Here is a 57,671-nt window from a genome sequence, read left to right on the forward strand (position 1 = left end):
TTTATAGATGCTGGAGCAGATATAATAACTATACACTATGAATCAGAAAGACATTTAGATAGGGCTATACAATATATTAAATCAAAAGGTGTTAAGGCTGCTGTTGCATTAAATCCAGCTACACCAACAATGGTTTTAAAAGATATAATAGCTAATTTAGATATGGTTTTAATAATGTCTGTTAATCCAGGCTTTGGAGGGCAAAAGTTCATTCCTTATTCTTTAGATAAGATTAAAGAAGTTAAGGAAATGGCTATAAAAGCTAATAATCCTGATATTTTAATTCAAGTTGATGGTGGAGTAGATAGAAGTAATGTTAAAGGTGTTATTGAAGCTGGTGCTAATGTTATAGTAGCAGGATCTGCTGTTTTTGGAGACGGAAATATAGAAGAAAATATTAAAGCTTTAAGAGGATAATTATGAATTGTTTAATAGTAGCTGGAGGGGTTAAACCTAAGGATGAAGTTATTAAGTATTATTCAAAAAAATGCGAGTTAATAATAGGTGTGGATAAGGGGTGTAATTATCTTTTTGAAGCTAAAGTAAAACCGCAATATATAGTAGGGGATTTTGATTCTTCTAATTTAGATATTATAGATGAGATAGTTAAGCAAGGTGTAGTTAAATATAAATATCAATGTGAGAAGAATTTTACTGATTCTGAAGAAGCTTTTGAATTAGCAATATCAAAGGGAGCAAAAAGAATTGAGTTTTTAGGAGCTACAGGTGATCGTTTTGATCATACATTAGGTAATTTAGGTTTGTTATTAAAAGCTTTAAAATCAGGTGTATACGCTGAAATAGTTGATGATAGAAATAGAATGTTCTTAATTAATAGAAATACTGTAATAAAAAGAGATGATAAATATAAATATGTGTCATTTTTAGCATATAACAATAGAATTGAAGAGTTTTCTATAAGAAATGCTAAATATCTTTTAGATAAGTATTCTTTAGAAATAGGAGACTCTAGAACTGTATCTAATGAGTTTATAGATGATGAAATAGCTTTAGAGCTTTCTAATGGAAGTATCTTAGTAGTTTATTCTAAAGATTAAAATAAAAAAATAAAAAAATTTAAAAAAATAAGCACCACTTTACAGTTACTTGCATAATATGTGTAGTAAGGAGTGGTGTTTTTATTTTTAAAAAGTACTATTCTTTGACAGCTTAGAAAACACAAAATGAATGGAGGGAGAGTTTTGAAGATTATCGCTATTAAATTGCCTAAATTTTTATCATCTATAATTAAATTTTTTACTAGAAAAAAATAAGTACATAGGAGAAAGATAGCAGAAGGCTATTAAGGATAGTATACCTTTTATTTATACATTATTAAATTTAAATAATAAAAAATGCAATTGAATAATCAATTGCATTTTTTATTTGAACTTATATTGCTCTTTCAACCTTACCAGATCTAAGGCATCTTGTACAAACGTGAACAGTTTTTGGTGTTCCGTTAACTAAAGCCTTTACTCTCTTTATGTTAGGAGCCCAAGTTCTCTTAGATTGACGATGTGAGTGTGAGTATTGAGTTCCAGATACTACACCTTTATTACAAACTTCGCATCTTCTTGCCACTTGAAAACACCTCCTTATGTTTGAAGATAATTTCTCTTCAATAGGACAAAATAGATTTTAACATAGGTCGTATAAAAAAAGCAACCCTATTTGAAAAAAATATTAAAAAAAATTATGTTATGTTGTTAATTGGCGAATGAATAGGATAAATTTACTTGAATTAATATAGTAACTAATATACAATAATCTATATGGAAAGATAAAAAAGGAGGATTTTCTATGGTAGGATATTCAAATGACCTTGGAAGTATACATTACTCTGAAGAAGTATTAGGAAAGATAGTAGGCTTATCAACAATGGAGTGCTATGGAGTTGTTGGTATGGTTTCAAAGAATGCTACTGAAGGCTTATGGGAGTTAATGAGAATTGAGAATTTAAGTAAGGGTGTTAAATTAAGATTTAATGATGAAGATAAATTAATAATAGAATTATCAATAATGGTTGAATACGGAACTAAGATTTCTGTAATAGCTAATAATATAATTCAAAAGGTGCGTTATAGTGTTGAAAATTATACTGGACTAAAGGTTGCTTCAGTTACAGTTAATGTTCAAGCGGTAAGAGTCTAGGAGGTAACAGAATGAAGTATGATAGAATAAACGGCCATGATTTTTATAATATGGTTGTTAATGCTAGTAATAGATTATTGGAGGAAAGTGATTTCGTTAATGCGTTAAATGTTTTTCCTGTGCCAGATGGTGACACAGGAACTAATATGTCAATGACTTTTAAAGCAGCAGTAAAAGAAATAGAAAACTTGAATTCAGAATCAATTGGAGAAATTTCAAAGAAGCTAGCTAAAGGTGCTTTAATGGGTGCAAGAGGTAACTCAGGTGTTATCTTATCTCAAATACTTAGAGGGATTTCTAAGGGATTAGAAGGGAAAACAAGTGTTAATAGTGTAGAGCTTGCTAATGCTTTTGTAGAAGGTAGTAAGGCTGCATATAAGGCTGTAATGAAGCCTACTGAAGGTACTATTCTTTCAGTTGTTAGAGCAGCTTCGGAAGGAGCAGTAAAAAGTAATGCAACTGATATAGTAGAACTTTTAGGTGAGACTGTAGTTGAAGCTAAGGTAATGCTTGATAAAACACCAGATCTTTTACCAGCTCTTAAAAAAGCAAAAGTAGTAGATTCAGGTGGTATGGGATTATATATCATATTACAAGGAATGTATGATGCTTTAAAAGATGGAATAAAAGCTGAGATAAAGGATATAGTTTCTACTGGATCAGTGGGAGCAAGTGCTCAAGAAATAGAAGATATAGATATTAAATTTGGATACTGTACAGAATTTATAATATTAGGAGATGCTTCTAAAGCAAAAGCATTCCAAGATGAAATAGAACCACTTGGTGATTCTATGATAGTTGTTGGGTATGATGATGTAATTAAAGTACATATTCATACTAATGATCCAGGTTTAGTATTATCTAAAGCTGTTACCGTAGGTGAATTATCTAAAATTAAAATTGATAATATGAGAGAAGAGCATAGAGAAGTTTTAATGTCTAAAGAAGAGTATGCTGTAGGCAAGAATGAAGAGGTTGAAGCAGAAGTAGCTCTAGAAAAGAAGAAATATGCCTTTATTTCAGTTGCTATGGGAGAAGGAATAACTCATGTTCTTAAAGATTTAGGTGTTGATTATGTAATTGAAGGTGGGCAAACAATGAATCCATCTACTCAAGATATGATGGAATGTATATCTAAATTAAATGCTGACCATATATTCATATTACCTAATAATAAGAATATAATAATGGCTGCAACTCAAGCAGCAGAAATATCAGATAAAGATGTTAGAGTTATACCAACTAAGAGTATTCCACAGGGAATTACTTGCATAACTATGTTTAATGCAGAACATGAAGTTGATGAAAATGAGGCTGCTTTAATGGAAGCATTAGAACTTGTTAAGACAGGCTCTGTAACTTATGCAGTTAGAGATACTGAAATGGATGGAATAGAAATTAAAGAAGGTAATATGCTTGGACTTATTGAAGGAAAAATCAATAAGGTTGGAGAAGATTACTTTAAAGTAGCTGAAGAAGTTTTAGAGTCTATGATGGATGAAGATAGTGAACTTATAACTATATTCTATGGTAAAGACGTAGATGAAAGTAAAATAGAAGGATTTACAGAAAAATTAGAAGAAAAGTATGAAGATTGTGACGTACAATTCTACAAAGGAGATCAACCTTTATACTACTTTATAATGGCTGTAGAGTAAACTTAAAAGCACAAGAGGTTTAAAATTTCTTGTGCTTTATTTTTTTATAATATAAAATAGATTTAAATATAAAGTCAAGGGCCTTCGGCCAATTAAGGGGTTAAATTTAGCTTTCGCTAATTTTAAAAGGAAACACCTTCTCCTAAACGTCGAATGTGTAACTTCAACTTGCCAAATTCAAATTTGGAGTTTCAGTTAAGGGTTTGCTAAAGCAAACGTTAAAAAGTTAAGGAGGAAATTACTCCATAATTTATTTAACTAGCTGAAAGACTATTAACCTTATCGTAGACAACTCTTACCCTTTGGAGTAACGAAGCGTTGTTCAAAAACTTAACTGGACTTTAGGCCCTTAACTTTTATTTGTTTTGTAATTTAATTAAATGTTTGTGAAAGGATAAGTTGAATGGATATATCGCAAGATGTAAAGTATCTAAAGGGTGTTGGACCTAAATTGTTAGAGAAATTAAATAGATGTGGGATATTTACTGTTTTAGATTTACTTTTATATTTTCCTAGAGATTATGAGTTTTTGAGAAGTAATATTCCTTTTAGTGAGATAGATGAAGAAGATAAACAAGTATTATCTTGTGTTTGTGTAGGAATAGATAGAGATGTTAGAACTAAAACTGGAAAAACATTAACTACTATAAGATTTAATTATTTAGGAAATTTAGTTTTAGGTAAATGGTTTAATCAAGGCTTTGTAAAAAATACATTTAAAATTGGGCAAAGTTATGATTTGATGGGAAAGTTTAAAAAAGTTACTAATAGATTAGAAGTTATTAATCCTATAGTAGGAGTTAAATTAGCTAAAGAAAATGAAATAGTACCTAAATATAGTTTGAAAGGTGATTTAACAGATAAAATATTAATAAAGCTTATAGGTAATTGTTTAGAGCAAATAACAATAAAGGATAATTTGCCAAAATATTTATTAGAAAAATATAAAATGACAAATTTAGATTTTGCTATAAAAAATATTCACTTCCCTACAGGTAAAAGAGAGCTTGAATTAGCTATAAATAGATTGAAGTTTCAAGAATTATTTACTTATTCAATGAAGCTTTTAATGCTTAAAAAGAATCTACGAACTAAAAATGGCATTGAATTTAAGCTAGTAGATGAATTAAAGGATTTAAAAGCAGCTCTTCCTTATAGTTTAACAGATGCTCAAACTAGAGTAGTAAGAGAGATATTAAGGGATCAAAAAAGTCCATGGCCTATGAATAGATTAGTTCAAGGAGATGTAGGAAGTGGAAAAACTGTAGTAGCTTTAATTGCTATGTTTAATGTTATTAAAAATGGGTATCAAGCTACCTTAATGGTACCTACAGAAATATTAGCTAATCAACATTACTTAGAAGCTAAAAAGTTATTAGAACCTTTTGGTATACATATTGAATTATTAACGGGAAGTACACCTTTAAAAGAAAAAAGACGTATAAAAGAGCTTATAACTACAGAAGAACCAGTAATAGTAATAGGAACTCATGCATTAATTCAAGAGGATGTAGATTTTAAAAATTTAGGATTAGTTATAACAGATGAACAACATAGATTTGGTGTAGAGCAAAGAAGTAGACTTATAAATAAGGGAAGACGTCCTGATGTTATGGTAATGACAGCAACACCAATACCAAGAACCTTAGCTTTATATGTTTATTCAGATTTAGATATATCAGCTATTGATCAATTACCGCCAGGTAGAAAGCCGGTAGATACAAGATTTTTTAATGAAGGTGAAAGATTTTCTGCTTATGATTTAGCTTTAGATGAAATTGATAAGGGACGCCAAGTTTACATAGTATGTCCACTTATTGAAGAAGATGAAGATATGAAGTTGAATTCAGTTGAAAAGTTATATAATGAATTAAGTAATGGTGTTTTTAGAGGTATACCTATAGAAATTTTACATGGGAAAATGAAGCCTAAGGAAAAAGATGAAATTATAAATAGATTTAAAAATAATGAAACAAAAGCAATAATTTCAACAACAGTAATAGAGGTTGGTGTTAATGTTCCTAATGCATCTGTTATGATTATTGAAAATGCTGAAAGATTTGGTTTAGCACAATTACATCAGTTAAGAGGTAGAGTTGGAAGAGGTAGTTATGAATCCTATTGTATATTAATTGCAAAAGCAAAAACTGAAAATACAAAAAAGAGAATGGAAATTATGACAAGTTCAACTGATGGATTTTATATATCTGAAGAGGATTTAAAATTAAGAGGATCAGGAGAAATGTTTGGAAGAAGACAAAGTGGAGATGAAGAATTTATTTTAGCTAATATATATGATGATATGAATATATTAAGATGTGCTAAAAGTGAAGCTAAGATATTGCTAGATTCTGATGAGGAAGAAAAGGTTAAGTTTTGTAATGAGGTAAAAAACTCCTTAGAAAGATGGAGTAAATATATTTGTTTCAACTAAACAAATTTATATAGGTGATTACTTTAATATAAAATATAATGAAAGTAGTTTAAATAATAAAAAAATTGTTAATAAATTAATTATATGTTAGAATTATAATGTTAATGACAAAGGAGGAAATTAAATGAGAATTATAGCAGGAAGAGCAAGAGGACGTAAGTTAATACCTCCAGCAACTATGGAAACTAGACCTACTTTAGATAGAGTTAAAGAAGCTATGTTTAGTACAATACAAAATTATTTACTAGATGCAGTAGTAATTGATGTATTTGCTGGAACAGGTAGTTTAGGATTAGAAGCGGCAAGTAGAGGGGCTAAAGAAGTGTATTTAGTTGATAAGAGTGCTGTAACCTTTCCTTTATTAAAAGAAAATGTTAAAAATTTGAAATTTGAAGATTTTTGTTTTCCTTTAAACATGGATTCATATGAAGTTCTTAGAAATTTAGCTAAGAAGGGTAAGGTAATGGATGTTGTTTTTATAGATCCACCTTATTGTAGAGAAATGATTCCAGAAGCAATTAAAATTATTAAGGAAAATAATATGTTAAGTGAAGATGGTATAATAGTAACTAAAATAGATTCAATAGAAGAAATTTATGATGGGTATGAAGATATAAGATTATTTAAGAGTAAGAAGTATGGTAACACAACTGTATGTTACTATAAATATATTAGAGAATAACTTAGGGAGAAAATTATGAGAGTTGCAATTTATCCAGGTAGCTTTGATCCTATTACTAATGGTCATTTAGATATTATTACAAGAGGATCAAGGGTTTTTGATAAGCTAATAGTTGGTGTTTTAGTCAATGTTGATAAAGTAGGATTATTTCCTATTGAAGAAAGGGTAGAGCTTATAAAAAGAGTAACAGCACATTTAGATAATGTTGAAGTTGTTAGTTTTAATGGACTTTTAGTTGATTTAGCTAAAAAGAATGATGCAAGAGTTATATTAAAAGGGTTAAGAGCTGTGTCAGACTTTGAATATGAATTTCAAATGGCATTAATGAATTCACAATTAGACTCAGAAGTAGAGACATTATTTATGACAACATCTGCAGCTAATTCATTCTTAAGTTCTTCATCAGTTAAGCAGGTTGCTAAATTTGGAGGGAAAATTAATGGGTTAGTTCCAGATGAAATAGTTGATGATGTTATTAGAAAAATTAAGGGATAAAAACTTAGGGGGGATATTTTGGAAAAGGTAGAATTGAGTGTTATTGAGCTATTAGAATATCTACAGGATATGGTAGAAAATTCACCTAAAATGCCTATAACAGGAAAGACAATTATTGATAAGAAAGAATTTGATGAAGTGATTGATCAAATAATTAATTATTTACCAGATCAGTTCAAAAAAGCTCAATGGGTTGTTAATGAAAAGGACAGAATTCTTAAAGAAGCACAAAGAGAATTTGACAATGTCAAAAAAGAAACATTTGAGATAATGAAGCAAAATGTTGAAAGTCATGATATTGTTAGAGAAGCTAAAATGAGAGCAAATGAAATAATAGCTCTAGCACAAAGGGATGCTAAAGCTATTAGAATAGGGTCTAGAGAATACTCAAATGAAATTTTAATGCAATTAGATGTTGAGATAGAAAAACAAAAGACTCAGTTAATTAAATCTATGCAAGAATCTTTTGAGAAAGTAGCAAAAGATATAGATGATAATTTAACTAAAACAGGAACAATAATTAAGGAAAATATAGCAGAATTAAGAACGATGTAGTTTTCTAAAAAATGCAATTATTAAAGTTCCTATTAATAAAAATGCTATAAATAACGTAATTAATATTGATATATTATAATTATCAACTGTAGCAGATGATGTATAAGCTGTATATTGTAGTGAAAATACACTACTTATAATGAAGGTTATTCCAAAACTTATTATGCCTTGAATAAACTTCATAAAGCTGTATTTAGCTATAGATATATCATACTTATAAATGAAAGAGCTTATTTGAGCTATTACTGATAATCCAGAAAAAGAACAAATAAAGCTTATTATAGCTAATTTAAAGGGTAGTGTTAATGGTAATGTTGTTATAAGTTTACAACCGTTAGTAAATTCAACACTACCTAAAAATAATCCGTAAATTGAATATTTAGGGAGATTTAAAAAAGCTTCGATATTATTAAAAGCAATGCTTATATAAGCATTGTTTTTTATTATGCTTACAATTATAGAGAATAAAACTACAAAGGCTCCTACTTGTAGTGTAGTGTTTATTCCGTTATCTAAAGCTGATTTTAAGGCTGAACCAAAGTTTGTATTAGTGTCGTTTTTAGGCAATTCTTTAGAATTAGATGAAATTTTACTACGATTTATTGTTAAAATACCTACAATGATTGGAGACAAATAATTGGAAATGAGTAAAATAAAACCTAATTTTATATCACCTAACATGGTTGCTCCTATGGAACCTATTATAAACATTGGGCTAGCATTACTAGCTATATTTAAAAGTCGTTCAAATTCTTTCTTATCTATGTATCCTAAAGAGTAAAGATCACAACAATATTTACAGCCAAGAGGATATCCGCTTAAAAAGCTAGCAGCTATAGGGAAAGAAGAGGATTTTGAAAGTTTAAGAGGTTTACATAAAATAGGTCCTAATATTTTTGAGTATAATCCAACGCCATCATATGAAATCAAAAGATTGCATATTACTGAAAATGGAAAAATTGTTGGAATTATTGTTTTTACAACTAAGTTTACTCCAACTAATGCGGCATCTATACAACTTTGTAGATTATATACAAAAAGAAATATAAATCCTGTAATTAAAAGGCACATAAAATAATTTCTATTTTTGTTAAAGAGTTTGAATAGTAGTAATAATAGAAAAAATATGATTATTAATAAAAAAATAATACTATACATGGTATCCCCTCCCATCTATAGTATTTATATGCAGTATACATAAGGTATTATTAATATTTTATTATTGGACTTATAAGATAATCGCTATTAGAATTTATTTTATTATTTAAGTTTGAGTAAGCTACTGTAGCCTGTATATCTAACTTCAATAAGGGGTTATCAACGAAACGAGGTACTTTTGTAATAAGAGGTATAGTAGAATTAGCTTTTATCAATGAAAGAAGTTCTCTACCTGTCTTATTAAAGCCTAATACTCTAGCGTATAGATTATTTGGATCTTCTATATTTAAGAAGGTATCAGAATCAAGACCAAGATAAATATGAGTTAAAAGTCTTGAAATTTTACTATAGGTATATCTTTTACTTTTTACTTTTAAAATGAAATCTTCATATGAAATTGATGAAGATATTTCTTTTATTAATTTATTTTCTAGACCTTCAGTTATTTCGTAAAGATTGTTAAAATTTATACATTTTGTTTGGATTTTATATTTAATAAATTTAAACATATTTTCATCGAAAACGAAAGGATAAGAATTTTTCTGTAAATTTTCAAATACTTCAAATGATTCATTAGGAATTAAATTTTTTAATGATTCTATTGAAGCTTCGTTTTTTAACAACTCTCTAATTGATGTAGCTGATGAAAAAGAGTTTGATAAATTTTTGTCGTTGTAATTTGAACCTTCTCGTTTAAGTGTTGATGGTATAATAGTGCTATTTAATCTCATAATAGATTTTATGTATTCTATTCCTAAAATGTTATTTGATGAAGTTACTATGTTGTTTATAGCATCATCTTTTAGATATTCTATTAAGCTTTTTTCACGAGCTTTAGCAAAAGTATCGCCTTTTGATAAGTGTTCTTTGATGAGTGTTTTAAATTTATCATCTTCGTTGACTAAAGTTTTAGATATTTCACTTAATTTTTCTACATCGCCACATTCTGAGCCAAAAAATAAATTATTAACAATACCAAGGTTATGAAGTATTGATACAGAACCTTTTGCAAAAAATTCAGCAGATGAAACTGCGTAGTAGGTAGGAAGTTCGATTATTAAATCAACTCCATTATTTAAAGCCATTTCAGTTCTTTTCCATTTATCAATTATTGCAGGACCACCTCTTTGAACAAAGTTTCCACTCATAACACAAACAATAGCATCAGCGTTAGTAGCCTTCTTTGCCTCTGTTAAATGGTAAAGATGTCCATTGTGAAATGGATTATATTCAGTAATTATTCCTGTTACATTCATATTTAAACTCCTTTTTGGGAAATATAAAAATATTATAGCATAGAGAAGGAAATGTTAAAGATGTTATATAATATTAATATTAATATTATATAAAAAACAATATATAGTAAATTCAGAAAATTTATAATATAAAGAATTAATTTTTTGAGCAATTTAGGTATTGAAAAATATGTACGCATAGGAGTATAGTAATAGTGAAGATGAGACCGTACAAATTCGAAAGGGGAAATTAGACATGGAACTTATGGATAAATTATGGAATGCGGCTAAGGAAAATAAGCAAAGAATAGTTTTACCTGAAGGTGATGAAGAAAGAACTATTGTTGCTACTGAAAAAATTCAAAAGCTAGGATTAGCTTTCCCGATTTTAGTAGGTGATGAAGAAAGAATATTAGAAAAAGCTAAAGAGCTTGGAGTTGATTTAACTGGTGTTGAAATAATCGATCCAAATAAATCAGAAAGACTTCAAGATTATATAAATGCATTTTATGAGTCAAGAAAAAATAAAGGTATGACTTTAGAGAAGGCAGATAAAATCGTTAGAGATCCATTATATTTTGGAACAATGATGGTTAAACTAGATGATGCTGATGGAATGGTATCAGGTGCTGTTCATACAACTGGAGATTTATTAAGACCAGGTTTACAGATTATTAAAACTGCACCAGGAGTATCAGTTGTATCAAGTTTCTTTATTATGATGGTACCAGGATCTAAGTATGGAGAAGATGGAATGCTATTATTCTCTGACTGTGCTGTTAATCCAAATCCAAATTATGAACAATTAGCAGCAATTGCAATTGCAACAGCTGATACAGCACGTAACCTTTGCAAAGTAGAGCCAAGAGTTGCGATGTTATCATTTTCAACAATGGGAAGTGCTGATCATGAAATGGTTGACAAGGTTAGAAAAGCAACAGAACTTGCAAAAGAATTAAGACCAGATTTACTAATTGATGGTGAATTACAATTAGATGCAGCTATAGTAGATAGCGTTGCAGCTCAAAAGGCACCAAATAGTAAAGTTGCTGGTAAGGCAAATGTATTAATATTCCCAGATTTACAATCAGGAAATATAGGATATAAGCTAGTTCAAAGATTTGCAGGAGCAGAAGCAATAGGACCAATGTGTCAAGGATTTGCTAAACCAATTAATGACTTATCAAGAGGATGTAACGTAGACGATATAGTTAACGTTGTAGTGTTAACAGCAGTTCAAGCACAAGCTCAAAATGCAAAATAAAAAATTTAATAATTTTAAGAGGTGTTCAAAGATGAAAGTATTAGTTATAAACTGTGGAAGTTCTTCACTTAAATATCAATTAATCGATATGACAACAGAAGAATCACTAGCACAAGGATTAGTTGAAAGAATAGGTATTGAAGGTTCTGTTTTAACTCAAAAGGTTGAAGGTAGAGATAAGTATATAGTAAAACAACCTATGGCAGATCACAAAGATGCAATAAAGTTAGTTTTAGAAGCTTTAGTTGACGAACAAAACGGAGTTATTTCTTCAATGGATGAAATTTCAGCAGTAGGACATAGAGTTGTACATGGTGGAGAAAAGTACAATGAGTCTGTTATAATTGATGCAGAGGTTAAATCATATATAGAAGAATGCTTTAAATTAGCTCCACTTCACAACCCAGCAAACATGATAGGAATTAATGCTTGTGAAGAGTTAATGCCAAATACACCAATGGTAGCTGTATTTGATACTGCATTCCACGGAACTATGCCAGAAGAAGCATTTATTTATGCACTTCCATATGAATTATACAAGAAGCACGGAATAAGAAAATACGGATTCCACGGAACTTCACACAAATATGTTTCTCAAAAAGTTGCAGAAGTTATGGGAAGAGACGTAAAAGATTTAAAAATAATCACTTGTCATTTAGGTAATGGTGCAAGTTTATGTGCTGTTAAAAATGGAGTATCAGTTGATACATCAATGGGATTCACACCACTTGAAGGTGTAGCTATGGGTACTAGATGTGGTAACATAGATCCTGCAATAGTTACTTTCTTAATGAAAGAAGAAGGTTTAACTGCTGATGAAGTTAATGATTTAATGAATAAGAAGTCAGGAGTTCTTGGAATATCAGGATTAAGCTCAGACTTTAGAGATATAGAAGATGGAGCTTTCAAAGAAAAGAATCCAAGAGCTATATTAGCATTAAAAGTATTTGAATACAAAGTAAGAGCTACAATAGGATCATATGCAGCTATAATGGGTGGAGTAGATGCTATAGTATTTACTGCTGGTGTAGGTGAAAATGGACCAGAAACTAGAGAAGAATGCTTAAAGGGATTAGAATTCTTAGGTGTTGAAGTTGATAGAGAAGCAAACAATGTTAGAGGTAAGGTAAGAGAAATATCTAAGCCAGGATGCAAAGTTAAAGCATTTGTTATACCAACTAACGAAGAATTAATGATTGCTAGAGATACTTTAGAATTAATCCAAAAGTAATTATATAAATAGGCTTGACTTTTTATGTCGAGCTTTATATAATAAATTGTGTTTGAATTCAGTAAATTTTAGCGAGGAGTGAAATTTTGCTTTAGCTCAAGCTATACATAATGTATAATATACCTTAGAGGTATGAGGATTATATCCAGAGCTTTAAGATATGGTGATTAATTTTTCAGATTTATTATCTAAGAAGAACAGAAAAAAACAGATATCTTTATCATTCGAGTTAGAACCTTTTGAATTCGAAGGAGAAGAAATTAGAGCAATTGAAAAAGTTGATGTAGAAGGGGTTGCAATATCAGAAAATGATGTTATAGTAATAGAGGCTTCTATAAAAACTAAGCTAAAGCTAAATTGTTCTAGATGCTTAGATACCTTTATCTATCCAATAGATATTGATATAGAAGAAAGGTTTACAAATAATAAGGAACTTCAAGATGAAGAAATTATGTTTGTAGATGGTGATACGCTAAATATCACTGAAATTATTGAAAATAGTATTATTTCAACCTTACCTATCAAAAGACTTTGCAAAGAGGACTGCAAGGGACTATGTTCTCAATGTGGTGCAAATAAAAATGTTGAAAATTGTAGCTGTTTAGATTATGATGTTGACGTTAGGCTTGCAAAGCTTAGAGAGTTGTTTGGGGAATAAGGAGGTGTAATAATGGGAAATCCAGCTAGAAAGACATATAGAGCAAAAAGAGATTCTAGAAGAGCTCAAACTTTTAAGTTAAGCTTACCAGGAATAGTTGAATGTCCACAATGCCACGAAATGAAGATGGCTCACAGAGTTTGTAAGAACTGTGGATTCTACAAAGGTAAAGAAGTAGTTGCTTCAACTGAAGAATAAAAGAAAGTCTTATGACTTTCTTTTCTTTATATATAAAGAAATATAAGGGGTGAAAGAAATGAGGATTGCTATAGATGGTATGGGTGGAGATAATGCACCGCAAGCTGTTGTTAATGGTGTAGTGCAGGCTCTTAATGAATTTAATGACTTAGAGTTTTATATAACTGGACCTGAGGATGTAATAAAAGAACAGTTAAAAAAAGAAAATTACACGGGAAATAAAATAACTATAGTTGATGCTAAAGAAGTTATATCAACTAATGAGCATCCGGTTATGGCTATAAGAAAGAAAAAGGATTCAAGCCTGTGTAAAGCTTTAAACCTAGTTAAAGAGAAAAAGTGTGATGCTGTTTTATCAGCTGGAAGTACAGGAGCATTTTTAGCAGGTTGTAATTTTATTGTAGGAAGAATAAAAGGTGTTAAGAGACCAGCATTAACTCCTATTATGCCAGGTAAAAATGCACCATTTATGATAGTTGATGCAGGAGCTAATGTTGATTGTAAGCCAGAATATTTGGTACAGTTTGCTCATATGGGCAGAGAATACTATAAAGGTGTATTAAAAGTAGAAAACCCTAGCATTGGATTAGTTAACATAGGTGCGGAAGAAGAAAAAGGTAATGAGTTAACTAAAGCTACATACCAATTGCTAAAAAATGAAGAAGGTCTTAATTTTGTAGGTAATGTGGAGCCAAGAGATGTAACATTAGGAGATACTAATGTTCTTGTTTGTGATGGTTTTGCAGGAAATACAATATTAAAGATGTATGAAGGAACAGCATCTACTGTTTTAAAGATAATAAAGGATGAAATGCTTTCTTCAGGTGTTAAGGCAAAGGTTGGGGCTCTTTTATTGAAACCTGTATTTAAAAGTATAAAGAAAAAGTTCGATTATAAGGAATATGGTGGAGCACCATTCTTAGGTGTTGATGGTATTTGTATAAAAGCTCATGGTAGCTCTGACGGAAAAGCATTTAAAAATGCTATAAGACAAAGTAAGCAATTCTATGACAGTAAGGTTTTAGAGAAAATTAAGGAAGAGTTAGAGCTAAAAGCATAGAAAATAAATGCTTTTAAAGTTTTAATATATTTTATCAAATATTCACTAGAAGTAAAATTCTTATTATATATATTTGTTTTCGTAATAAATATATTGAATCTATATTGACGACAATAAAAATATATAATATTATCTAAATGGGTGTGTTTAGGAGGTGAAAGAATGTTTGAGAAGATTAAAGAAATCATTGCTGATAAACTAAGCATTAGTGAAGACGAAATAACTATGGATTCAGCATTTTTAGAAGATTTAAATGCAGATTCTTTAGATATAGTTGAACTTATAATGGCTTTAGAAGATGAGTTAGATATGGAAATTCCAGACGAAGATGCAGAAAACTTTGTTACTGTTGGTGATGTAGTTAAATTTGTAAAGTCACATGTTGAGGAATAAATAAAATCCCGCAGTATTTGCGGGATTTTATGTTATAAATTACTTTTATTAAAAATCAAAATAGTTTATTCTTGAATTTGTTTTTATAAGCAAGTTGAAGAATAAACTTGAAGGAGTGTAAAAAATGAATAATTTCTATCAGAAAGAAGCTGAAGATATAATAGGTATTAAATTTAATGAACCTAAATTGTTAGCTACAGCTTTAACTCATTCATCGTATGCAAATCAGCATAGAGATGAAGAGTATAATGAAAGATTTGAGTTTTTAGGAGATTCAATTCTTCAAGTATGTATCACTGAATATTTATTCTTAAATTATAAAGAAAAAAGTGAAGGTGAATTAACAAAAATACGTAGTTTAATTGTTTGTGAAAATTCTTTATATGAAATAGGTAAATCTTTAAATTTAGGCTATTTATTAAGAATGAGTAAAGGTGAAGAATTAACTGGAGGAAGAGAAAGAGTATCACTAATAGCAGATGCTGTTGAAGCTTTAATTGCGGCTATATATTTAGATAAAGGCTTAGAGTTTGCTAAAGATTATATTATAGGTAGATTTGAAGATATAATAAAACGTGCTATAAATAATGATATAATTTTGGATTATAAAACTAAGTTACAGGAATATCTTCAAAAGAACGGTGAAATATCAATAGTATATGAGCTTATTAAGTTTGAAGGTCCTCCACATAGAAGAAAATTCTATACAAAGCTTATAATAGACAATAATGACTTAACATGTGGAGAGGGATATAGTAAGAAAGAGTCAGAACAAAATGCAGCAAAAGCAGCTTTAAAGGTTTTGGAGGAAAAGAATGAGTAAAAATTATTATATAATTCCTATTTTTATTTCTCATCAAGGTTGTCCTCATCAATGTGTATTTTGTAATCAAGATAGAATAGCAGGAAAATATGAAGAAGTTTTTGCTAAGGATGTAAGAAAAACTATAGATGAGTATTTAGAAACTATAAATAGCAAAGGTGCTACTATAGAAGTATCATTTTTTGGTGGAACATTTACAGCAATTGATGTAAATAAGCAAAAGGAATTATTAGAAGTTGCTAGGGAATATAAACAAAAAGGGCTAATACATAAAATAAGATTATCAACTAGACCTGATGCAATATTACCTTATATTTTAGGATATTTAAAAGAATATCAGGTTGATATAATAGAACTAGGAGTTCAATCACTAGATGATCAGGTCTTAAGAAAGGCTGGAAGAGGGCATAGCGTTAATGATGTAGTAATTGCTTCTAAGCTTATTAAAGAAGCAGGATTTACTTTAGGGCATCAAATAATGCCAGGATTGCCTGGTGATAGTTTTGAAATTGATATAGAAACTACTAAAAAATCAATAGAAATGAGGCCGGATATATGTAGAATATATCCATCTTTAGTTATTAAGGATACACCTATGGAGGATATGTATAATAGAGGAGATTATGTACCATACTCTTTAGATGAGGCTGTATATATTTCAGGTGAAATGCTTAAATTATATAATGAAGCAAAGGTTAAAGTAATTAGAATTGGATTACAACCAACAGATACTATAACAACAGGAAAAGATATAGTAGATGGACCTTTCCATCCAGCTTTTAGGGAGTTAGTTGAAGGATATTTAATTTGTGAAACTTTAGACAAAAAATCTCCAAAAGAAAAGGATATTATAGTTGAAGTTAATGAAAAAGATATTAGTAAATTATATACTAATAAAAAGCAATACTTTAAAAGGTTCTTAGCCAATAGAGAAGGTAAGGTATATGTTAATACTAATAATAAGGTTAAGAAAGGAAAAATTAAGTTAACAGTTATTGAGAGTAGAGAAGAATTTAAAATATAATTGTTGTAATTTAGACTTTAGTAGATAAAATAATAAAGGATATAAATTTAGGTGGCAAGGGGCAAAGGGTATATAACAAGAGAATAATATTCTTGTTTAGGATCCTTTGAATCTTGTCATTGTTTTATTGATATTTCTTTAGCTTTGCTATAAACTAGAGAAAGAATGGAGTGAGAGTTGTTATGAAAGCAAAGACAAGAGAAAAAATGATATATATTATTACTGTTTTTATGCTTATAGTATTTATACTAAGTTTAATACCAGCTTTTATATAAAAAGATAAGGAGTGTATTTATGTTTTTAAGGTCACTTGAGATACGTGGATTTAAATCTTTTGCAGATAAAACTGAATTGAGATTTAAAAAGGGAGTAACTGCAGTTGTTGGACCTAATGGTAGTGGGAAAAGTAACGTTTCTGATTCTGTAAGATGGGTGCTTGGAGAACAAAGTGTCAAAAGTCTTAGAGGTGGAAAGATGGAGGATGTTATTTTTGCAGGAACACAGTTTAGAAAACCTTTAGGACTTGCGCAAGTATCTCTTACTTTGGATAACTCAGATGGAACATTATCAACAGATTATAATGAAGTAACTGTAACTAGAAGAATATTTAGATCGGGCGAGACAGAGTATTTAATTAATAATCAAAAGTGTAGATTAAAGGATATTACTGAGTTATTTATGGATACAGGTATAGGTAAGGAAGGATATTCGATAATTGGACAAGGTAAAATAGATGCAATATTAAGCGGTAAACCAGAGGAAAGAAGAGCTCTATTAGAAGAGGCTGCTGGAATTGTTAAATATAAATCAAGAAAAGAAGAGGCTGAAAAAAGACTTGATAATACTGATAGTAATTTAGTTAGAATTAGGGATATAATAGCAACTTATGAAGAAAGATTAGAACCATTAAGAATAGAAAAGGAAAAAGCAGAGAAATATAAAGCTCTAGCAGAAGAGTTAAATGTTAAAGAAGTTTCTGTTCTTGTAAATCATATTGATAGAGTTTCGAATGATATGGAAGTTTTATCAAAAGATATTGAAAAAAGACAAGAGTCAATAGATGAAAAAAGGGAAAAACTTAAAATTCATAAGAATGAGCTTGATGAATTACAAGGAAAAATAGAAAATATAGAAAAGAAAAACAAATTAGAAAAAGAAGAGTATTATAGAAAAAAAGAAGAAGCTACAAATCATATAAGGGACATTGAACTTTTCAAAGAAAGAATTAATAATTTCAAGTCTTTAATAGACAAAGAAGAAAATGAAATAAAAGTTTTAAAAGATACCTTAGAAAAGATTACCTTAGAAAAGAAGGAATTAGAAGAAGCTTTAAATGAAAAAAGTAAAGAGAATAATGAAAAAGTATCAGAGATTAGAAATGTAGAGATATTAATTGATGAAATAAGTGTAAAAATTAATAAAATAGAAAAGGAACTTAATGTTTTAAAAAACAATGAGTTTGAAATTATATCTAGAAACTCTGATATTAACAATCGTATTCAATCTTTAGAGAAAGAAATAAAAGATAAAAGTGATATACAAGAAACTTTGGATAAATCAATAGTTACTTTAGAGGGAAATCTGGCTATTAACATAGGAACTATAGATGAAGTTAAGTTAAAACTTATACATACAAAGGATAATATTTCTAAGTTAGAAGAAGAAGTTGTTACAATAAGAAAAGAATTATCTAAGACACATTCTCTTTTAAATAATCAAGACAATAAGCTTAAGATGTTATCAAAAAAGATAAATGAATCTGAAGCTACACATAATACTTTAGAAAATTTAGAAAAGCATTATGAAGGATATAATAGAACTGTTAAGAATTTAATGGATCATGTTGAAAAGGGAAGAGTACAAGGAATAAAGGATATAAAAGTACTTGGTGAAATTTTTGAAGTTGAAAAGAAATATGAAGTTGCTATTGAAATAGCTTTAGGAGGATCAATATCTAATGTCATAACAATAAATGATAATGATGCTAAAAATTTAATTTCATATCTAAAAAACAGAGGGTTAGGTAGAGCTACATTTTTACCTTTAAATATTATTAGAGGTAAAAAGTTAGATGTTCCTAATGATATTAAAAATGCAAAAGGATATGTTGGAATTGCATCTGAAATTTTAAAGTATGACGTAAGATATAAAGGTGTAATAGAATATAATTTAGGTAGAACAATAATTGCTGAAGATATGGATTGTGCACTTAATATCTCTAAGCTTGGTAGACATAATTATAAAATAGTAACTTTAACTGGTGAAGTAATTAACCCAGGTGGAGCTTTAACTGGAGGAAGTATCCAAGGTAAAAATGCTAATCTTTTAGGAAGAAAAAGAGAAATTGAAGAATTAGCTCAAAATATATTAAAACTAAAAGAAGAGTATAATAATGAAGTTTCAAGATTTAATGAAATAAAGTTAAAGATTAAACAGTTAGATGAAGAAGTATTAAATAAAAGAGAAGAAATTCATGGTAAAAATATAGAGTTAACAGTATTAGAAGGTGAGATAAAAAATCTTATAAATGATGGGGATAAACTAAGTAAAAGTATTGAAAACTCTAAGAGACAAAAAGAAGAAAATAATAATATAATTAAAATATTATTAGCTAAGTTAGAAAGCAAAAAAGAAGAACTTAACAAATTAGATGCTAGAAGTATAGAAAGAAAAGAAAAAGTTAAGTTAATTGAAGAAGAACTTGTAAATAATAATAAAGAAAGAGATTCTTTAAAAGAAAAGTTAGTAAACTTAAAGGTTAATAGTGCTACATTAGAAGAAAATCTTCAAGGTCAAAAAATGCAGTTATCTTCTAAGAATTTAGAGATAAGGGAGAAAGAAAATAAAATAAGGCATTTACAAAATGAAATTTCAAGTAAAAATAATAATATAAACTCTTTATCAGAAAATGTTAAAAGTAAAGATAACATATTAAAGGAAATAGAAGAGAGAGTATTAGAACTTGAAAATTCTTTTAGAGAAGATGAAGTTATTAAAGTTGAGCTTAAAGAAAGTCATAAGGTTAAAGAAAGTGTAACTAATGAAATAATTGAAGTAATAAGAGTTGAAGAAAATGAACTAAATAAAAGGGCAATACAAAATGCAAAAATAGAAAGTGAACAAGAAAGCCTTTATAATAGATTAAATAGAGAATTGAATTTAACTCTTGCAGAAGCAAAGGAAATAGCTATTGTAGTTGAAAACATAAATGAATTAAAAGATGAAATCTCTGTATTAAAATCAAAGATATCAGCTTTAGGAACAGTTAACTTATCAGCTATAGTAGAATATGACGAAGTATGTGAAAAGTATGAATTTATGTCATCACAAGAGCTAGACTTGCAAAAGGCAAAAGAAGAGCTTATAGAAGTTATAAATGAAATGACTATTCAAATGCAGGAATTATTTAAAGAAAACTTTAAGGTGTTAAATGAAAATTTCGGAGAAACTTTTAGAGAGTTATTTAAAGGTGGTAGTGCAGAACTTATTTTAGGTGGCGAAGATGTCTTAAATTCTAATATAATAATAAATGTTGAACCACCAGGTAAAAAGCTTCAAAATATAAACTTAATGTCAGGGGGAGAGAAAGTTTTATCTGCAATTGCTTTATTATTTGCAATATTAAAAATGAAGCCAACTCCATTCTGTATACTTGATGAAATAGAAGCAGCTTTAGATGATGCTAATGTTTATAGATATGCCGAATTCTTAAAGGCTTTCTCTGAAAATATTCAATTTATAGTTATAACACATAGAAAAGGAACAATGGAAGCAAGCGATGTGATGTATGGTATAACCATGGAAGAAAAGGGAATATCTAAAGTAGTATCGGTAGACTTGTCGGAGAATTAGGAGGTAGTAATAATGTTTGGTAAATTATTTAATAATCTTAAAAATGGATTAACAAAAACAAGAAATGCATTAACTGATAAAATAAATGAGGCTTTAAATTTAGCCGTGACAATTGATGATGATTTATATGAAGAGTTAGAAGAAATACTTATTATGGCAGATATAGGTATGGATACTACTATGGAAATTATCGAAAGATTAAAAGATAAAATTAGAAAAGAAAAAATCAATGATGTTGAATTAGTAAGACCAGCTTTAAAAAGCGTAATTGCTGAAATGATGAATGATGATAATGAAGAAGCTTACGAAGAAAAAAGCGGTAAAGAAGTAATTTTAGTAATAGGTGTAAATGGAGTTGGTAAGACTACTAGTATAGGTAAATTAGCAGCAATGAATAAAGAAAAGGGTAAAAAAGTTTTATTAGCTGCAGCTGATACATTTAGAGCAGGAGCAATAGATCAATTAGTTGTTTGGAGTGAAAGAGCAAAGGTTGATATTGTTAAGCATGAAGAGGGATCAGATCCAGCGGCAGTTGTATTTGATGCAATTAATGCTTCTAAATCAAGAGGTGTAGATTTACTTATTTGTGATACAGCAGGAAGATTACACAATAAGAAGAACCTAATGGATGAGTTAGGTAAAATTAATAGAGTAATAGATAGAGAACTTGCAGGGGCTAATAAACAAACTTTATTAGTATTAGATGGAACTACTGGACAAAATGCAGTAATTCAAGCTAAGCAATTTATGGAAGTATGCCCTATTGATGGTATAGTTTTAACTAAACTTGATGGAACTGCTAAGGGTGGAGTTGTTATCTCTATTAAGAATACTTTAAAAATACCTGTTAAATATATAGGTGTAGGTGAAGGTATTGATGATTTACAAGAATTCGATGCAGAAAGTTTTGTAGAAGCATTATTTTAGATAATAAGTAAAGGATAATAGTTAAAGAATAAACTTCTATAATTAATTTTTATAAAGTGGTTTTGTTTAAATATTAATTTAATAACTATTATCCCTTCTTTTTTAATTTTTAAGTGAAAAAATTTGTTGCTAAAATTTAAATTAGTAATTAAAATAACTATAGGTACCTAAGGGGTATATTAAAGTTTCATAGGAATAGTAGTGGTTTTGTGCCTACTTTTAAGGGTTAAAAAATAATTTTAAAGTGTTAAGTAAAAATACTTGACACCTAATAATTATTCTGTTAGAATCTCATATGTGGGTAAGGTGATATGCATGGAAGATAGAGTTGAGATTTCCTTACTAATGGATTGTTATGGTCCATTACTTACGGAAAAACAAAAAAGTATCATGGAGCTATATTACAATGAGGATTTATCCTTAGCTGAGATTGCTGAATTAAACAATACGAGTCGCCAAGCGATTCATGACCTTATAAAAAGATGCTATAAACAATTTCTAGCCTATGAAAGTAAATTAAATTTACTTGAAAAGTCTTTAGAAAAAGAAAAAAAGATTATTAATATTTTGGATAATATTAATAGCAAATATTCTTTAAGTAATGAGGACTACATAAATTATAAAGAAAATCTAGAAAATTTATAGGCATAGGAGGGTTAACATGGCTTTTGAAGGTTTAGCTGATAAGTTACAAGAAACGTTTAAGAAACTTAGAGGCAAAGGTAAATTAGGCGAAAAAGATATTAAAGAAGCCATGAGAGAAGTAAAACTTGCGTTATTAGAAGCTGACGTTAACTTCAAGGTTGTAAAAACTTTTGTTAAAAATGTTAGTGAAAAATGTGTTGGTAGTGAAGTTTTAGAAAGCTTAACACCTGCTCAGCAAGTCATCAAGATTGTTAATGATGAGCTTACAGATCTTATGGGAGGTAGTGAAAGTAAAATCAACTTCTCTAGTGTTGGACCAACTGTTATTATGTTAGTTGGACTTCAAGGAGCTGGTAAAACCACAATGGCTGGTAAACTTGCACTACAATTAAGAAAAGATAAAAATAAAAAACCTTTATTAGTTGCTTGTGATATATATAGACCAGCAGCAATTAAACAATTAGAGGTTGTAGGAAAGCAAATTGACATTCCAGTTTTCCAAATGGGTGATAAAATTAGCCCTGTACAAATTGCCAAAGAAGGTATAAAATACGGTAGGGAAAACGGAAATAATGTTGTAATTATAGATACAGCTGGTAGACTTCATATAGATGAAGAGCTAATGACTGAACTTAAAGATGTAAAGGCTGAAGTTAATCCTTCAGAAATCTTACTTGTTGTTGACTCAATGACAGGACAAGATGCTGTAAATGTTGCAGAAACCTTTAATGAAGCACTTGATATCTCAGGAGTTATATTAACAAAACTTGATGGAGATACAAGAGGTGGAGCTGCTTTATCAATTAGACATATGACTCAAAAGCCAATTAAATTTATTGGTGTTGGGGAAAAGATGAATGATTTTGAAGTATTCCATCCGGATAGAATGTCTAGTAGAATTCTTGGAATGGGAGATGTACTTTCATTAATCGAAAAAGCTCAAGAAGCAATTGATGAAAAAGAAGCTAAAGAGTTAGGTCAAAAGATGATGGAAAATGACTTTACTTATGATGATTACTTAACAGCTATGGAGCAAATGAAAAAGTTAGGATCATTAAGTAAAATCATGGAGATGATACCAGGAATACCTAAGGAGATGAAGGATATTGACTTTGATGCTGGTGAAAAACAGTTAGCTAGAGTAAAAGCGATAATTCATTCAATGACTCCTAAGGAAAGAAAAAATCCAAAACTAATAGTTGGTTCTTCTTCAAGAAAGAAGAGAATAGCTATGGGTTCTGGAACATCACTACAAGAAGTTAACAAACTCATAAAAGGACATGATATGATGAGAAAGCAAATGAAGCAAATGAAATCATTGACTAAAAAGTCCAAGAAAGGTCTATTTGGTAAATTACCTTTTTAAGAGTTTATATATAACATAACCCTTTAAAGGAGGTGAAATTAATGGCAGTAAAAATCAGATTAAGAAGAATGGGTGCTAAGAAAGCTCCTTTCTACAGAGTTGTTGTTGCTGATTCTAGAAGCCCAAGAGATGGAAGATTCATCGAAGAAATCGGGTACTACAATCCAATAACTGAACCAGCTGAAATCAAAATCGATGAAGAAAAAGCTACAAAGTGGATTAACAATGGTGCACAACCTACAGACGTAGTTAAGAGACTATTCAACACAGTAGGACTTAACAAGTAATTTTTGGGAGGTGAACTCTGCAAAATACATTACAGTTTAGTACATAGTATTTGCAGACTCTTATGAAAGATTTAGTTGAAATAATTGCTAAATCCCTAGTGGATAATCCAAATGAAGTTCATGTAAATGAAGTTCAAGGAGAGCAAGACTTAATTCTTAAGTTAAGGGTTGCTCCTGAAGATATGGGTAAGGTAATCGGTAAGCAAGGTAGAGTAGCGAAAGCTATTAGAACCGTAGTAAAAGCCGCAGCACTAAACGAAAATCAAAAAGTAGTAGTTGAAATTATCGATGTAAAGAGTTAGGAGTTTCCTAACTCTTTTTTTATTAGATAAATATAATAGGCCCCTGGGGTGACTCAGAAGTAAAATAAATAATTTTGCTAAAATATAAAAAGTTTGATATAAATAATATAGGAAAAAAATTAAACTAACATAAGAGGTGAAGTTTGTGAGTAAGAATTTAAAAGTAGGTAAAATAGTAAATACTCATGGTTTAAAAGGTGAAGTTAAGGTTATTGCATTAACTGATGATGTAAGAAGATTTGATGATTTAGAGTATGTTTTAATTGATGGTAAAGAAGTTAACATAGAAAAGTGTAAATATCAAAAAGATAGAGTTATAGTTAAACTTGAAGGCATAGATAAAATAGAAGATGCAGAAAGGCTTAAAGAAAAATTTATGGAAGTAGAAAGACAAAATGCAGTTGAACTTGAAGAAGATTGCTATTTCTTAGCTGATCTAAGAGAATGTACTGTATTTGATACTGAAGGAAAAGAAATCGGTAAAATTTATGATGTTATTCAAACTAAAAATAACGATGTATATTGGATAAGAAAACCTAAGGAAATATTAATACCTGTATTAAAAAGAATAGTAGTGGATATTAATATAGATGAGAGAAAAATTACAATAAGACCAGTAGGAGAATGGATGGATGAAGATTAGTATTCTAACTCTATTCCCAGAGATGTTTAATATTTTTAATCATAGTATAATAGGAAAAGCTCAAGAAAAAGGATTAATTTCAATTGATACTTTAAATATAAGAGATTATACATTGAATAAGCATAAGAAAGTTGATGATTATCCTTATGGAGGTGGAGCTGGAATGGTAATGGCGGCTCAACCTGTAGTAGACTCTATAAGAGCTTGTAGAGAAAATAATAAAGGTAAGGTAATTTTCTTAGGACCAAAGGGAAAAACCTTTAATCAAGAATTGGCAACAGAGTTATCTAAAGAAGAAAATCTTATTTTTCTTTGTGGACATTATGAAGGCATAGATGAAAGAGCTTTTAAGGAGGTTGATATGGAAATTTCCTTAGGTGATTTTGTATTAACTGGTGGAGAAATGGCAGCAATACCTGTTATTGATTCTATTTTAAGGTTAGTACCAGGGGTATTAAATAAGTCTGAAAGTCATGAAGATGAGTCTTTTTCTGATGGTTTATTAGAATATCCACAATATACTAGGCCTGAAATTTTTGAGGGAGAAAGCGTGCCTGCAGTATTATTATCAGGACATCATGAGAATATAAGAAAATGGAGAAGGTTACAATCACTTGAAGTTACAAGGGAAAGAAGACCAGATTTATATAAGGATATAATACTGACAAAAGAGGATAAAAAATTATTAAATAGCAAAAAATAATAACTTGAAATATAAAAAAACTTATGTTACAATAAATTTTGTGCTAGTACGGGCGTTCCGCTGTCAAAGTATTTGTTAAGAGCGTCAATTATCAATTTAGGAGGGAATGCACGATGAACGAAATATTAAGAGCTATAGAAGCAGAACAAATGAGAAATGACTTACCAAACTTCAATGTTGGGGATAACGTTAAATTACACGTTAAAGTTAAAGAAGGTAACAGAGAAAGAATCCAAATGTTCGAAGGTACTATTATTAAGAGACAAAACGGTGGTTTAAGAGAAACTTTCACAGTAAGAAGACTTGCTTACGGTGTTGGAGTTGAAAGAACTTTCCCAGTTAACTCACCAATCATCGAAAAGATGGAAGTTACAAGAAGAGGTAAAGTAAGAAGAGCTAAGTTATTCTACTTAAGAGATAGAGTAGGTAAGGCTGCTAAAGTTAAGGAATTATTAACTAGATAATTAAAAGTTAATAAAGATATGAAGGGACTTAGTATTAAGTCCCTTTTTGTTTGCAATAATATAAATATGATAATAATTAAAATATATTGCTAATCAATTTTATTTAAGGTAAGAGTTGATAACGAAAAGTGAAAAGTCAAGGTTGAAACTGCTATCACAGTTTCTTTAACTTTTCACTCTTACTTATTCACTCTTCACTTAATAGATTGCTTCGTAATTTAAATAAAGGAGGATGTATTATGGCTACAATAAACTGGTTCCCTGGGCATATGAAAAAGACAAAGAGGGAAATAGAAGATAATTTAAAGCTAGTTGATGCTGTAATAGAAATTAGAGATGCTAGAATTCCAAGAAGTTCTGCAAATCCAGATATTGATAAGCTTTGTTCAGGTAAGCCAAGAATAATCTTATTAAATAAAAGTGATTTAACAGAAGCTAAAGTTACTAAAAGCTGGATAGATGAATTATCTAATGAGAATGTTAAGGTTTTAGAAGTTAACTGTTTAAAAGGTCAAGGATTACAACAAATAAAACCAGCACTTTTAGAATTATTAAAAGAAAAGCATGATAGAGCTAAAGCTAAGGGATTAGTTAAATTTATGATGAGAGTAATGGTAGTTGGAGTTCCTAACTGCGGTAAATCAACATTCATAAATAAAATGGCAAGAAATAATATTGCTAAAACTGGAGATAGAGCAGGTGTTACTAAGAGTAAGCAATGGATAAAGACAGCTTTTGATATGGAAATGTTAGATACTCCAGGGGTATTATGGCCTAAATTTGAAGATGAAAGAACAGCTTTAAACTTAGCATTTACAGGGGCTATTAAAGATGAAATTATGGATATAGAAGAATTAGCACTTAAGCTAGTTGAAAGACTTCAAGAATACTATCCAGATAGACTAATAGAAAGATTTGGAATAGAAGAAATACTTGAAAATCCATTAGATAACCTTGATGCTATTGCTAGAAAAAGAGGTTGTATAATGGCTCGTAATGAAATTAATTATAATAGAATTGCTGTTATGCTTATAGATGAGTTCAGAGGTGGAAAGCTAGGAAAAATTTCTTTAGAGCGTCCTGATGATGTTTTTGAGGAAGTTGAAGTTGTTGAGAAAGAAGAAACAGAAAAAGAAAGAAAAAGAAGAATAAGAAAAGAAAAGAGAAACGAAAAGAAGAAGGAAAAAAGATAATGGATATATTAACTACTGATATTAGCAAGTTAAGTTTCAAAGCTGTTAAAGAAAAGGTAGATGAAATAAATGTAAAAGAATTACTTAATTCATCAACGCTAATTGAGATTATTAATATATTAAAAAGTGATAAAAGAAAAAATATTAATAGTTTAGGTGATAAGATTCAAAAAGCTAAAGATAAGATTGAAGACGAAATCAAAAGAGTAAGAGGAATGTATAATTTTGATAAGTCTTTTGGGGAATATAATATTATTGCAGGTGTAGATGAAGTAGGGAGGGGACCTTTAGCAGGTCCTATAGTATCATGTGCTGTAGTTTTAGATTTAAATGTAATTGATGATGAATTAATTTTATGGATAAATGACTCTAAAAAATTAAGTGAAAAGAAAAGAGAAGAATTAGCAGATATAATTAAAGAAAAAGCATTAGCATATTATATATCTTCTCGTGATGCAAATGAAATTGATTCAAGAGGAATTGGAGTTTGTAACAATGAGGTTTTTTTAGAGGCTTGTAATAGTTTAGATGTAAAACCGGAATTAGTTTTATCAGATGGATATACTGTTAAGGGTATAAAGATACCTAATAAGTCTGTAATTAAAGGTGATACAAAATCAGCCTGTATTGCAGCAGCATCAATAGTAGCTAAGGTATATAGAGATAATTTAATGAAGGAATATGCTGAAAAATATCCTTACTATGGCTTTGAGGAAAATGCAGGTTATGGAACTTCAAAGCATATTGAAGGAATAAAATCATATGGTCCTACAGAAATACACAGAATGTCATTTTTAACTAATATTTTATCTAATAACTAGTAGGTATATGTTTTAATAAAAGTTATATAATTAATACGATCTAAATGCATCTTTTAAATGATTTAATTTAAAAGATGCATTTTTATTATTAAAAATAATTTCAATAACATCATATCTAACATTATAGTTTTGATATTTTTTATATAATAAATAGATTTCGGACAATTTTATAATTTGTCTTTGTTTATAATATGTAATAGATTCTATTGGACTTCCAAAGGTATCTGTATATCTACTTTTTATTTCACAAAAAATTATTATATTATTATTTTTACAGATTATATCTATTTCACCACATCTATTTCTATAATTCATGTCTAATATTTTATATCCATTAGTAGTTAGAAAATCACGAGCAATAGTTTCGCCATAGGCTCCAATTGCTTTATTATATTTTTTCATATTTTCACCTCTATCTATAAATGATAGACTTTAAATTTTTTTTTATTCAAATAAGGTTAAATAATTATAACCATGTCAATAATGAAAAAAGTGAATATAGAAAAGGAAGGATTGATATAAAGCATGGCTTTAGAAATAATTAGTGCTACCCATAGAGGATTAGATGGAGTGTTAATAAATGTTGAAGTTGATATAACTAGAGGTATTCCTAGTTTTAATATCGTAGGATTACCAGATACATCAATTAAAGAATCTAAAGAAAGAGTTAGATTAGCTATTGTAAATAGTGGATATGAATTTCCACTAGGAAGAATTACAATAAATCTAGCTCCAGCAGATGTGAAGAAAATTGGTAGTCTTTTAGATTTACCAATAGCCTTAGGGATATTAATGGTATCAGGACAAATTCAAGAAAAATCATTAGAAGATTATATTGTTTTTGGAGAGCTTTCTTTAAATGGTGAGTTAAAAGGGGTTAAAGGTGCAGTACCGATTATTTTTGAAGGTGATAGTAATAAAAAAAGAAATTTTATTTTTCCACTTGAGAACTTGAAGGAAATGAGAAGTTTTGTATTAGGAAACTTTTTCCCCTTTAAGACTTTAAATCAAGTAATATCATATATACAAAATCAAGATTTGCTTCCTTATAAAGGGGAGAAAAAGAAAAAGGTTAAAGAGGTTTTTATAAATAGATTTGAAGATATAATGGGGCAATATACATCTAAAAAAGCAATGGAGATTGTAGCCGCAGGTAATCATAATATAATGCTATTTGGATCACCAGGTTCAGGAAAAACAATGTTAGCAAAGGCATTACCATCAATTATGCCTCCTATGACTATAGAAGAGCAGCAAGAAGTAGCAAAAATATATAGCATATCAGGAATGTGGAATGAGGGATATGATATATCAAGACCATTTAGAGCTCCACATAATACTATAACTAAAACAGCACTAATTGGAGGCGGCAAGGATGTAAAGGCTGGAGAGATAACATTAGCACATAATGGAGTTTTATTTTTAGATGAAATATTAGAATTTAAAAAGGAAATATTAGAGCTTTTAAGACAGCCATTAGAAGAAAAAGTTATAAATATTTCAAGAGTTAAGGAAAATTATACATTACCTAGTAATTTTATACTTGTAGGTACATTTAACCCATGCCCTTGCGGAAAGCTGCTTGATCATGATTCAGGTATGACTTGTACCTGCAGTGAGCTAGAAAAAAAGAGATATATAAATAAAATGTCAAGAGCACTTTTGGATAGAGTTGATATATTGAATTTTGTTCCGAGAATAAAGTTAAATGAAATCGATGCAAAAAAAGATAAAATTAATTCTGACAATATGCGACATAATGTAATTTTGGCCAGAGAAATTCAAAAAGAACGATTTAAAGGAACGAAATATAGGTATAATTCAGAGATTATAGGTAAAGATGTTTTGAATTTATGTAATATTAATAGAAATGCAAAAAAAGTTTTAGAAGAGTATTATCGCAAGTATGACATAACACTTAGAGGTTATACCAAAATAATAAAGGTAGCTAGGACTATAGCTGATTTGGATTGTAGTGTTGAAATAATGGATTACCATATTATTGAGGCTATAGGCTTTAGAAAAAATATTTTTGGAGAAATAATATAGAGAGGAATTTTAAGAATGGATAAGTATAAAACCTGGCTTATAACATTAGGATTATCTGATTATGCTAAGATAAAATTAATAGAAAAGTATAATAATGAAGAAAATATTTATAATAATATTGATAATATAATTAAAGAAAAATTATTGCATAAAAATTTTTTAACAAAAATAAAAAATAATAATAAGGAAAAAGAAGAAAAATTAGAGGAATATTTATTTAAAAATAACATAAAGTATGTAACATATTCATCTAGTTTATATCCTGATCGATTAAAAAATATTGACAATCCTCCATATGTTATATTTTATAAGGGAGATATAACACTATTAAATTATAATATGGTTGCAATTGTTGGTTCTCGAAAAAATACTAATTATGGGGAACAGGTTACTAAATTTATAGTTTCAGAATTATATAATATTTCATATGGAGTTGTAAGTGGTGTAGCAGCAGGAATAGACTCAATTGCCCATAGAGAAATTTTGTTTAGAGGTGGAAAGACTATAGGAGTTTTAGGATGTGGTATAGATGTTGTATATCCAAGATTTAATAAAAATTTATATGATAGAATTTCTGAACATGGGTTATTAATATCAGAATTTTTACCAGGAACTAAGCCACTATCTTATAATTTTCCACAAAGAAATAGAATAATAAGTGCATTAAGTAATGGTGTAATTGTTATAGAAGCATCTAACAAAAGCGGATCCTTAATAACAGTTGATTATGCATTAAGTCAATCTAAAGATGTTATGGTTGTTCCTGGACCAATTTTTAATGAAACCAGTAAGGGGTGTAATTTATTAATTTATCAAGGAGCACGTCCGTTTTTAGGGAAAAAAGATTTATATGAATTTCTTAATGTAATTAAAAAAGATGATAAAAATAATGCTAAAAATAGTATTAAAAAATGTTTATTGGATGTAATAGGAAAAGAACCTATACATATAGATAAAATAATTGGAAGTCTAAATATTGACAGGATAGCTTTGTTTGAGTTATTATTTGAAATGCAAAATGAAAATGAAATTATTTGCCTGCCAGGCAATTATTACGTAAAGATTAGTTAGAGTTTTAGGGGGGTAAAAGCTCCTAAGAGATAAATAGGAGTTGATGGTATGGGTCAGAATCTTGTAATTGTAGAGTCACCTGCAAAAGCAAAGACAATTAGTAAATATTTAGGTAAGAATTATACAGTTGAAGCTTCAATGGGGCATGTTAGAGATTTGCCTAAAAGTAAATTAGGCGTTGATATAGAAGATAATTTTAATCCCAAATATATAACTATTAGAGGAAAAGGTGAATTAATAACTAAATTAAAAAAAGCAGCTAAAAAAGCAGATAAAATTTATCTTGCAACCGACCCCGATAGAGAGGGTGAAGCAATATCTTGGCATTTAGCCAATATATTAAAGATTTCAGAAGATGATACATGCAGAATTGTATTTAATGAAATAACAAAAGGTGCTGTAAAGGAATCTATAAAAGAAGCAAGAAAGATAAATTTAAATTTAGTTGATGCGCAACAAGCAAGAAGAGTATTAGATAGACTTGTTGGTTATGAAATAAGTCCTATACTATGGAAAAATGTTAAATGGGGATTAAGTGCTGGTAGAGTTCAATCAGCTGCACTAAAGCTTATTTGTGATAAAGAAGAGGAAATAAAGGCTTTTGAACCAAAAGAATATTGGACAGTAGATTGTGTTTTAAAAAAGGAAAGAAAAAAATTCCCAATAAAGCTAACAAAGTTTGAAAATAAAAAGATAGAAATAAATAACGAAGAAGAAGCAAATAAAATAATAAAAGATTTAGAAGAAAATGATTACAGAATAGATAAGGTGAAAAAAGGAAATAGATTAAAAAATCCATTACCACCATTTACAACAAGTACATTACAACAAGAAGCTTCTAAGAAGCTTAACTTTATGACTAAAAGAACTATGTCTATAGCACAGGCTCTTTATGAAGGTATTGATGTAAAAGGATATGGAACAGTAGGTTTAATAACTTATATGAGAACTGACTCTGTAAGAATTTCAGAAGAAGCTCAAAGTAAAGCAGTTGACTTTATAAAAGAAAACTATGGAAATGAATATCTTCCTGAAAAAGCTAGAGTTTACAAAAGTAAAAAAAATATTCAAGATGCTCATGAAGCTATAAGACCTTCTCATGTAGAAATAACACCAGAAATAGCAAAGGCAAGTTTATCACCTGAACAATATAAATTATATAGTTTAATATGGAAGAGATTTATTGCAAGCCAAATGGCATCATGTTCATTAAATACTAATAGTATTAATATAGTAAATGGCGCATATTCATTTAAAGCATCAGGATCAACTATTAAATTTGATGGATTTATGAAGATATATGACTATACAACAGAAGATGATGATAATGATGTAACATTGCCTGTGTTAGAAGAGGGTGAAGTATTATCACCAACATCAGTAGAAGGCAAACAACACTTTACACAACCTCCAGCAAGATATACAGAAGCATCTTTTGTAAAATTACTTGAGGAAAAGGGAATAGGTAGACCAAGTACTTATGTTCCTACTATTTCTACAATATTAAGTAGAGAATATGTAGTAAGAGAAAAGAAAAATTTAGTTCCAACAGAGTTAGGATTTATAGTAAATAATATAATGTCAGATTATTTTAAACAAATAGTTGATGTAGATTTTACAGCTGATATGGAAAGAAAGCTTGATTATATCGAAGAAGGTAGTGAAGAGTGGAAGGCTGTAGTAGGAGAATTCTTTGCGCCTCTTAAAATAGCTATTGATAAAGCAGAAAAAGAAATATCAAAAGTAGTAATTGAAGATAAAGTTAGTGATGTTCCATGCGATAAATGTGGAAGAATGATGGTTATAAAGCGTGGAAGATATGGTACATTCTTAGCATGTCCTGGATATCCAGAATGTCATAATGCTAAGCCAATTGTTGAAGAACTAGATGTTCCTTGTCCAAAATGTGGTGGAAAGATATTAGCTAAGAGAAGTAAAAAAGGAAAGAAATTCTTTGGATGCTCTAATTATCCAAATTGTGACTTTGTAAGTTGGAATGAACCAATAAAGGAACCATGTTCAAAATGTGGTAGTTATATGACTATTAAATATTCAAAGACTAAAGGTAAATATGCTATATGTTCAAATACTGAATGTGGAAATACAATGCCTTTAGAGGATGATACTGAAAAAAAAGACGATAAATAGAATATCTTCGAATCACACCTTGTCGAAAGAATGTAAAAATTGTTGTAAAAAAAAATCTTATATGATAGTATAAGAATTAGAAGTGATATCTTAAAATTTTGAGAATTTTGAAAATTAACAATTTAGTGATAAGGCTTATGATGGGGGGAGTATTTAATTGTCATCATTATTAAATAAAACTAGAAGATTAAATAAGATTTTACAAAAGGGTGGTGCAGACCCGGTAGTATTCGACGATATATGCAAACTTTTAAGTGAAGTATTAGAATGTAACGTATATATAATTAGTAGAAAAGGAAAAGTTTTAGGACATACTTTTTCAACAGATTTTGAATGTGGAATAATGAAAAAGTATGTTTTAGAAGAAGGTAGATTTCCAATAGGATATAATGAAAGCCTATTAAAAATTTCAGAAACTTTAGCAAATTCTAAAAGTAATGGCAACTGTGTATTTAAGGGTGAAGGAGCTTGTGAAGTTTCTAATAAGATATCTACAATAGTACCTATAGTAGGTAATCGTGAAAGAATGGGAACATTGCTTTTAGCAAGATTCGGTGAAGAATTTACAGATGAAGATTTAGTTTTAGCAGAACATAGTACAACTATAGTTGGAATGGAAATGTTAAGAGCTAAGCAATTTGAACTAGAAGAAGAAGCAAGAAAGAAAGCTGTTGTTCAATTAGCCATTGGAACTTTATCTTATTCTGAATTAGAAGCTGTAGAGCATATATTCAACGAATTAGAAGGTAATGAAGGATTATTAGTTGCATCTAAAATTGCAGATAAAGTAGGAATAACAAGAAGTGTTATTGTAAATGCATTAAGAAAGTTTGAAAGTGCTGGTGTAATTGAGTCAAGATCTTTAGGGATGAAGGGAACTCATATTAAAATTTTAAATGAAAAATTAGTAGAAGAATTAAAGAAGATAAGATAGAAAATAAGCTATACAGAAGTATAGCTTATTTTTATACAATAGAATCTTTATTATAGAAAGAAAAAAGTTTTATATTTTATAATTAGGATATAATATATAGTGAATATTTAAACTTATATAAGAATATTAGTATTTAAGCAGTTTTATTATATGAATAAAACTATAAAATTATAGTTTTATGACGGTAAAAATAAAATATGCAAAAAATATGTTGCTAGTATATAAAGCTTATGATATACTAACGTAGGTAAATAAATACGCACATAACCCAATTTATAAAGTTGGTGCCTAATTTTGGGAAGCTTTATAAGAATGAAGGTTGTGGAGGAAAAACCAGGAGGTAACAAAATGTCAGTTATATCAATGAAACAATTATTAGAAGCAGGCGTTCACTTTGGACACCAAACAAGAAGATGGAACCCTAAGATGGCTCCATATATATTCACAGAAAGAAACGGAATATATATAATAGATCTTCAAAAGACAGTTAAGAAGGTAGAAGAAGCTTACAACTTCATCAGAGAAGTATCAACTGAAGGAAAAGACATTCTTTTCGTTGGAACTAAGAAACAAGCTCAAGAAGCTATTCAAGAAGAAGCTATAAGATCAAACATGCACTTCGTTAACAACAGATGGTTAGGTGGTATGTTAACTAACTTCAAAACTATCAAAACTAGAATTAAGAGATTAGAAGAATTACAACAAATGGAACAAGATGGAACATTTGATGTTTTACCTAAGAAAGAAGTAATCAAGTTAAAAGGCGAAATGGAAAAATTACAAACTAACCTTGGTGGTATCACTAACTTAGATGTTAACAACATCGGAGCTATGTTTGTAGTTGACCCAAGAAAAGAAAAGAACGCTATATCAGAAGCTAAAATCTTAGGAATCCCAGTAGTAGCTATCGTAGATACTAACTGTGATCCAGAAGAAGTTGATTACGTAATCCCAGGAAACGACGATGCTATCAGAGCTGTTAAATTAATAACTGCTAAATTAGCTGATGGAATCATCGAAGGAAGACAAGGCGAACAATTAGCTGAGTAATAATTTTAAGAGGTAGGTGAGGGCAACTTCATTTACCTTTTAACCTAAAATAAGGTTTACATTTAATGTCAAGGAGGAATTTAATAATGATAACTGCTAAATCAGTTAAAGAATTAAGAGAAATGACTGGCGCAGGAATGATGGACTGCAAAAAGGCTTTAGTTGAAACTGAAGGAAATATAGAAAAAGCTGTTGAATTTTTAAGAGAAAAGGGATTAGCTGCTGCTGCTAAAAAAGCTGGTAGAGTTGCTGCTGAAGGTATCGTTAAGACTTTCGTTTCAGCTGACAAGAAAACTGCTGCTATGGTAGAAGTTAACTGTGAAACTGACTTCGTTGCTGCTAACGAAGAGTTCGTAGCTTTCGCTACAAAAGTTGCTGAAATAGCTGCTAACACTTCTGCTACAACTGCTGAAGAATTAGTTGCTGAAAAGTTTGATGGAGAAGCTACTATTACAGAAGCTTTAACAGCTTTAATTGCAAAATTAGGCGAAAACATGACAGTAAGAAGATTTGTTAAATTCAACATCGAAAACGGAGCTATTGCTAGCTACATTCACGGTGGCGGAAGAATTGGTGTTATGGTAGAAGTTGCTTGTGACACTGATAGCGCTGTATTAGAAGAAGTTGCAAGAGAAGTTTGTATGCAAGTTGCTGCGGCAAATCCTCTATTCTTAAGCAGAGAACAAGTAGATAACGAAGCTTTAGAAAAAGAAAAAGAAATCTACAGAGTTCAAGCATTAAATGAAGGAAAACCTGAAAAGATCGTTGACAAAATGGTAATGGGAAGAATCCAAAAGTACTACAAAGAAGTTTGTCTTTTAGATCAAGCATGGGTTAAAGATGGAGATAAATCAATAGCTAAATTCTTAGAAGAAAAATCTAAAGAAGTTGGTTCTCCAATAACTATTACAAGATACGCTAGATTCGAAAGAGGAGAAGGTATCGAAAAAGTTGAAGAAGACTTCGCTGCAGAAGTTGCTAAAACTATGGGTATGTAATATCAAGAGAACACTTTGGTGTTCTCTTTTTTTAAGGAAAAGAGTACATATATAGCAGGAGGGATTACAATGGCAAATAGTAAATATAAGAGAGTAATGTTAAAAATATCAGGTGAGGCTTTATCTGGATCAAATGGATTTGGGTTTGATTTTGATGTAGTAGGAAGAATTGCAAGAGAAGTTAAAACTTTAGTAGACATGGATGTTGAAGTTGGTTTAGTTGTTGGTGGCGGTAACATATGGAGAGGTAGAACTGGTGAAGGTATGGACAGAACTACAGCAGACCATATGGGAATGTTAGCTACTTGTATAAATGCATTAGCACTTCAAGATGCTTTAGAAGGTATTGGTGTTAAAACAAGAGTTCAAACTGCTATAGAAATGAAAGAAATAGCTGAACCTTTTATAAGAAGAAGAGCAGTTAGACATTTAGAAAAGGGAAGAGTTGTAATTTTTGGGGCAGGATCAGGAAATCCATATTTCTCAACTGATACAGCTGCAGCTTTAAGAGCAGCAGAAATAGAAGCAGATGTAATTTTACTTGCTAAAAATGTTGATGGTGTATACGATAAAGATCCAAATAAGTTTGCAGATGCTAAAAAATATGATAAACTATCATATATGGAAGTAATTGAACAAGGATTACAAGTAATGGATACAACAGCAACTACATTATGTATGGATAATAGCATTCCAATATTAGTTTTTGGTATTAGTGAAGAAGGTAATATCAAGAGAGTTATGGAAGGCGAAAAGATAGGTACAATAGTATCTAAATAATAGGGAGGATTATATGATAAAAGAATTATTAAGTACAGCAGAATCAAAAATGCAAAAGACTATTTCTGTTTTAACTTCAGATTTAACAACATTAAAAGCTGGTAGAGCTAACCCTAAGATGCTTGATAGAATACAAGTAGAAGCATATGGTGGATTATGCCCAATTGAACAAGTTGGTAACATATCTGCTCCAGAACCAAGAATGTTAGTTATAACTCCATGGGATAAGTCATTATTAAGAGATATCGAAAAGGCAATTTTAAAATCTGACCTTGGAATTAACCCATCTAATGATGGATCTATAATTAGATTATTAGTTCCAGAATTAACAGAAGAAACAAGAAAAAATCTTGTTAAAAATGTTAAAAAGTTAGGTGAAGATGCTAAAGTAGCAATTAGATCTATAAGAAGAGATGCTAATGAAAAGATTAAAGCATTAAAAAAGGATGGACATATTTCAGAAGATGAAGTTAAAAAGGGTGAAGAAGCTGTTCAAAAGAAGACAGATCAATTTGTTAAAGAAATAGATTCACTTGTTGTAGCTAAGGAAAAAGAGATTATGTCAATTTAAAACCTGCTATTTAGCAGGTTTTTTTCTTAAGTGAAATTTTAATGTTTAGGTTTTATATAAAGTAAATTGGAGGCAGGAAGCAAATGTTTAATTTTTTTAAAGCTACTAAAAATAATGAAGAATTAAATATAGAATTAGATGAAAAAAATGTTCCTCAACATGTAGCTATAATAATGGATGGAAATGGTAGATGGGCTAAGCAAAGAAATATGCCTAGAACTATGGGACATAAAGCTGGAGTTGAAACTATCAGAAGAATAGTAAAGGAAGCTGATAGATTAGGAATAAAATATATAACTCTATATGCCTTTTCAACTGAGAATTGGAAAAGACCAAAGGATGAAGTTAATGCTCTAATGAAGCTTTTAGTGCAATATTTAAAAAGTGAAGTTAGTGAGTTACATAAAAATGGCGTTATATTAAGAGTTTTAGGTGATATAAGTGCACTTCAAGAGGATTGTAAAAAAGAAATTGAAGATTCTATAGAGTTAACAAAAAATAATACTGGGTTAGTATTGAATGTTGCCTTTAATTATGGTGGAAGAGATGAAATTATAAGAGCGGTACAAAATATAGTGACAGATGTAGAAAGTGGTAAAATAAATAAAGCTGATATTACAAAAGAGAGATTTTCAGATTATTTATACACTAATAACTGTCCAGACCCAGATTTAATAATAAGACCTTCAGGTGAACAAAGAATAAGTAATTTCTTATTATGGCAATGTGCATATTCAGAATTTTGGTATTCTAATGTAAACTGGCCAGATTTTAGCGAAAAAGATTTACAAAAAGCCATTTATGATTATCAAAATAGAGATAGAAGATATGGTGGCGTTTAGTTAGAGGAGGTTAGAAGGTTGAAGTTAAATAGTAGGTATTTAGGAGCACTTGTACTTGCTCCATTATTAATTTTTGTACTTTTAGGTGGATTACCACTAAAGTTATTTACTATAGCATTATCAGTATGTGGATTATATGAATTTTATAATGCTTTAAAAACAAAGGAAATAAAAAGTATTCCAATAATTAGTTACATTTTATTAATTGTTTATTATGCTTTTAATAATGATTTTGAAAAAATGATGTATATTTTAGTTATAGCTATGGTAATAGCATTGATAATACCAATAGTTGATTTAAAATATTCTTTTGTAGATGTAGCTATAACATTCTTAGGATTTATTTATGTTGTAATATTATTTAGTTTTATTCCACTAGTTAATGAAAAGGTTGCCGGACAATATTTAGTATGGCTAATATTCATAGGATCATGGCTTTCTGATACTGTTGCTTACTATTTTGGAAGATTCTTTGGTAAACATAAGCTTTGCCCAAAAGTAAGTCCTAAAAAAACTATTGAAGGATCAATAGGTGGATTTTTAGGTGCTACTATTGGATGTGGTTTATTTGGTGTTGCAGTTAGTGCTTATGTTCCAGAAGTAAGTATAATTCATTTCTTCTTAATAGGAGCATTATGTGGAATAATGGGACAGTTTGGAGATTTAGTTGCATCATCTATTAAAAGGTTTGTTGGCTTAAAAGATTATAGTAATCTTATTCCAGGGCATGGTGGTATATTAGATAGATTTGATTCAATTTTATTTAATGCAGTAGTTGTTTTTTATTATTTAACATTTATAGTGGGAATTTAATCAAGTTAAGATACAGTAGATTAAGTACTGTATCTTTTTTTGTATACTAAAATATAGTCTAAATTATAATATTCACTAATAAATTAATAATATAAATTGTTATAATAGTAATTTAAAGTGGGGGAGAAAATGCGGTTATATAATGGGTATAAAAAGCACCATCAATATAAAACATTAGTGGATTTATTATTTTTATTATTAATATTTGTAATTATAACATTTGCAATAAAAAATTATTTTAAACCTTTCTTAACTATTCTTATTTTAATTATTTTATCAACACCAATTTATGATATGTTGAAAAAAGTAATTAATAAAAAAGAAATTGCAGGAGCATTAACAATTTTAATAATTAATATAGTATTATTTTGTTTTATATTTTATTTTGGAAATTCAATTGTGGGACTATTTCAAAAGTTTTATGTAGAGCATTTAGATGGAATAAAAGAATTTATAGAAAATATTAAAAATATATTTAATATTGATATAGAAAGAATGATACAAAATAATTCACATAGCTTAAGTTCTTTAACTTTTAAAAATGGTTTAGCAATAACAGGGCAAGGAATTTTATCTTATATAATTGCTAACATTTGTGTATATTTTATTTCAGTTGATAAAAAATTATTTTTAAAATTACTAAATTGTTTATTACCTTATGATATTGTGGATACTATAAGAGAAAAAAAGAATAATTTAAGAGAAGTAGTGAAGATTGAATTAAAATTAGTAATTATATGTATGGTTATAACTATTATAGGATTTAAAATATTGAGAGTACCTAGTGCTATATTTTTAGGTTTTATATGTGGTATATTAGATATACTACCATATGTAGGAACTATAATTGTATTTATTCCAATTATAATATACAATATAATAATGAAAGAGTATTTACTAGTGATTGGATTAATAGCATTATATTTGTTATTACAAGTAGTAAGAGAAATATTAGAACTTAAGTTTCTTAGTTCTAAGTTAGATATTCATCCGTTAGTAGTAATGCTTTCCATGTATATAGGCGCAGAAATATTTGGAATAATAGGATTGTTAATAGGACCTATATACTGTTTAATTGCAAAAGACATAATATACGAAGGAACATTATAGGAGGTATTAATGAAAAATATTTCAATTTTAGGGGCAACGGGTTCTATAGGAACTCAAACTCTAGATGTAATAAGAAATTCAAATGAGGAAATTAATCTTATAGGAATTACTGCAAATTCTTCAGTAGATAAGATTAAGGAAATAGTAAAGGAATTTAAACCTAAATATATAGCTATGATGGATGAAAACTCAGGAAATATCATTGAGGAATTTTGCAATAAAGAATATCCAGATATACAGGTTTTTAAGGGGATTAATGGATTAATTAAAGTTGCAACGTTAGATGAAATTGACACAGTGGTAACATCTGTAGTTGGTATGATAGGCTTAAAACCAACAATGGCAGCAATAGAGGCAAAAAAGGATATAGCTTTAGCTAATAAAGAGACTTTAGTTGTTGCTGGAGAGCTTGTGATGAATAAGGCAAAAGAAAAAAATGTAAAGATATTGCCTGTAGATTCTGAGCATAGTGCTATATTCCAGAGTTTAAGTGGATATAAAAATAAGGATATAAATAAGATAATATTAACTGCATCAGGTGGACCTTTTAGGGGAAAGACTATTGATGACTTAAAAGATGTAACTGTTAAAGATGCACTTAAGCATCCAAAATGGAATATGGGACAAAAAATTTCTATAGATTCAGCTACTTTAATGAATAAAGGTTTAGAAGTAATAGAAGCTCATTTTTTATTTGATACTGATTATGAAAATATTGAAGTTGTTGTACACCCGCAAAGTATAATTCATTCTATGGTTGAATATAAAGATGCTAGTGTAATTGCACAACTTGGAACTCCAGATATGAGATTACCAATTCAATATGCATTAAATTATCCAGAAAGAAGAGGGATGATAGCAAATCCAATTAATTTTTATGAATTAGGTGCCTTAACTTTTGAAAAGCCAGATTTAGAAACATTTAAATGTTTAAGATTTGCATATGAAGCTGGTAAAATAGGGGGATTAGCACCAACAATATTAAATGGTGCTAATGAAGAAGCAGTTGCTCTATTATTAGAGGAAAAAATAAAATTCCTACAAGTAGCAGAAATAATAGAAGATTGTATGAAGGTATTTAAAGAAAATTATTATAATGAATTAACTCTTGATAATATTATAGAGTTAGATAAAAAGGTTAGAGAGTATATAAGAATAAAATGGGAGTTAGGAGTGAAGTAAGTGTATATTATAATGGCTATATTAGGATTTAGTTTATTAGTAATTGTCCATGAATTAGGACACTTTATTATGGCTAAGGCTAATGGAATAAAGGTAGAAGAATTTTCAATTGGGATGGGTCCAGAGATTTTTTCTAAAAAGGGTAAGGAAACTCAATATTCATTAAGATTATTTCCTATAGGTGGATATGTAAAAATGCTTGGTGAAGAAGAAGTTAGTGATGATGAAAGAAGTTTTTCTAGTAAATCACCATTAAGAAGAATTAGTGTTATATTAGCTGGTGTTACAATGAATGTTATATTTGCAATTATAGCATTTGCAATTATAATAAGTAATAGAGGGTATGCAGAGCCAGTAATAAGCAAATTAGCTGATAATTCTCCAGCTATAGAAGCAGGATTAGAGGTTGGAGATAGAATATTAAAGATAGATGGCTCAAAGGTATTTACTACTACTGATGTTTCTATGGGGATTCAAATGGCAAAAGGTGATGCTGTAGAATTAGTAGTAAATAGAAATGGAAATAAGGAAAATATTACTGTTACCCCAAAATTAGTTGATCAAGATGGGAGTCAAATATATCAAATAGGATTTTATTATACACCTGTTGAAAATCCAAGCATAATTCAGTCAATTAAAGAGTCATTTAATGAAACTATTTCATTAGTAACTCAAACATATAAGAGCTTAGTAATGATGGTTACAGGTAAGGTAAACTTTAAGACAGATGTTGGTGGACCGGTTACAATAATAAAAATGTCAACACAAGTTGCTAAAAATGGTTTATTATCATTAACATATTTCCTTGGTTTCCTTAGTATTAATTTAGCTGTATTTAATTTATTACCATTCCCAGCATTAGATGGTGGATGGACAGTTATTTTATTAATTGAACTTATAACTAGAAGAAAGGTTCCAGATAAAATAGTAGGAGCAGTAAATTATGTAGGCTTTATGGTATTAATAGGATTTATGATATTAGTAACAGTTAAAGATATATTATTCCCTATTAATTTATAGGAGTGTAAAAATGGAAAGAAAAATTACAAGAAAAGTTAAGGTTGGATCAGTTTATGTTGGTGGAGATTCACCAGTTTCAATTCAATCTATGACAAATACAGATACAAGAGATGTAGAAGCTACATTAGATCAAATAAGAGCATTACATGTAGCAGGATGTGAAATAATAAGATGTGCAGTTCCTGATATGGAAGCTGCAGAAGCAATAAAAGATATTTGTGCAGGTTCTCCAATGCCTGTAGTTGCAGATATACATTTTGATTATAGATTAGCATTAAAATGTGTTGAAAATGGAATTAGCGCAATTAGAATTAATCCTGGTAATATTGGAAGTGTTGATAGAGTAAAGGCTGTTACAGAAGCTTGTAAGGCTAAAAATATTCCAATAAGAATTGGTGTTAACTCTGGGTCTTTAGAAAAAGATATTTTAGAGAGAGATGGAAAGCCAACTGCTAAGGGATTAGTTGAGTCTGCCTTAAGACATGTAAAAATATTAGAAGAATTAGATTTTCATGATATAGTAATATCGATTAAATCTTCAGATGTTCCAATGATGATTGAGGCTTATAGATTAATGAGTACAAAGTGCAATTATCCTCTTCATTTAGGAGTTACAGAATCAGGAACTGTATTTAGAGGGACTATTAAGTCAACATTAGGTATAGGAACGTTGCTTGCTGAAGGTATAGGTGACACTATAAGAGTATCACTAACTAGTGATCCTATAGAAGAAATTAAGGTTGCAAAAGAAATGCTTATTGCCTTAGGTTTAAGAAAGCAAGGAATGACATTTGTATCTTGCCCAACTTGTGGAAGAACTCAAATTAACCTTATAAAAATAGCAGAAGAAGTTGAAAAGAGACTTGAAAATTGCAATAAAAATATTAAAGTTGCAGTTATGGGTTGTGTTGTAAATGGCCCTGGAGAAGCAAGAGAAGCTGATATTGGTATTGCTGGTGGAAAAGGTGAAGGGTTAATCTTTAAAAAAGGTGAGATTATTAAGAAAGTTAAAGAAGAAGACCTTATTGAAGAGTTAATGAAAGAAATAGAAAATTTATAAAATGTAATTGCCTGCTGGTTAATCTAAGTGTTAGATTAATCCAGTAGGCAATATTATTATACATATTTTCTTATTGCTTTAGCTACACCGGCATTTGTATTAGATTCTGTAATAAAGGTTGCAGCTTCTTTAACTTTATCAATGGCATTTCCCATTGCAACTCCAATTCCAGCAAATTTAATCATAGAAAGATCATTTTCACTATCTCCAATACACATAACTTCATTTTTATCTAATCCTAAATATTTGGCAAGATATTGCACAGCTTCTCCTTTAGAGCTTCCTTTTTTCATAATTTCAAAATTATCATTCCAAGAAGAGACTATTTCTAAATTAGGACATTTTTCTTTAAGTTCTTCTTTAGCTTTTAATAATTTTTCAGTATCATTTTTCTCTATGCAAACACCTTTTAAAATTTCACCATCATATAGTTTATAAATATCATGAATATTATTCAAAACTTCTAGTTTGATTCTTTCTTCTTCCTTAAGAGTTTTATTTAAAGTCTTATAAATATTATTTTCAGGTAATTCTTCCATAGAAACAATTCCAAAATTAGCTGTTAAATATGAAAATAAATTATATTTTTTAGAAATTTCTAAAAAACTTTCAGCATCATCAATATTTAAAGGGTTGTTATATATTTCTTCTCCATGGCTTCCACCAATAAAAGCACCATTTGAAGCAATAATTGGTGTTGTTAAGCCTATTAAGTCAGAATAAAGTTTAGCACAGTTATAAACTCTTCCTGTAGTAATTGCAACATGGACACCTTTTTCTATAGCATATTTAATTGCAGACTTATCTTCCTCTGAAATATTATGTTGGTCCATTAAAAGTGTTCCATCCATATCAATACATATAAGTTTAATGCTCATAATAAAACCTTCTTCCTTAGCAAATTAATGAAATTATTATACAACTATTTTGAAAATACTAAAAATAGTTATTTTAAATGTAAACTATAAAAAAATTTTATATATTAAATATTGTTTCATAATATAAATTTATTATTATACTAAATTTATATATAACTTATAGAAAAGAGGGAAAATAATGATACCTATAGATAATTTTATAGAAGATGCAGTTAGAAAGTTAAAAAAGATGAAGCCCTTAAATTGTCTTGATATTAGAACATATAAAAGGGATAGAAGTGTTGTTATTGAAAAGCTAGAAGATGGATATAATTTATATGAAGATGGTTTTGAAAAAGAAGAATTTAAAAATTTATCTCTTGATGAGCTAAAAAAACTTTTAAAAATAATGCAGAAAAAAGAGTTTCCAAGAAGTAATATAGTTAAATTTTATATGTTAAAAAGAAGAGGCACAAAATAAATGAATGTAGTAATTGAAGATAATAAGTATATAGAAAAGTTTATGAAACATCATAATAATTATAGTGAAAGGTTAAAAGATGAAATATATAGTAATATAAATACTATGATTAATGAAAAAGCTTATAAAATAAAAGATGTAAGAGGACTTAAATATAGAGGAAAAACTGCTTTTGAATATAAAATAATTCTAGATAAATATTTTGTATGTAGAATAGCTTATATTAAGGAAGATGATAATATAGTAGTTTTTTATATTTCAACGAATATAATAAAGGCAACTTTTACAAAGGAAGTTTCTAATATTAAAGGTGTAACAAAGTAATTTTAGTTACATAATTAATATTTTGATGTATTATTAATAAGAAATACTAATTATGTTGATTGGAGCAAAAAATGAAAGTAAATATGTTTATGCCAAAATATATGTCAACTTTTAAATGTATTGGTTCAGAATGTGTAGATACATGCTGTGCAGGATGGGATATCAATATAGATGAAGATACATATAAAAATTATACTAGTTGTACTGGTAGTCTTAAAGAGCTAGTAACAGGTAAGTTTAGAGAAAATAATAATAATGAAGATTATTTTAATAAAGGATTTATGATCTTAAAAGAAGAAAATAAATGCCCTTTCTTAAATAATAATTTACTTTGTAATATTCATGAAGGAATTGGAGAAGAAAATCTATGTATAACATGTAAGAGATTTCCTAGAGTATATAATATCGTAGATGATGTATATGAAAAGTCAGGGCTACCATCTTGTGAAGAGATTTGTACAATGGCATTTTTAAATAAAGAAAAGATGGAATTTATTGAGTGTGAAGAGGAAATAGATGAAAGTGCTATTGAAATAAGAAGAATAATTGATACAGAAGCCTTTGAAGGATCTGATAGCTTACTTCAATATTTTTGGGATGTAAGAGTAAATTCTATAAACATAATGCAAAATAGAAGTTTTTCTATTGAAGAAAGGTTAAGAATATTAAAATCTTTTTATAATGAAATTGAGGATTTATATAATAAAGAGGATTTTGATAGTATAGAAGAACTTTTAGAGGATTATAGTGAAGGAGCAGTAGAGTTTGAAAACTTCAAAAGTTTAGATTTAACTGAAGGTAATGAATTTTATTTAAGTTTATTAAATGAAGACCTTATAAAAAATATAAGAAGTGTAAGATTAAAAGAATGTATTAATGAATATAAAACTTCTATTTCACAAATGAATGATATTACAAAGTATATAAATGAAGAAACAAATTTATTAGAAGGAATAGAAAAATACTCATATGTTTTTGAAAATTACTTAGTTAATCAGATATTTAAAGATTTAATTCCTTTTAATAAAGGTGAAAGTTTAAATTTAAGCATAAATATATTAATTAATAGTTATAAAATAATAAAAGCCTATACAATAGGAATAGCTTTAAGCTCTGAAGATAAAATAGATGAAAAAGAAATTATAAGAGTTATTCAAAGTTTAAGTAAAGATATAGAACATAATAAGGTGTTTAAAAAGCTTCTAGAAGCTAATACATAATATGAAAAATGTTGCTAAGGTAATCGGAGTATTATTTAGCAACATTTTTTTTGGATTATATTGACATATAAGTAATGCTGAGTATATACTGTATATATAGATATAAACAGTATATATACGATGTGAGAAAGAGAGGGTATAAATATGTTAATGGAAGTAAATAATTTGTGTAAGAAAATAGGTAATTTGAATTTAAATGATATTAATCTTAAAATAGAGCCGGGATATATAGTTGGTTTACTAGGTGTAAATGGTTCTGGAAAAACATCTCTTATAAATACAATATTAAATTTGTATAAAAGAGATAATGGAGAAGTTATTATTAATGGTTTCTCTATGGAATTTAATGAAAAGTCAGCGAAAAATCAAATCGGTTTTGTGCTTGATGAAGAGATGTTTGAAGAAACAATGAGTGTGCTTAACAATGCTAAAATATTTGGCAGTCTATATGATAATTTTGATGAAAATTTGTTTAAAGAGTTTTGTAAGAATTTTAATATACCACTTAATAAGAAGTTAGGAAAATTATCTACAGGGTTAAAGGTTAGATTTCAATTAGCGTTTGCATTAGCACATGATGCAAAACTATTTATCATGGATGAACCTACTGCAGGATTAGATCCGTTATTTAGGAAAGAATTAATAAATTATATGCAACAAATTGTTGAGGATGGAAGCAGAAGTGTATTATTTTCTACTCATATTACAGAAGATTTAGACCAAGTTGGAGATTATATTATATTAATAAATAATGGAAAAGTATATTTTAATTTAAGTAAAGAAGAGTTGAAAGATAAATATAAAATTTTACAGGGAGGCAAAAGTGAAATAGAGAAATTGGATGCAAATAAGATAATTTATAGAGAATATGGAGAGTATTATAGTTTTGCTTTTGTTGAAGAAGAAAAAGATAAAGTTTATGAAGGGCTTAAGAAAAAGACTCCAACATTAGAGGAAATAATGTATTGTTTAGATAAAGGAGGATATGATAAATGCTTAAATTAGTTTTAAATGATTTATTTATAAATGTAAAGAAAAATATTTTTTCAATAATTTTAGATATATTTTTATTTTCATTCGTAGGGTTTTATATTACAAGTATAACTATGATAGGATCTAGTAATTCATCTTTGATTACTTATAATGAAGATTTAATAAAAATAATCACACCGATATTTAGCTTGATTTCCATTATATACTTATACTCCATAATGAAAAGGATACCTCTTAGATTAAATAAAGCAATGTTTGTATGTGCAGTTGGAGAATTTGAAAAAATTAAATATATATTACTTCAATTAGGTGTAAAAATCATATTTAGTTTTTTAGTTATGTTTATATTAATGTATTTTTTAGTTGGAAGATTTTTTATAAGTAGTAGTTTAATTATAAATGTTATACAAATTATATTATGGTTTTTCATAATATTAAATATTAATTTGAAAGTTGGAATTGGAGAAAGAGGAAAAAGAGAAAAAGATAATGATGGTTATGTTATTATTACAAAAGAAGAAGAAATGGTAAATGTTTATTGGTTTTGCTTATTAATTATAGAAGCTATAGCTTTTTATTCACTTGTTAGTTTGAATATAAACTTTAACTTATTTGTAATATTAGGATGGTTGATAGCATTTGCTATAAATACTTTTGTTGTATACAGATATATGAGACCTATTTTAAATAAATCACTTTCTTATGAAGCGGTTTACTGTCAGGTACCAGAAAGGAACGAATATTATTAATGAATATTATTTTAAATTCAGAAAGTACTTTGTCTATTTATGAACAAATTATAAAATCAATTAAAAACTCAATTGTTAAAGAAGAAATAATACCAGGGGATATGTTACCATCTATAAGATCATTAGCGAGAGATTTAGGTATAAGTGTAATTACTACAAAACGTGCATATGAAGAACTTGAAAAGGAAGATTTAATATATTCAGTTCAAGGAAAAGGATTTTATGTTAAAGAGCCTAACAAAGAGAAACTTAAAGAGCAACAGCTTAAATCATTTGAAATTATGGCAGAAAAGTTAATTGAAGAAGGGCGAGATTTAGGACTTACATTAGATGATATGCAGGATGTATTGAGAACTTTATATGAGGGAGGAAACTAAGCTATGTCAACAATTATAAAATGTGAAAATATACAAAAAAAATATAAGAGCTTTTCGTTAAAAAATATTAATTTAACAATAGAAAGTGGTTATCTCACAGGGCTTATAGGAGTTAATGGAGCAGGAAAAACTACACTTATAGATATTTTAGCGGGAATAGATACAAACTTTGAAGGGGATGTAACTGTAGATGGTATAAATATTAAAGAAGATTTAAAAAGGGTTAAAGAAATGATAGGCTTAATATCTGAAAAAAATACATTTTTTCTAGATAATACAGCCTTAGATAATGGACTTATGCTAGGAAAGTATTTTAAAAATTGGAGTATGGAGGAGTATTATTTATGGTTAGATAAAATGAATATTCCAAAGGGGCAGCCAATATATCAGTTTTCTAAAGGTATGAAAATGAAGTTCCAAATAAGTTTTGCTATGGCGCATAAGCCTAAATTCCTTTTATTAGATGAGCCAACAGCTGGTTTTGATCCTGTATTTAGAAAAGAGTTTATTAGAATGCTACAAGAAATTTTAGAAAATGATATTGGTGTTTTAATGTCTACACATATAACAAGTGATTTAGATAAGGTTGCGGACTATATAATTTTAATTGATAATGGAGAAATTAAAATTAATGATACTAAAGAAGCCTTAGAAGATGAATTTAAAAGAAATAGATTAGAAAGTACTTTAAAGAAAAAATTTAATATAGGGGATTTACTAAATAGTAGTAAGGGGTAAAGTGATATGACTTTTTTTGAGGATGAAAAAAGAGAATTAATAAGTATTATCATAAATTTTATTTAGGAATATTTTTATTTATTTACTTTATTAATGTTCAATCCAATGTTTCTTATGAAATAACTGCAATAAAAAATGGAGCAGATATGAAAGCAATTCCTTTTATAAATTCTACAGTTGTACTTGGATCAATTATATTAATAATTTATCTAAATTATCATCTTTTTTGGATAAAGGAACAAGGTAAAAAGATTTTTATATTAAGGAAATATGATATTATACCTTTAAGCAAAAAGGAAATTTACTATTCTAAGTTTAGGATAATAATAAATAATTTTTTTGGATTTTTATTTGGAGCTATGATAATTTATATAGGAATATTATTATTTAATTCTTATTATGAATTTAACATTATAAATAATATTCTTGATATATTAAAAATATTATTATTTTCAGGTGTTCTAATTGGCGTTGTTTTAGTAATAAATTTATTTGAAGATTATAATAGTAAAAGATGTATTTAAAGATTAACTGCAAGCTTATTCTTGCAGTTAATCTTTTGTTATTCTATAAGAACTTGAATTTGACAATTATAGTTTCCTGTTTCAAAGATATTATTAAATAACTCTACTTCAAGCCATTGTTTAGCTTTTAAATTATGTTCTTTTAAGTAATTCATCATTAAACTTTCACAGTAATCCATATTATCACTACTATATATTAAAGTTAAATAGTTACCTTTAGGTAAGCTATAAATATTATCATCACTAGTTAAATCTATATTAGATTCAATGCCATTAAATGCATACATGGATTCAATATTATTTGATGAATTTAATTTATAAATTATACCTCTTTCTAAAGTAGGGGTTAGATTATTTTGTTTAATTTCTTTATCTAAATCAGAATAATAGAGTAATTCTTTTAAATCTCCTACTTCTTTACATGGAACAATAATAATTTTACGTTCTTCAAAAAAATTAGTTTTAATTTCATTTGTATTTATAAGATTTCTAGAGAGTCTTATTCCAGTAGTTAAAGTATCAATATTATTTATAACAATTTTAATGTTTTTAATATTTTCTTCAGCTTCTTTTCTTTTTGCATCTAAAAAGTCTAACAACTTATCCATATCACAATCTTTAAAAATTTCTTGTAATTCAGCTATACTAGTTCCTAATTGTCTAAATCCTTTAATTATATCTATATATATAAATTGATCTATAGAGTAATATCTATAACCTGTATTTTCATCTATAACTTTTGGTGTAAGAATACCTATCTTATGATAATATCGTAAGGTTTTTATTGTTATATCTTTAATCTTAGAAACTTCACCTATAGAAAATAAGTTTTTATCCATAAAATTCTCCTTATATCTAAAATTATTATTGACTCTACCCTTAGGGAATACTTTATTTTAAGTATATAGTATTTGGCCAAATTATTATATATAAATTTAAAATGAGAGATGGAGATTATTATATGAGTAAAATAATATATAGAGATATAAATAAAAAAGATTATGAAGATATTAAGAAGTTAATTTGCGAGGCATTTGGATTTGATAAATTTATAAAAAATGAAGATTTATTAGATATAACAACAGCATTATATTTACAAGAGTGTATTGAGGATAGTTCTTTTAGTAAAATAGCAGAAAAAGATAATAAAGTAATAGGAATGATTTTAGGAAAGTCAAATAATGATAAATTAATTGTACCGGAAATTGATAAAAAAGAGTTAATAAATGAAGATGTTGCTAGAACAATTATGGCTGATGAAGAAAATATAATGATTATTAAAGAATTTTCAAAGATTCAGAATACTTATAAAGAGATTATAGTAGGAAAAGAGGATACTTTTCAGGGCTGTATACAATTGTTTATTGTTTCTAAAGAATCTAGGGGATTAGGTATAGGTAAAAAACTATTAAGTTATTTATTTGAATATATGAAATCAAGAGAAGTAAATTCAATGTATTTATATACTGATACTAGATGTAATTATAAATTCTATGACAGCCAAAACTTTAAGTGCTTATCAGAAAAAGAGTTAATATTTGATTCTATAAATGAAAAACTTGATGTATTTTTATATGGATATAAATTTAATTAGTTAGTAAGAGTGTTATCTTAAATAGTTAGTTTAAGATAACACTCTTTAATTTTACAGTAAGTTAAACTTATAAAAATAAGTAGTAACTATATATGTTATAGAGTTAGATAAAAAATAAAATTAAAGTGAACATATTTATTGAGATATGCATCTAATATATGTAATACTTAGCTAAGTAAAGAAAATAGGGGGAGGAATATGGAGCTAATATCATTTTTTAATTATAAAAAGAAGTCTAATGTTATTAGAGCAAAAAATGGTGATAATGATGCTTTTCTAACTTTAATTAATGAAAATAGATTAAATGTTTATAGAGTTGCCAGAGGAATTTTAAAAAGTGAACATGATATAGAAGATGCTATACAAAATACTGTAGTTAAAGCATATGAAAAGATTAATACTTTAAAAAAGGATGAGTTTTTTAAAACTTGGCTTATAAGAATTCTAATTAATGAATGTAATGAAATTATTAGAAAAAATAAAAGACTTGAAAGCATTAATAATGGTAGTAATGAAGAGAGATATAACGATACTTATGAAAACATAGATTTAATTAATGCAATAAATGAACTAAATGAAGAGTTAAGAATTACAACAGTATTATTTTATTTTGAAGATATGCCTATAAAAGATATTGCAAATACTTTAAAAATACCAGAAGGAACAGTAAGGTCAAGACTTTCTAGAGCTAGGGAAAAGTTAAGATATATGATGAGGGAGGTATAATATATATATATGGATAATAATAATGATTTTTTTGATGAAAAAATTAAAAGGAAATTAAGAGAAGAAAATAAATTTATACCAGAATATGCCAACAATTCTTTTGATAAAGGGATAAAAAAAGCAATAGATAGAAGAAGATATAGATATAAAAGATTAGCAGGAATAACAGCAGCTTGTTTTTTAGGAATAACTATTTTTACAGTAACATTACCAGCTTATGCAGATAAGATTCCAGTATTAAATAATATAGTTGATTATTTTACTTCAAGTAGATATGAAAATTATGATAAATATGCATCAGATTTAAATATTACTAAGGAAAGTAAAGGTGTAAAGGTTACTATAAATAAGGTTGTTTATGATGGATTAGATTTGGCTGTTTTTTATACTGTAGAAAGTGAAAATGGAATTAGTAATATGCCAAGTTTTATAGATTCTAACTTAAGAGTTAATGGAAAAAAAGTATCATTTTCTTCAAGTGGTAGTGGTGAATTCATAAAGGATAATAAAGCTTATGTAGGACATATAACTTATGATGTAGTTGATAAAAAGATAATTCCAAAAGATATTCAAGAAGAAAGTTTTTATGGTGGATATGTAGAAATACCAGATGAGTTTTTATTTTCTTTAGAATTTAACAATATTGAAGGAATATTAGATGAGGACTATATAAGAGGAAATTGGAGTTTTGATATACCTGTTACTAGCGAAGCTGTTAATGGAAAGGTTAATGAGTATGAAGCTAATATTAATCTTGCAGATATTAATAATGGAGTAAATATAAATAAGGTAATAACAAGTCCAATTAATACAGCAATTCAAGGAACTTATTATGGAAGTGAGTTTTCAAATATAGAGTTTATTGCCTTTGATAATGAAGGTAGATATATAGAGAGGAAGGGAGCAAGTTCTTTTGGAACTACTTTAAAGGATGATAAAGTTATTAATTATTTTACTAGTAAATTTAAAGAGACTTATGAAGATACAAAATCTCTTATTTTTATTCCATATAAGTATAAAGAAATTAGTGATATCAAGGTAAGAGAAAATGGTAATAATAAAGTTGTAGAAGTAGGTGATATTAAGATTGCTACTAATGAAACAGTAAAAGGAGAAAATTCTCCATTTAAGTTAACTTCAAAACTAAATTTAGAGGGAAAAACAGATTTAACTACTATTTTAGGAAGTGAATATGGAACTATTACAAAGGTTGAGGTTAATGAGGGTAAAACTAAATTATATATAAAATCAAATTATAATATATTTGCAATTCCAGAATTAATTAGAGATAAGAGTAGTGGTCTAGAAATAAAAACTGTTGATAATTTTAATAGTATGGAATTATATACAACAAGATATTTAAAAGAGAGTGGAGAATTAGTTGTTGAATATGATGGTGAGTTAGTTGGAGATAATTATGAAGTAGTCTATTATGATCATAGTAATGAAATAAATGTATATAGTAATAATATATTTGAAGTGGAAGTAGATTAAAATAAGGAATCTTAATTAGATATTAGAAAAAGATTATATTAATCCAAGAATTTTTAGAAAGATTCTTGGATTTTTTTTATTTATGGTATAATTAACCAATACAGATTGTGTTTTAGAGTGTGTAAATTAAATAATTCTAGATAGAATATTGAGTAATATATATAAAGAGGGGAATGTTATGAGAAATGAGAAAGAGATGTATGAATTAATATTAAGTATTGCTAAAAAGGATAAAAGAATAAGAGCAGTATATATGAATGGTTCTAGGGCCAATCCAAATATAAAGAAAGATATTTTTCAAGATTATGATATTGTATATGTAGTTACAGAAACTAAATCATTTATAGAAGATAAAAAATGGACAATTAATTTTGGAGAACCTATTATTTTTCAAGAACCAGATAAGTTAGATAAGATGCAAGGAATGAATATTGATTTTAGTAAAGGATATACTTATTCAATGCAGTTTACTGATGGAAATAGAATAGATTTACATCTTCAATCTTTAGATATGTTAGAGAAAGAATATAATAAGGATAAATTAGTTATAAATTTATTAGATAAAGATAATATTTTACCTAAAAGTGAAGAACCAAGTGATAAACAGTATTGGATTAAAAAACCAACTTATGAGGAGTATTTTAGTAAATGTAATGATTTTTGGTGGGTAGCACCATACTGTGCAAAAGGGTTATGGAGAGAGGAAATTCTTTACTCTATAGATGTAATGAATAATTATATAAGGCATGGCTTATTAAATATGATAAGTTGGAGTGTTGGAATAGATACTGAATTTAAGGTGAGTATTGGAAAAGTAAATAAATATCTTAAAGAGTATATAGATGAAGAGTTATGGAAAAAATTAATGATTACATTTAATATGAGTGATTATAAAAATTCCTGGATAGCCCTTATTACAACTTGTGAATTATTTGAAGAGGTTGCACCTATTGTAGGGAAAAAGTTAGGATATGAATATAATTATGATGAAGCTAAGAGAAGCTTTGAGTTTATAAAACATATAAAAGATTTACCTAAAGATGCTTTGGAGATTTATTAGTAGGGTAGTTTTAGAAAAGTAAAATATTAAACTAGGTGAGGGTTATATGGAGTTAGTAAGTGAAAGATTAATATTAAGAGAATTTAGTCATGCAGATTTTCAAGATGTACACGCATATTCTTCAAATATAGAAAATATAAAATATATGATATGGGGACCTAATAGTGAAGAAGATACAATTGAATTTTTAGATGATTGTATAGAAAACATAGATAAAAAACCTAGGAAACAATATGATTTTGCTGTTACTTTAAAGGAAAATGGAAAGGTAATAGGTGGTTGTGGAATTTATTTAAATGATTCGTTAGAAGAGGGAATGTTAGGTTGGATTCTACATAAGGATTATTGGAAAAAAGGGTATATGACAGAGGCTGGGAAAGAGTTAGTGAAATTTGCTTTTGAAGATTTAAATCTTCATAGGTTATATGCAACTTGTGATGCTGAAAATTATGGTTCTTATAGAGTTATGGAAAACTTGGGAATGAGAAGAGAAGGACATATTATTAAAAACAGAAAGTTTGCTGGTTTTACTGATGTGTGGCATGATGAGTTTTTTTATGGACTTTTACAAGAAGAATGGATAAATAAGTCTACAGAATATATAGAGGTTAATGATAAAAAGTTTAAAATAATAAAATTATTAGGAAAGGGTAAAGGCGGATATTCTTATTTAGCATCTGATAATGAAAATGAATATGTTGTAAAACAAATTCATCATGAACCCTGTGAATATTATAACTTTGGAGATAAAATTAAATTAGAGTTAAATGATTATAAAAAACTTTTTAGTTTAGGAATTAGAATGCCTAAAATGATAGATATTGATATAAATAATGAGAGAATACTTAAAGAATTTATTGATGGGCCTAGTATAGATGATTTAGTAGTAAAAGATAAAATGAAAGATTCTTATATAAATCAGATAAAAGAATTTTGCAGTATTTTATATAAAAATAATATTAATATTGATTATTTTCCAACTAACTTTATAGTACAAGATGATTTGATTTGGTATGTAGATTATGAATGTAATGAATATATGGAACAATGGAATTTTGAAAATTGGGGAATAAAATATTGGTCTAAGACTGCAGAGTTTATTGAGCATTTTCAAAGTGAGAATAAATAGAATTAATTAAGGAATAAATTACAAATATTTCTTTAAAATCTAAATAAATAGTGATAAACTAATAAATGAAAACTTAATAGTAGTTTTATAAGAGAGTGTATTAATATATACACTAAATATATAAAGGAGTGATGTTTTATGATGAATAAAAGAAATGTTCAAATAGATATAGTATTAAATGGTGAGGTGGCTACTAATTAACCTTACAACTAAATAATTAAAGAAAAGCCTCCTCACTGAAAGCCCATAAAAAATTATAGACTTTTAAAGTGGAATTTCTAGGAGGAAAGAAAATTTGAATAAAATTGATTTATATAATATTGGACTAAGTAATAGATTTAAAAATGAAGCAACTATGTATGAAGGTAACTTGTATTTGGCAAGAGTATCTGTTCAGCATAAAGATATGTATAAGGTTATCACAGAAGAAGGTGAAGCGTTAGCAGAAGTATCAGGAAAGTTTAGAAAAGAAGCTTTAGGTACAGAAAGCTTTCCAGCAGTAGGTGACTGGGTTATGGTAGACAGACTAAATGACTTAAATGGAAATGCTATAATTCATCATGTATTAAGAAGGAAAAGTGCTTTTGAAAGAAAAGTAGCTGGAAATAGAAGAGATATTCAAATAGTAGCTGCTAATATAGATATTATATTTATATGTATGGCACTTAATAATGATTTTAATATTCGTAGATTAGAAAGATATATATCAGTTGCTTGGGATAGCATGGCTACGCCAGTAATTGTATTAACAAAATCAGACCTTTGTGATAATGTTTTAGAAAAGCAATTGGAAGTAGAATCTATAGCAATTGGAATAGATGTTTTAGTAACTAGCTCTATGAGTGGCCAAGGATATGAATCTATTAAAAATTATATTACTAAAGAAAAAACAGTAGCATTTATAGGATCATCAGGGGTAGGAAAATCTACTCTTATTAATAAGCTTATGGAGGAGGAAGTTCTTCTTACTAATGGGTTAAGAAATGATGATAAAGGAAGACATACTACTACACACAGAGAATTACTAGCATTACCTCAAGGCGGAGTAGTTATAGATACTCCAGGTATGAGGGAGCTTCAGCTTATTACAGGAGACGTTGATAAGTCTTTTTCAGATATAGATGAAATAGCATCAAAGTGTAAGTTTTCAGACTGTAAACATGAAAGTGAACCAGGTTGTGCAGTAAGAAAAGCTATAGAAGATGGCATTATTGATATAGATAGATTTGAAAGCTATAAAAAAATTCAAAAAGAACTAAAATATGCAGAGTTAAACTCTAAAAGATTAGAAAAAGAAAAGATAAATAATATGTTTGCAGGGGTTGGCGGAATAAAGAATGCCAGAAGATTTGCTAAGGAAAAAAATAAAAGAAAAAATTTCTAAAAGTATAGAATACTAAAAAAGTATCCTCATTTTAAATGGGGATACTTTTTACATTAATTATATATTATTTATTAGTTTAAAGTAGATTTCAATTTTGGTGATTTTAACTTTCCTTTAGCTAAAGAAATTAACGTTCCTAAAAATAATCCAATTAAAGCAGGTACAAAC

Annotated in this window: 62 protein-coding genes (2 of these 62 cut by a window edge); 55 read left to right on the plus strand and 7 right to left on the minus strand. The window is 28.2% G+C overall.

The window, feature by feature from the left end; translation table 11 throughout:
• Positions 1–417 carry the 3' portion of a ribulose-phosphate 3-epimerase gene (gene rpe / locus HCG76_RS00275; RefSeq protein ID WP_221698355.1) on the plus strand. It extends 231 nt beyond the left edge of the window, so the window shows 417 of its 648 coding nt (coding positions 232–648); the start codon falls outside the window, past its left edge; the stop codon is at positions 415–417.
• Between the two features lie 2 nt (positions 418–419).
• Entirely contained in the window at positions 420–1,058 is a 639-nt protein-coding gene (locus HCG76_RS00280; protein ID WP_221698356.1) for a thiamine diphosphokinase, read from the plus strand.
• 334 nt (positions 1,059–1,392) lie between these two features.
• On the opposite strand, the gene rpmB is transcribed toward HCG76_RS00280, so the two are convergent.
• The gene (gene rpmB / locus HCG76_RS00285; protein WP_005213497.1) at positions 1,393–1,584 is read right to left on the minus strand and encodes a 50S ribosomal protein L28; all 192 of its coding nucleotides are present in this window, start codon (positions 1,582–1,584) and stop codon (positions 1,393–1,395) included.
• A 219-nt stretch (positions 1,585–1,803) separates the two neighbouring features.
• Between rpmB and HCG76_RS00290 the strand changes: the two genes are divergently transcribed.
• The 6 genes from HCG76_RS00290 to HCG76_RS00315 all read left to right on the plus strand — a co-directional run bounded on the left by HCG76_RS00290 (position 1,804) and on the right by HCG76_RS00315 (position 7,978).
• Positions 1,804–2,154 carry an Asp23/Gls24 family envelope stress response protein gene (locus HCG76_RS00290; RefSeq protein ID WP_195988894.1) on the plus strand — a complete coding sequence of 117 codons (351 nt, stop codon included), beginning with the start codon at positions 1,804–1,806 and terminating at the stop codon, positions 2,152–2,154.
• An 11-nt stretch (positions 2,155–2,165) separates the two neighbouring features.
• Positions 2,166–3,812, plus strand: coding sequence for a DAK2 domain-containing protein (locus HCG76_RS00295; RefSeq protein WP_221698357.1), 1,647 nt, complete (start codon positions 2,166–2,168; stop codon positions 3,810–3,812).
• A 403-nt stretch (positions 3,813–4,215) separates the two neighbouring features.
• The gene (recG, locus tag HCG76_RS00300) at positions 4,216–6,246 is read left to right on the plus strand and encodes an ATP-dependent DNA helicase RecG (protein WP_221698358.1); all 2,031 of its coding nucleotides are present in this window, start codon (positions 4,216–4,218) and stop codon (positions 6,244–6,246) included.
• Between the two features lie 124 nt (positions 6,247–6,370).
• The gene (rsmD, locus tag HCG76_RS00305; protein WP_221698359.1) at positions 6,371–6,928 is read left to right on the plus strand and encodes a 16S rRNA (guanine(966)-N(2))-methyltransferase RsmD; all 558 of its coding nucleotides are present in this window, start codon (positions 6,371–6,373) and stop codon (positions 6,926–6,928) included.
• 15 nt (positions 6,929–6,943) lie between these two features.
• Complete coding sequence (gene coaD / locus HCG76_RS00310; RefSeq protein WP_221698360.1) at positions 6,944–7,423, plus strand: pantetheine-phosphate adenylyltransferase; 480 nt, start codon at positions 6,944–6,946, stop codon at positions 7,421–7,423.
• An 18-nt stretch (positions 7,424–7,441) separates the two neighbouring features.
• Complete coding sequence (locus HCG76_RS00315; protein WP_221698361.1) at positions 7,442–7,978, plus strand: ATPase; 537 nt, start codon at positions 7,442–7,444, stop codon at positions 7,976–7,978.
• Here HCG76_RS00315 and ylbJ read toward each other — a convergent pair.
• On the minus strand, positions 7,964–9,049 hold the full coding sequence (gene ylbJ, locus HCG76_RS00320) for a sporulation integral membrane protein YlbJ (RefSeq protein ID WP_260457988.1): 1,086 nt from the start codon (positions 9,047–9,049) through the stop codon (positions 7,964–7,966). The genes HCG76_RS00315 and ylbJ overlap by 15 nt on opposite strands.
• A gap of 137 nt (positions 9,050–9,186) precedes the next feature.
• Positions 9,187–10,392, minus strand: coding sequence for a nucleotidyltransferase (locus HCG76_RS00325; protein WP_221698363.1), 1,206 nt, complete (start codon positions 10,390–10,392; stop codon positions 9,187–9,189).
• Positions 10,393–10,627: 235 nt separating this feature from the next.
• Here HCG76_RS00325 and pta point away from each other — a divergent pair, with 235 nt between their 5' ends.
• The 19 genes from pta to HCG76_RS00420 all read left to right on the plus strand — a co-directional run bounded on the left by pta (position 10,628) and on the right by HCG76_RS00420 (position 28,225).
• Entirely contained in the window at positions 10,628–11,635 is a 1,008-nt protein-coding gene (gene pta / locus HCG76_RS00330; protein WP_221698364.1) for a phosphate acetyltransferase, read from the plus strand.
• Between the two features lie 31 nt (positions 11,636–11,666).
• Positions 11,667–12,866, plus strand: a complete 1,200-nt coding sequence (locus HCG76_RS00335; RefSeq protein ID WP_221698365.1) for an acetate kinase — start codon at positions 11,667–11,669, stop codon at positions 12,864–12,866.
• A 160-nt stretch (positions 12,867–13,026) separates the two neighbouring features.
• On the plus strand, positions 13,027–13,524 hold the full coding sequence (locus tag HCG76_RS00340) for a YceD family protein (RefSeq protein WP_221698366.1): 498 nt from the start codon (positions 13,027–13,029) through the stop codon (positions 13,522–13,524).
• Positions 13,525–13,536: 12 nt separating this feature from the next.
• A complete protein-coding gene (gene rpmF, locus HCG76_RS00345; RefSeq protein WP_005213472.1) occupies positions 13,537–13,722 on the plus strand; it encodes a 50S ribosomal protein L32 in 186 nt (61 codons plus the stop codon).
• Positions 13,723–13,780: 58 nt separating this feature from the next.
• The gene (plsX, locus tag HCG76_RS00350; protein ID WP_221698367.1) at positions 13,781–14,782 is read left to right on the plus strand and encodes a phosphate acyltransferase PlsX; all 1,002 of its coding nucleotides are present in this window, start codon (positions 13,781–13,783) and stop codon (positions 14,780–14,782) included.
• A 162-nt stretch (positions 14,783–14,944) separates the two neighbouring features.
• Positions 14,945–15,175, plus strand: a complete 231-nt coding sequence (gene acpP / locus HCG76_RS00355; protein ID WP_221698368.1) for an acyl carrier protein — start codon at positions 14,945–14,947, stop codon at positions 15,173–15,175.
• Between the two features lie 124 nt (positions 15,176–15,299).
• On the plus strand, positions 15,300–15,998 hold the full coding sequence (gene rnc / locus HCG76_RS00360; RefSeq protein WP_221698369.1) for a ribonuclease III: 699 nt from the start codon (positions 15,300–15,302) through the stop codon (positions 15,996–15,998).
• Positions 15,991–17,022 carry an elongator complex protein 3 gene (locus HCG76_RS00365; protein ID WP_221698370.1) on the plus strand — a complete coding sequence of 344 codons (1,032 nt, stop codon included), beginning with the start codon at positions 15,991–15,993 and terminating at the stop codon, positions 17,020–17,022. Before rnc ends, HCG76_RS00365 begins: the two co-directional genes overlap by 8 nt.
• Before the next feature lie 294 nt (positions 17,023–17,316).
• Complete coding sequence (gene smc, locus HCG76_RS00370; RefSeq protein ID WP_221698371.1) at positions 17,317–20,874, plus strand: chromosome segregation protein SMC; 3,558 nt, start codon at positions 17,317–17,319, stop codon at positions 20,872–20,874.
• Positions 20,875–20,886: 12 nt separating this feature from the next.
• Positions 20,887–21,801, plus strand: coding sequence for a signal recognition particle-docking protein FtsY (gene ftsY / locus HCG76_RS00375; protein ID WP_221698372.1), 915 nt, complete (start codon positions 20,887–20,889; stop codon positions 21,799–21,801).
• A 315-nt stretch (positions 21,802–22,116) separates the two neighbouring features.
• The gene (locus HCG76_RS00380) at positions 22,117–22,446 is read left to right on the plus strand and encodes a putative DNA-binding protein (RefSeq protein WP_221698373.1); all 330 of its coding nucleotides are present in this window, start codon (positions 22,117–22,119) and stop codon (positions 22,444–22,446) included.
• Positions 22,447–22,462: 16 nt separating this feature from the next.
• The gene (ffh, locus tag HCG76_RS00385; RefSeq protein ID WP_221698374.1) at positions 22,463–23,812 is read left to right on the plus strand and encodes a signal recognition particle protein; all 1,350 of its coding nucleotides are present in this window, start codon (positions 22,463–22,465) and stop codon (positions 23,810–23,812) included.
• Positions 23,813–23,853: 41 nt separating this feature from the next.
• Entirely contained in the window at positions 23,854–24,099 is a 246-nt protein-coding gene (gene rpsP, locus HCG76_RS00390; protein ID WP_042396852.1) for a 30S ribosomal protein S16, read from the plus strand.
• A 62-nt stretch (positions 24,100–24,161) separates the two neighbouring features.
• Positions 24,162–24,401 (plus strand): KH domain-containing protein, encoded by a 240-nt coding sequence (locus tag HCG76_RS00395; RefSeq protein WP_221698537.1) that lies wholly within the window; start codon positions 24,162–24,164, stop codon positions 24,399–24,401.
• 145 nt (positions 24,402–24,546) lie between these two features.
• Positions 24,547–25,044 (plus strand): ribosome maturation factor RimM, encoded by a 498-nt coding sequence (gene rimM / locus HCG76_RS00400; protein WP_221698375.1) that lies wholly within the window; start codon positions 24,547–24,549, stop codon positions 25,042–25,044.
• The gene (trmD, locus tag HCG76_RS00405) at positions 25,034–25,747 is read left to right on the plus strand and encodes a tRNA (guanosine(37)-N1)-methyltransferase TrmD (protein WP_195988914.1); all 714 of its coding nucleotides are present in this window, start codon (positions 25,034–25,036) and stop codon (positions 25,745–25,747) included. The genes rimM and trmD overlap by 11 nt, the downstream gene beginning before the upstream one ends.
• Positions 25,748–25,860: 113 nt before the next feature.
• Complete coding sequence (gene rplS / locus HCG76_RS00410) at positions 25,861–26,211, plus strand: 50S ribosomal protein L19 (RefSeq protein ID WP_221698376.1); 351 nt, start codon at positions 25,861–25,863, stop codon at positions 26,209–26,211.
• A gap of 239 nt (positions 26,212–26,450) precedes the next feature.
• Positions 26,451–27,404, plus strand: coding sequence for a ribosome biogenesis GTPase YlqF (gene ylqF, locus HCG76_RS00415; protein ID WP_221698377.1), 954 nt, complete (start codon positions 26,451–26,453; stop codon positions 27,402–27,404).
• On the plus strand, positions 27,404–28,225 hold the full coding sequence (locus tag HCG76_RS00420; RefSeq protein ID WP_221698378.1) for a ribonuclease HII: 822 nt from the start codon (positions 27,404–27,406) through the stop codon (positions 28,223–28,225). The genes ylqF and HCG76_RS00420 overlap by 1 nt, the downstream gene beginning before the upstream one ends.
• A gap of 30 nt (positions 28,226–28,255) precedes the next feature.
• Here the strand turns inward: HCG76_RS00420 and HCG76_RS00425 are convergent, their stop codons facing one another.
• Entirely contained in the window at positions 28,256–28,627 is a 372-nt protein-coding gene (locus tag HCG76_RS00425) for a YraN family protein (RefSeq protein WP_221698379.1), read from the minus strand.
• Positions 28,628–28,750: 123 nt separating this feature from the next.
• Here HCG76_RS00425 and HCG76_RS00430 point away from each other — a divergent pair, with 123 nt between their 5' ends.
• The 14 genes from HCG76_RS00430 (at position 28,751) to ispG (ending at position 43,853) form a co-directional block, all read left to right on the plus strand.
• A complete protein-coding gene (locus tag HCG76_RS00430; protein WP_221698380.1) occupies positions 28,751–30,274 on the plus strand; it encodes a YifB family Mg chelatase-like AAA ATPase in 1,524 nt (507 codons plus the stop codon).
• A gap of 15 nt (positions 30,275–30,289) precedes the next feature.
• Positions 30,290–31,345: a DNA-processing protein DprA gene (gene dprA / locus HCG76_RS00435; RefSeq protein ID WP_221698381.1), complete on the plus strand. Its 1,056-nt coding sequence runs from the start codon at positions 30,290–30,292 to the stop codon at positions 31,343–31,345.
• 48 nt (positions 31,346–31,393) lie between these two features.
• Positions 31,394–33,493 (plus strand): type I DNA topoisomerase, encoded by a 2,100-nt coding sequence (gene topA, locus HCG76_RS00440; protein ID WP_221698382.1) that lies wholly within the window; start codon positions 31,394–31,396, stop codon positions 33,491–33,493.
• Between the two features lie 157 nt (positions 33,494–33,650).
• On the plus strand, positions 33,651–34,427 hold the full coding sequence (gene codY, locus HCG76_RS00445) for a GTP-sensing pleiotropic transcriptional regulator CodY (protein WP_221698383.1): 777 nt from the start codon (positions 33,651–33,653) through the stop codon (positions 34,425–34,427).
• Positions 34,428–34,775: 348 nt separating this feature from the next.
• Positions 34,776–35,477, plus strand: a complete 702-nt coding sequence (gene rpsB, locus HCG76_RS00450; protein WP_195468441.1) for a 30S ribosomal protein S2 — start codon at positions 34,776–34,778, stop codon at positions 35,475–35,477.
• 86 nt (positions 35,478–35,563) lie between these two features.
• Positions 35,564–36,475 (plus strand): translation elongation factor Ts, encoded by a 912-nt coding sequence (tsf, locus tag HCG76_RS00455; RefSeq protein WP_195989881.1) that lies wholly within the window; start codon positions 35,564–35,566, stop codon positions 36,473–36,475.
• A 69-nt stretch (positions 36,476–36,544) separates the two neighbouring features.
• Complete coding sequence (gene pyrH / locus HCG76_RS00460) at positions 36,545–37,255, plus strand: UMP kinase (RefSeq protein WP_195989882.1); 711 nt, start codon at positions 36,545–36,547, stop codon at positions 37,253–37,255.
• A 13-nt stretch (positions 37,256–37,268) separates the two neighbouring features.
• Positions 37,269–37,826, plus strand: a complete 558-nt coding sequence (gene frr / locus HCG76_RS00465; protein WP_221698384.1) for a ribosome recycling factor — start codon at positions 37,269–37,271, stop codon at positions 37,824–37,826.
• 83 nt (positions 37,827–37,909) lie between these two features.
• Positions 37,910–38,668: an isoprenyl transferase gene (locus HCG76_RS00470; protein WP_221698385.1), complete on the plus strand. Its 759-nt coding sequence runs from the start codon at positions 37,910–37,912 to the stop codon at positions 38,666–38,668.
• An 18-nt stretch (positions 38,669–38,686) separates the two neighbouring features.
• Positions 38,687–39,481, plus strand: coding sequence for a phosphatidate cytidylyltransferase (locus HCG76_RS00475; protein ID WP_221698386.1), 795 nt, complete (start codon positions 38,687–38,689; stop codon positions 39,479–39,481).
• Between the two features lie 129 nt (positions 39,482–39,610).
• Positions 39,611–40,591 carry an AI-2E family transporter gene (locus HCG76_RS00480; protein WP_221698387.1) on the plus strand — a complete coding sequence of 327 codons (981 nt, stop codon included), beginning with the start codon at positions 39,611–39,613 and terminating at the stop codon, positions 40,589–40,591.
• A gap of 9 nt (positions 40,592–40,600) precedes the next feature.
• Positions 40,601–41,773: a 1-deoxy-D-xylulose-5-phosphate reductoisomerase gene (locus HCG76_RS00485; RefSeq protein WP_221698388.1), complete on the plus strand. Its 1,173-nt coding sequence runs from the start codon at positions 40,601–40,603 to the stop codon at positions 41,771–41,773.
• Positions 41,774–42,793 carry an RIP metalloprotease RseP gene (gene rseP / locus HCG76_RS00490; RefSeq protein WP_221698389.1) on the plus strand — a complete coding sequence of 340 codons (1,020 nt, stop codon included), beginning with the start codon at positions 41,774–41,776 and terminating at the stop codon, positions 42,791–42,793.
• 10 nt (positions 42,794–42,803) lie between these two features.
• Positions 42,804–43,853, plus strand: a complete 1,050-nt coding sequence (gene ispG / locus HCG76_RS00495; RefSeq protein ID WP_221698390.1) for a flavodoxin-dependent (E)-4-hydroxy-3-methylbut-2-enyl-diphosphate synthase — start codon at positions 42,804–42,806, stop codon at positions 43,851–43,853.
• Positions 43,854–43,909: 56 nt separating this feature from the next.
• Here ispG and HCG76_RS00500 read toward each other — a convergent pair whose 3' ends face one another.
• Positions 43,910–44,731: a Cof-type HAD-IIB family hydrolase gene (locus tag HCG76_RS00500; protein ID WP_221698391.1), complete on the minus strand. Its 822-nt coding sequence runs from the start codon at positions 44,729–44,731 to the stop codon at positions 43,910–43,912.
• Positions 44,732–44,909: 178 nt separating this feature from the next.
• Here HCG76_RS00500 and HCG76_RS00505 point away from each other — a divergent pair, with 178 nt between their 5' ends.
• The 8 genes from HCG76_RS00505 to HCG76_RS00540 all read left to right on the plus strand — a co-directional run bounded on the left by HCG76_RS00505 (position 44,910) and on the right by HCG76_RS00540 (position 50,116).
• Positions 44,910–45,191, plus strand: coding sequence for a hypothetical protein (locus HCG76_RS00505; protein ID WP_195989891.1), 282 nt, complete (start codon positions 44,910–44,912; stop codon positions 45,189–45,191).
• Positions 45,192–45,515 (plus strand): hypothetical protein, encoded by a 324-nt coding sequence (locus HCG76_RS00510; protein ID WP_221698392.1) that lies wholly within the window; start codon positions 45,192–45,194, stop codon positions 45,513–45,515.
• Positions 45,516–45,586: 71 nt separating this feature from the next.
• Positions 45,587–46,735, plus strand: coding sequence for a flagellin lysine-N-methylase (fliB, locus tag HCG76_RS00515; RefSeq protein ID WP_221698393.1), 1,149 nt, complete (start codon positions 45,587–45,589; stop codon positions 46,733–46,735).
• Positions 46,736–46,879: 144 nt separating this feature from the next.
• Positions 46,880–47,740 (plus strand): ABC transporter ATP-binding protein, encoded by an 861-nt coding sequence (locus tag HCG76_RS00520; RefSeq protein ID WP_260457989.1) that lies wholly within the window; start codon positions 46,880–46,882, stop codon positions 47,738–47,740.
• Positions 47,728–48,477, plus strand: a complete 750-nt coding sequence (locus HCG76_RS00525) for a hypothetical protein (protein WP_221698394.1) — start codon at positions 47,728–47,730, stop codon at positions 48,475–48,477. The genes HCG76_RS00520 and HCG76_RS00525 overlap by 13 nt, the downstream gene beginning before the upstream one ends.
• Complete coding sequence (locus HCG76_RS00530) at positions 48,477–48,854, plus strand: GntR family transcriptional regulator (RefSeq protein WP_221698395.1); 378 nt, start codon at positions 48,477–48,479, stop codon at positions 48,852–48,854. Before HCG76_RS00525 ends, HCG76_RS00530 begins: the two co-directional genes overlap by 1 nt.
• 3 nt (positions 48,855–48,857) lie before the next feature.
• Positions 48,858–49,592: an ABC transporter ATP-binding protein gene (locus HCG76_RS00535; RefSeq protein ID WP_221698396.1), complete on the plus strand. Its 735-nt coding sequence runs from the start codon at positions 48,858–48,860 to the stop codon at positions 49,590–49,592.
• A 146-nt stretch (positions 49,593–49,738) separates the two neighbouring features.
• Positions 49,739–50,116, plus strand: coding sequence for a hypothetical protein (locus HCG76_RS00540; protein ID WP_221698397.1), 378 nt, complete (start codon positions 49,739–49,741; stop codon positions 50,114–50,116).
• A 38-nt stretch (positions 50,117–50,154) separates the two neighbouring features.
• Here the strand turns inward: HCG76_RS00540 and HCG76_RS00545 are convergent, their stop codons facing one another.
• Positions 50,155–50,955, minus strand: coding sequence for a MerR family transcriptional regulator (locus HCG76_RS00545; protein WP_221698398.1), 801 nt, complete (start codon positions 50,953–50,955; stop codon positions 50,155–50,157).
• A gap of 122 nt (positions 50,956–51,077) precedes the next feature.
• Here HCG76_RS00545 and HCG76_RS00550 point away from each other — a divergent pair, with 122 nt between their 5' ends.
• From HCG76_RS00550 to rsgA, 6 genes are all read left to right on the plus strand, one after another.
• On the plus strand, positions 51,078–51,710 hold the full coding sequence (locus HCG76_RS00550; protein ID WP_221698399.1) for a GNAT family N-acetyltransferase: 633 nt from the start codon (positions 51,078–51,080) through the stop codon (positions 51,708–51,710).
• A 198-nt stretch (positions 51,711–51,908) separates the two neighbouring features.
• Positions 51,909–52,436: a sigma-70 family RNA polymerase sigma factor gene (locus HCG76_RS00555; RefSeq protein WP_221698400.1), complete on the plus strand. Its 528-nt coding sequence runs from the start codon at positions 51,909–51,911 to the stop codon at positions 52,434–52,436.
• Between the two features lie 9 nt (positions 52,437–52,445).
• Positions 52,446–53,930 (plus strand): DUF4179 domain-containing protein, encoded by a 1,485-nt coding sequence (locus HCG76_RS00560; protein WP_221698401.1) that lies wholly within the window; start codon positions 52,446–52,448, stop codon positions 53,928–53,930.
• Positions 53,931–54,108: 178 nt separating this feature from the next.
• Entirely contained in the window at positions 54,109–54,990 is an 882-nt protein-coding gene (locus tag HCG76_RS00565; protein ID WP_221698402.1) for an aminoglycoside 6-adenylyltransferase, read from the plus strand.
• A 46-nt stretch (positions 54,991–55,036) separates the two neighbouring features.
• Complete coding sequence (locus HCG76_RS19305) at positions 55,037–56,119, plus strand: GNAT family N-acetyltransferase (protein WP_221698403.1); 1,083 nt, start codon at positions 55,037–55,039, stop codon at positions 56,117–56,119.
• A 295-nt stretch (positions 56,120–56,414) separates the two neighbouring features.
• A complete protein-coding gene (gene rsgA, locus HCG76_RS00575) occupies positions 56,415–57,503 on the plus strand; it encodes a ribosome small subunit-dependent GTPase A (RefSeq protein WP_221698404.1) in 1,089 nt (362 codons plus the stop codon).
• A gap of 71 nt (positions 57,504–57,574) precedes the next feature.
• On the opposite strand, the gene brnQ is transcribed toward rsgA, so the two are convergent.
• On the minus strand, positions 57,575–57,671 hold the 3' portion of the coding sequence (gene brnQ / locus HCG76_RS00580; protein WP_221698405.1) for a branched-chain amino acid transport system II carrier protein. 1,244 nt of this gene lie beyond the right edge of the window; 97 of the gene's 1,341 nt are visible here — the last part of the coding sequence; its start codon lies off the right edge, out of view; the stop codon is at positions 57,575–57,577.

Source organism: Clostridium sp. K13 (assembly GCF_019734195.1).
Taxonomy (GTDB): domain Bacteria; phylum Bacillota; class Clostridia; order Clostridiales; family Clostridiaceae; genus Clostridium.

Coding starts and splice junctions, on each gene's coding strand:
- HCG76_RS00295 (WP_221698357.1), top strand. CDS start 2,166: ATGAAGTATGATAGAATAAACGGCCATGATTTTTATAATATGGTTGTT.
- ylqF (WP_221698377.1), top strand. CDS start 26,451: ATGGCTACAATAAACTGGTTCCCTGGGCATATGAAAAAGACAAAGAGG.
- HCG76_RS00550 (WP_221698399.1), top strand. CDS start 51,078: ATGAGTAAAATAATATATAGAGATATAAATAAAAAAGATTATGAAGAT.
- HCG76_RS00380 (WP_221698373.1), top strand. CDS start 22,117: ATGGAAGATAGAGTTGAGATTTCCTTACTAATGGATTGTTATGGTCCA.
- HCG76_RS00540 (WP_221698397.1), top strand. CDS start 49,739: ATGAAAGCAATTCCTTTTATAAATTCTACAGTTGTACTTGGATCAATT.
- rpsP (WP_042396852.1), top strand. CDS start 23,854: ATGGCAGTAAAAATCAGATTAAGAAGAATGGGTGCTAAGAAAGCTCCT.
- frr (WP_221698384.1), top strand. CDS start 37,269: ATGATAAAAGAATTATTAAGTACAGCAGAATCAAAAATGCAAAAGACT.
- pyrH (WP_195989882.1), top strand. CDS start 36,545: ATGGCAAATAGTAAATATAAGAGAGTAATGTTAAAAATATCAGGTGAG.
- HCG76_RS00480 (WP_221698387.1), top strand. CDS start 39,611: ATGCGGTTATATAATGGGTATAAAAAGCACCATCAATATAAAACATTA.
- HCG76_RS00555 (WP_221698400.1), top strand. CDS start 51,909: ATGGAGCTAATATCATTTTTTAATTATAAAAAGAAGTCTAATGTTATT.
- HCG76_RS00525 (WP_221698394.1), top strand. CDS start 47,728: ATGCTTAAATTAGTTTTAAATGATTTATTTATAAATGTAAAGAAAAAT.
- HCG76_RS00510 (WP_221698392.1), top strand. CDS start 45,192: ATGAATGTAGTAATTGAAGATAATAAGTATATAGAAAAGTTTATGAAA.
- rpsB (WP_195468441.1), top strand. CDS start 34,776: ATGTCAGTTATATCAATGAAACAATTATTAGAAGCAGGCGTTCACTTT.
- smc (WP_221698371.1), top strand. CDS start 17,317: ATGTTTTTAAGGTCACTTGAGATACGTGGATTTAAATCTTTTGCAGAT.
- ispG (WP_221698390.1), top strand. CDS start 42,804: ATGGAAAGAAAAATTACAAGAAAAGTTAAGGTTGGATCAGTTTATGTT.
- ffh (WP_221698374.1), top strand. CDS start 22,463: ATGGCTTTTGAAGGTTTAGCTGATAAGTTACAAGAAACGTTTAAGAAA.
- HCG76_RS00365 (WP_221698370.1), top strand. CDS start 15,991: ATGAGTAAAAATTATTATATAATTCCTATTTTTATTTCTCATCAAGGT.
- HCG76_RS00290 (WP_195988894.1), top strand. CDS start 1,804: ATGGTAGGATATTCAAATGACCTTGGAAGTATACATTACTCTGAAGAA.
- rsmD (WP_221698359.1), top strand. CDS start 6,371: ATGAGAATTATAGCAGGAAGAGCAAGAGGACGTAAGTTAATACCTCCA.
- HCG76_RS00430 (WP_221698380.1), top strand. CDS start 28,751: ATGGCTTTAGAAATAATTAGTGCTACCCATAGAGGATTAGATGGAGTG.
- rplS (WP_221698376.1), top strand. CDS start 25,861: ATGAACGAAATATTAAGAGCTATAGAAGCAGAACAAATGAGAAATGAC.
- ylbJ (WP_260457988.1), bottom strand. CDS start 9,049: ATGTGCCTTTTAATTACAGGATTTATATTTCTTTTTGTATATAATCTA.
- ftsY (WP_221698372.1), top strand. CDS start 20,887: ATGTTTGGTAAATTATTTAATAATCTTAAAAATGGATTAACAAAAACA.
- HCG76_RS00335 (WP_221698365.1), top strand. CDS start 11,667: ATGAAAGTATTAGTTATAAACTGTGGAAGTTCTTCACTTAAATATCAA.
- HCG76_RS00505 (WP_195989891.1), top strand. CDS start 44,910: ATGATACCTATAGATAATTTTATAGAAGATGCAGTTAGAAAGTTAAAA.
- trmD (WP_195988914.1), top strand. CDS start 25,034: ATGAAGATTAGTATTCTAACTCTATTCCCAGAGATGTTTAATATTTTT.
- fliB (WP_221698393.1), top strand. CDS start 45,587: ATGAAAGTAAATATGTTTATGCCAAAATATATGTCAACTTTTAAATGT.
- HCG76_RS00560 (WP_221698401.1), top strand. CDS start 52,446: ATGGATAATAATAATGATTTTTTTGATGAAAAAATTAAAAGGAAATTA.
- dprA (WP_221698381.1), top strand. CDS start 30,290: ATGGATAAGTATAAAACCTGGCTTATAACATTAGGATTATCTGATTAT.
- HCG76_RS00420 (WP_221698378.1), top strand. CDS start 27,404: ATGGATATATTAACTACTGATATTAGCAAGTTAAGTTTCAAAGCTGTT.
- acpP (WP_221698368.1), top strand. CDS start 14,945: ATGTTTGAGAAGATTAAAGAAATCATTGCTGATAAACTAAGCATTAGT.
- HCG76_RS00395 (WP_221698537.1), top strand. CDS start 24,162: ATGAAAGATTTAGTTGAAATAATTGCTAAATCCCTAGTGGATAATCCA.
- recG (WP_221698358.1), top strand. CDS start 4,216: ATGGATATATCGCAAGATGTAAAGTATCTAAAGGGTGTTGGACCTAAA.
- HCG76_RS00535 (WP_221698396.1), top strand. CDS start 48,858: ATGTCAACAATTATAAAATGTGAAAATATACAAAAAAAATATAAGAGC.
- tsf (WP_195989881.1), top strand. CDS start 35,564: ATGATAACTGCTAAATCAGTTAAAGAATTAAGAGAAATGACTGGCGCA.
- HCG76_RS00280 (WP_221698356.1), top strand. CDS start 420: ATGAATTGTTTAATAGTAGCTGGAGGGGTTAAACCTAAGGATGAAGTT.
- pta (WP_221698364.1), top strand. CDS start 10,628: ATGGAACTTATGGATAAATTATGGAATGCGGCTAAGGAAAATAAGCAA.
- HCG76_RS00500 (WP_221698391.1), bottom strand. CDS start 44,731: ATGAGCATTAAACTTATATGTATTGATATGGATGGAACACTTTTAATG.
- HCG76_RS00545 (WP_221698398.1), bottom strand. CDS start 50,955: ATGGATAAAAACTTATTTTCTATAGGTGAAGTTTCTAAGATTAAAGAT.
- HCG76_RS00565 (WP_221698402.1), top strand. CDS start 54,109: ATGAGAAATGAGAAAGAGATGTATGAATTAATATTAAGTATTGCTAAA.
- HCG76_RS00470 (WP_221698385.1), top strand. CDS start 37,910: ATGTTTAATTTTTTTAAAGCTACTAAAAATAATGAAGAATTAAATATA.
- HCG76_RS00520 (WP_260457989.1), top strand. CDS start 46,880: ATGTTAATGGAAGTAAATAATTTGTGTAAGAAAATAGGTAATTTGAAT.
- plsX (WP_221698367.1), top strand. CDS start 13,781: ATGAGGATTGCTATAGATGGTATGGGTGGAGATAATGCACCGCAAGCT.
- HCG76_RS00325 (WP_221698363.1), bottom strand. CDS start 10,392: ATGAATGTAACAGGAATAATTACTGAATATAATCCATTTCACAATGGA.
- HCG76_RS00530 (WP_221698395.1), top strand. CDS start 48,477: ATGAATATTATTTTAAATTCAGAAAGTACTTTGTCTATTTATGAACAA.
- rpmF (WP_005213472.1), top strand. CDS start 13,537: ATGGGAAATCCAGCTAGAAAGACATATAGAGCAAAAAGAGATTCTAGA.
- HCG76_RS00485 (WP_221698388.1), top strand. CDS start 40,601: ATGAAAAATATTTCAATTTTAGGGGCAACGGGTTCTATAGGAACTCAA.
- topA (WP_221698382.1), top strand. CDS start 31,394: ATGGGTCAGAATCTTGTAATTGTAGAGTCACCTGCAAAAGCAAAGACA.
- HCG76_RS00340 (WP_221698366.1), top strand. CDS start 13,027: ATGGTGATTAATTTTTCAGATTTATTATCTAAGAAGAACAGAAAAAAA.
- HCG76_RS00425 (WP_221698379.1), bottom strand. CDS start 28,627: ATGAAAAAATATAATAAAGCAATTGGAGCCTATGGCGAAACTATTGCT.
- HCG76_RS19305 (WP_221698403.1), top strand. CDS start 55,037: ATGGAGTTAGTAAGTGAAAGATTAATATTAAGAGAATTTAGTCATGCA.
- coaD (WP_221698360.1), top strand. CDS start 6,944: ATGAGAGTTGCAATTTATCCAGGTAGCTTTGATCCTATTACTAATGGT.
- rnc (WP_221698369.1), top strand. CDS start 15,300: ATGAATAATTTCTATCAGAAAGAAGCTGAAGATATAATAGGTATTAAA.